Raw genomic sequence first — 49,418 nt, 5'->3', positions numbered from 1 at the left:
AATAGCTCAGTTGGTAGAGCACGACCTTGCCAAGGTCGGGGTCGCGAGTTCGAGTCTCGTTTCCCGCTCCAATTTTCTTCTTCGGTTTACTTTCATTTCTCAGCAGCGTTTTCGTGCATATTTCGTGCGTGATTCAGACGATCATTACACGGTTTGTAGTAATTTTTTAAACAGACTTATCCACAGGTTTAGCTGTTTTTTTACACTGTCCGTTTTTTGTGCTGCCCATATTGCCAATTCATAATCACTTGATTTTATTAAAAATAAATTTATAACAAAACGTTATGACGATCACTTGCTCTTTTTTTTGCAATTGATTGGCAAAGCATTTTTATTTTTATGCACAGAAAATATAGCTTATCTGGTAATGTGATTTGGGATTTGTTATGCATCCCTTGGCAAACCTTTTTCAACAGCACGAATCAGCCGTTTCTGCTGCGAAGTTTGCACTTCAATACGATGTTCATTTCTTCTTTCGGTTTGTTGCCGGATTGCCCATTCAATATGTTCATCCAGCAGCGGATTTTCACCTGCGCGTGAATTCAGCGCGTCCAGCACCTGTTCCGACCAGGGCGCATTGCCCAGCGCCACCGAAATATTCCGCAGCCAGCGCAAATGACCGATACGGCGGATAGGCGAGCCTTCGGTGATGCGCAGAAACTTCTCTTCCGTCCAGCCAAATAATGCGATCAGCTCCGGCGAATGCAACGCCGCACGCGGGCTGAAATCCTCTTCATCCGTCAGTTGTGAATAACGGTTCCACGGACAAATCAGCTGGCAATCGTCACAACCATAGATGCGGTTACCCATCATGGGCCGGAATTCTTCCGGTATCGCGCCTTCCAGTTCAATCGTCAGGTAAGAAATGCAGCGACGCGCATCCACGGTATAAGGCGCGATAATGGCGCCAGTCGGGCAGGTAGTGATGCAGGCCACGCATTTGCCGCACTTTTCTTCCTGTGGCTGATCAACCGGCAACGGCAGATCAATCAGCAGTTCGCCGAGAAAGAACCAGGAGCCGGATTCACGGTTGAGGATAAGTGAGTGTTTACCAACCCAGCCAAGACCGGCTTTGGCCGCCAGCGGGCGCTCCATGACCGGGGCGGAATCGACAAAAGGACGGAAAGTCACGGTCTGGTCAGCATGTTCAGTGCAATACGCCTGAATCATATCGCCGAGCTTTTTCAGCCGCTGGCGCAACACTTTGTGATAATCACGGCCGAGCGCATACCGGCTGACATAGCCGAGCAGCGGATTATTCAGGGTTTTGGCGAAGGCGGCTTTGGCGGGCAGATAGTTCATGCGCACGCTGATCACCCGCAATGTGCCGGGCAAAAGCTCGTGAGGGCGTGCGCGCAACAGGCCATGGCGTGCCATCCATTCCATCTCGCCATGATATTGTTTATCAAGCCAGTCCTGGAGTTTGGGCTCTTCTGCGGATAAGTCTGTATCGCAGATGCCGACCTGCTGGAAGCCTAGCGATTGGCCCCATTGCTTGATATGTTGAGCCAGTTGAACGAGATCGAGAGGGAGTGTCATGACGAACCAACGTGAAAAACGAAACGAGGCGAGTTTACCACATTCCGTGTTTTCTGCTGACTGGCTGCGAAAAGCTGAGCGCCAGGCGGCGCAGGAAACAGGGATTTCTCTGTTTACCCTGATGCAGCGCGCGGCCAAAGCGGCTTTTTTGATGGCTCAGCGCCAATTTCCTGACGCGCGGCACTGGCTGATATTTTGCGGGCATGGCAATAACGGCGGTGATGGATATGAAGTTGCCCGTCTGGCTAAGCAGGCTGGAATTCGGGTGACGCTGCTGGCGGTCGACAGCCACAAGCCGCTGCCTGATGAAGCAGAATCAGCGCGTCTGGGCTGGGAGAAAGCGGGCGGAGAAAGCGGCGCTGCTGATACGCAATGGCCGCAGGATATTGATCTCATAATCGATGGTTTGCTGGGCACCGGCCTGACGTCTGCACCGCGCGCGCCTTACGACGGGCTCATCGAAAACATTAACGCGACGCCGGTTCCGGTTCTTTCTTTAGATATTCCCTCGGGTCTGGATGCCCAAACCGGGCAGGCCGCCGGACAGGCGGTTCACGCCACGCACACGCTCAGCTTTATTGCCCTGAAACCCGGCTTACTGACCGGCCAGGCGCGAGATTACGTCGGGAAATTGCATTGCGATCCGCTCGGGCTGCAAAGCTGGCTGGGCGGACATCTTCCGCACCTGCAACGGCTGGACGCAACGCAGCTGGCGCAATGGTTGCATCCGCGTCGTCCCTGTTCGCACAAAGGCGATCATGGACGTTTGCTGGTGGTTGGTGGCGACACAGGTTTTGCCGGTGCCATCCGCATGGCGTCTGAAGCCGCGCTGCGTAGCGGTGCAGGTCTGGTGCGAGTACTTACTCACATTGAAAACGCCGGGCCCTTGCTGACGGCAAGACCTGAACTGATGGTGCAGGAGCTCACGGCGAAATCACTGGAAGAAGGCCTGAAATGGGCAGACGTTCTGGTCATCGGTCCGGGGCTTGGACAACGCGACTGGGGCCGGCAGGCGGTAGAGCAGGCTGAAAAATCGGATAAACCGGCGTTATGGGACGCCGATGCGCTTAACCTGCTGGCAATCAATCCCGGGAAACGGCAAAATCGCGTACTGACACCGCATCCCGGCGAAGCAGCTCGTTTACTCGGGTGCAGTGTGGAGGAGATTGAGAGTGATCGCTTACTTTCTGCCAGAAAACTTACTGAACGCTACGGCGGCGTGGTCGTCCTGAAAGGCGCAGGCACGCTGATCGCCAGTGAACGCGGCGGGCTCGCCGTTGCCGACGTCGGTAATGCCGGAATGGCATCGGGCGGCATGGGCGACGTACTTTCTGGTATTATCGGCGGATTACTGGCTCAAAAACTCGATGTATATGATGCGGCCTGCGCGGGCACAGTAGTTCATGGCGCAGCTGCGGACGAAATCGCCCACCGGCAGGGAACGCGCGGTATGCTGGCGACTGATCTTTTAGCGGTGATTCCCCCGTTAGTTAATCCAGACCTGAAGAAACAGATATCTGAATGAATCAACTTAATATCTCTTTACCCGACGAAGCAGCGACGCTGCAATTAGGTGCTTCACTGGCGAAAGCCTGCGAAGGCTCTGCGGTTATCCATCTTTATGGTGATCTGGGCGCCGGTAAAACGACCTTTAGCCGGGGTTTTCTTCAGGCATTAGGGCATCAGGGCAACGTGAAAAGCCCGACCTATACGCTGGTTGAGCCTTATCAGCTGAGCAATATCGCTGTTTATCATTTTGATTTATATCGCCTTGCCGATCCGGAGGAACTGGAATTTATGGGGATCCGTGATTATTTCGCGCAGGATTCCATTTGTCTGGTGGAATGGCCGCAGAAAGGCGCAGGTGTTTTACCCGAGCCGGATATTGAACTGACGCTGGACTATTCATCGCAGGAGCAGCCTCTGGCGCGCACGGCGAAACTGGTCGCAGTGTCGCAAGCCGGTGTTACGTTATTGCATCGTGTTCAACAGCAAGGATGACCGCGCGATGAACTTACGCTTCACCTCTCTTTTCCATTCAGCCGCAATACTTTTGTCGACGCTGCTGCTTTTTGTTGTTTTGATTCCGTCCGCCGCACTGGCGGCTGGCATGAAAAACATCAATGTTTCCAATGGCGCAATGCAGTCGACGGTGACGATTACCTTTGACGGCTCGCCGGATTATTCTTTTTTTCCGCTGCATAACCCCGAACGCGTTGTCATGGATATCCGTCAGGATGGCGTGATGAAAGGGTTGCCGCTGACATTTAACGGCCAGAATCTGGTGACCCGCGTGCGCGCGAGTACGCCGCCGAATGCGCAAAGTCAGCGTCTGGTTTTTGAACTGAATCAGAAAGTCAGAACCAACGCGACGAAACAAAAAGACGGCAGCCAGTACACCGTTGTGCTGACCATGAATGCATCGGCCGCACCGCGCCGCAATGCGCCGGTTTCCACGGTCACCAATACGCCGCCGCCGAATGCTACCGTCACGCCAGACGCCTCGCAAAAATCGAATCCGTTTACCAATGATCAGACGAAAGTTATCGCTACCACCGTCGCGCCGGACAACTCACGTTCTTCCACTGTTTCCACCAGCGACAGTAAAATTATTGTCGCGATCGACGCCGGTCACGGCGGGCAGGATCCGGGCGCTATTGGCGGCGGCGGCCTGAAAGAAAAAAATGTCACTATCGCTATTGCCCGCAAGCTTCAGACATTGCTCAGCGCCGACCCGATGTTCAAACCGGTGCTGACCCGCGACGGCGACTATTTCATTTCCGTTATGGGGCGTTCTGACGTGGCGCGTAAGAAAAACGCCAACGTTCTGGTCTCCATTCACGCCGATGCGGCGCCAAGCCGCAGTGCGCGCGGGGCGTCGGTGTGGGTTCTGTCTAACCGTCGCGCGAACAGCGAAATGGGTAACTGGCTGGAACAACACGAGAAACAATCAGAATTACTCGGCGGTGCAGGCGATGTACTGGCGAATACTGCGTCTGACCCTTACCTGAGCCAGGCGGTTCTGGATTTACAGTTCGGCCATTCCCAGCGCGTGGGTTATGACGTGGCGACCCGCGTTTTACGGGAACTTCGCTCGGTCGGCTCGCTACACAAAGCCAAACCGGAACACGCCAGTTTAGGCGTACTCCGTTCTCCGGATATCCCGTCTCTGCTGGTAGAAACCGGCTTTATCAGTAACTCAACCGAGGAGCGGCTGCTGGGCAGCAGCGCGTACCAGGATAAAATTGCACGAGCCATTCACATTGGCCTGCGTAATTATTTCCAGTCGCATCCGATACAAAACGGCCCAAAGGTCGAAAACCGTCCGCTGCTGGCATCAGCATCGGCGGCAAGTGATAGCGCAGCGGGAAGCGATACATCAGCCAGTTCTTCCGTCAGTCAGCCCGGCCCGATTGAAGCCACTGCGGCTTCCGGCGGGGCAACGCAAATCCACAAAGTCACCCGTGGTGAGACGCTGACCGGCATTGCCAGTAGCTACGGAACGACCAACGCGGCGCTGCGTGACCTGAATAAATTGAAAAAAGATGGCGTCTGGGTCGGCCAGAGATTGAAAGTGCCAGCTGGCACCCGCACTTCTACAGCATCGTCATCGCGCGCTTCTGCTACGACGGCCAAAGCAACGAAGAAACCGGCAAAACATACGGTGAAACGCGGCGACACGCTTTCCGCGATAGCGAGCAAATACGGTGTCAGCATGAATGACATCAAAACGGCGAATCACATGAAGTCTGGCGAGGTGCAGCTCGGCCAAACCTTAACGATTCCACAGTCATAACGGCGGTTTATAGCCGCCAGCCACAGGAGCCGATATGCCGATCAAGGTATTGCCGCCGCAGCTTGCTAATCAGATAGCGGCCGGTGAAGTTGTCGAAAGACCGGCTTCCGTGGTGAAAGAACTGGTGGAAAACAGTCTGGATGCTGGTGCGACGCGCATTGATATTGATATCGATCGTGGCGGCGCCAAACTCATCCGTATTCGTGATAACGGCTGCGGGATTGGTAAAGACGATCTGGCTCTTGCGCTGGCGCGTCACGCCACCAGTAAAATCACCTGCCTCGACGATCTGGAGGCCATTCTCAGCCTCGGTTTTCGCGGCGAAGCGCTGGCCAGTATCAGCTCGGTATCACGCCTGATCCTGACTTCACGCACCGCAGAACAACAGGAAGCCTGGCAGGCGTACGCCGAAGGCCGCGACATGGCGGTAACCGTCAAACCGGCCGCGCATCCGCAGGGTTCTACCGTTGAAGTGCTGGATCTGTTTTACAACACGCCAGCCCGGCGCAAATTTATGCGCACCGAAAAGACCGAATTTACCCATATCGATGAAGTCGTCCGTCGCATTGCGCTGGCGCGCTTTGACGTTTCCGTCAATCTCAGCCACAACGGCAAACTGATCCGGCAGTACCGCGCCGTGAAAGATCCGTCGCAGTCTTCCCGCCGCCTGGCCAGTATTTGCAGCCCGACGTTCGTTGAACATGCGCTGGAAGTTGAATGGAGCCACGGCGATCTGGCGATCCGCGGCTGGGTTGCTGACCCCGCGGGTTCGCGCAGCCTGACTGACATGCAATATTGCTACGTGAATAACCGTATGATGAAAGATCGTCTGATTAATCATGCGATCCGCCAGGCGTATCAGGATCAGTTAAAAGACGATCAGCAGCCTGCGTATGTGTTGTACCTGGATGTCGATCCGCATCAGGTGGATGTGAATGTGCATCCGGCCAAGCATGAAGTGCGTTTCCATCAGTCGCGGCTGGTGCATGATTTCATCTATCAGGCTGTCATGTCTGTTTTACAACAGGCAGGCAATCCGGTGCTTGAAGAACCGCAGTTGCAGGCAGAAGCACCGCGCTGGCAGCCGGAAAACCGGCAGGCGGCAGGGGGAAATCATTTCTCACAGCCCGCAGATAAAAAGCCGGCTCAGACCCTACGGGAAAATGTTTTTCCTGAAACTGCCCGAAGCAGCGCGCCGCGCGAACCGACATTCCGGAGTTCTGAACCGGCATACAACCGCAATGAAGCAAAGCCCTATCAGCAGCTTTTGCAGCCTGCCGCCGGGGATTTCTCTTTGCAGGAACCGGTTCCGGTCGTGGCACAACCCGCTAAGCCTGCGCCATCCGCCGCTCGTACACTGGCTGAACCGGCACTTGAAGCGCACAGCCAGAGTTTCGGGCGCGTACTGACGGTCTGTTCGGCGGAATATGCGTTGCTGGAACGCGGAAAGCAGCTGGTGCTTTTATCGTTGCCGGTGGCCGATCGTTGGCTGAAGTGGGCACAACTGACACCGCCGGAAGAAGGGCTTCGCCCGCAGCCTTTGCTGATCCCGCTAAAGCTGACGTTGAGTAAAGAAGAAATCGCCGCGCTGGCGAGATATCAGACGCTATTACAGCATTTTGGTTTAGAAATGCTCAGCGAGTCACAGCGTGTGACGGTTCGCGCGGTACCTTTACCATTACGCCAACAAAATTTACAAAAGTTGATACCTGATCTGTTAGGTTACCTTGCTGTTCAGCAGGAGGTGACTTCTGATGCGGTAGCTATGTGGTTTGCCCGCCACTGTGGCTGCGAACACGAGGTCTGGTCAGTTTCACAAGCCATACAATTACTCACGGATGTTGAGCGGCTTTGCCCACATTTGGTTAAAGCGCCTCCCTCCGGACTTCTGCAACCTCTTGATTTACAGTCCGCGCTGGCGGCTTTTAAGCATGACTGATTCTGAAAAACACACCGCTCCCCCGGCGATCTTTATTATGGGGCCGACCGCATCCGGTAAAACCGCACTGGCGATGTCGCTGATGAAACATCTGCCCGTTGAGTTAATCAGTGTGGATTCCGCACTGATCTACCGTGGCATGGATATCGGCACCGCGAAACCGACGGCGGAAGAACTGGCGCAAGCACCACATCGTCTGATTGATATTCTCGACCCGACCCGCGCATATTCTGCGGCTGACTTTCGTGCGGATGCTTTACGCGAAATGGCAGAAATAACCTCGCGCAATAAGATCCCGTTATTGGTGGGTGGGACTATGCTTTATTTCAAGGCATTGCTCGAAGGACTTTCACCGTTGCCGCCCGCCGATCCGGCTGTGCGCGAACGCATTGAAAAACAGGCCGCAGAGCTGGGTTGGGAAGCACTTCATAGCCAGCTGAGCGAAATTGATTCCGTCGCGGCTATGCGAATTCATCCGAATGATCCGCAGAGACTGTCCAGAGCACTGGAAGTTTTTTATATTTCGGGTAAAACTTTAACGGAACTGACTAAAATTTCGGGTGAAACGTTACCCTATCGCGTTCATCAGTTTGCGATTGCCCCGACCCGCCGTGAAACATTACATGCGCGGATCGAGGAACGTTTTAGTCAGATGTTGTCCAATGGTTTTGAAGACGAAGTCAGAACGCTGATAGCTCGGGGCGATGTGCATACCGATTTGCCTTCTATTCGCTGTGTAGGCTATCGCCAGATGTGGTCATATTTGTCTGGTGAATTCGATTACGATGAAATGGTTTATCGTGGTGTTTGCGCGACACGACAACTGGCCAAACGTCAGATGACCTGGTTGCGGGGTTGGGAGGGTGTCGAATGGCTCGATTCTGAGAAGCCAGAAGAGGCCTTAAACCGTGTAATTCAGGTTGTTAGTGCATAGGTTGGGTGATTGTGTACAATTGATGAGTACTCAGCGCGCAAATTTTTTATGTGATTTATTTTCGAGCCGATAGGCTCAAAGTTACAAACAACAAACTAATAAGGAAAAGATAGAATGGCTAAGGGGCAATCTTTGCAAGATCCGTTCCTGAACGCATTGCGTCGTGAACGTGTTCCGGTTTCTATTTACTTGGTGAATGGTATTAAGCTGCAAGGCCAGATTGAGTCTTTTGACCAGTTTGTCATTCTGTTAAAAAATACGGTAAGCCAGATGGTGTATAAACACGCTATCTCCACCGTAGTGCCTTCCCGCCCGGTGTCACACCATAGCAATAATCCAGGTTCGGGCAGCACCAACAATTATCACCAAGGTAGTACTCCGTCTGCGCAACAGCCGCAGCAGGAAAACGATGACGCTGAATAAAGCGCAACGTTGGTCAACCACGAAGGGGTTCATAAGTATTCCGATTATGCTTATGCACCCCCGGCTGGCGAATTTTTCCCAAATGAGAGGTCGCAAGCTTGTTTGACCGTTATGAAGCCGGTGAGCAGGCCGTACTGGTTCATATCTATTTCTCGCAAGACAAAGACACGGAAGACCTGAGCGAATTTGAATCGCTGGTTTCTTCTGCAGGTGTAGAGGCGTTGCAAGTCGTCACCGGGAGCCGCAAGGCACCGCACCCTAAATACTTTGTCGGTGAAGGAAAGGCCCAAGAAATCGCAGATGCCGTCAAAGCAACGGGCGCTTCTGTCATCCTGTTCGATCACGCTTTGTCCCCCGGCCAGGAACGAAACCTGGAAGCCTTATGCGAATGTCGCGTTGTCGACCGCACCGGTTTGATTTTAGATATTTTTGCCCAGCGGGCACGAACTCACGAAGGTAAGTTACAAGTAGAACTGGCGCAATTACGCCACATTGCTACCCGACTGGTTCGCGGCTGGACACACCTTGAGCGTCAGGGCGGCGGCATTGGTGCACGTGGCCCGGGTGAAACCCAGCTCGAAACGGACCGCCGTTTACTGCGGGACCGGATTACTTTAATTCTCAGCCGTCTTGAAAAAGTGGCTAAGCAGCGTGAACAGGGTCGCCGTTCGCGCGTTCGTGCGGATATTCCGACGGTGTCTTTGGTGGGGTATACCAACGCCGGAAAATCTACACTCTTTAACCGTATCACTCAGGCCGATGTTTACGTGGCCAATCAGTTGTTTGCTACGCTGGATCCTACGCTGCGCCGCATTATGGTGGCAGATGTCGGGGAAACAGTGTTGGCAGACACCGTAGGGTTTATTCGTCACCTGCCCCATGATTTAGTTGCCGCCTTTAAGGCAACGTTGCAGGAAACCCGACAGGCATCTCTGTTATTACATGTGATTGATGCAGCGGACATCCGTGTTCAGGAAAATATTGACGCGGTTAATACGGTGCTGGCAGAGATTGAAGCAGATGAAATTCCTGCGCTGTTAGTGATGAACAAAATAGATATGTTGGATGATTTTGTCCCGCGTATCGACCGCAACGAGGAGAATTTGCCGGTCAGGGTCTGGCTCTCAGCCGTGACAGGTGAAGGTATTCCGTTGCTCTTTCAGGCGTTAACGGAGCGGTTATCTGGCGAAATTGCGCAGCATGAATTGTGCCTGCCGCCGGAAGCTGGCCGCCTTCGTAGCCGTTTTTACCAGCTTCAGGCCATTGAAAAAGAATGGATTGAAGAGGATGGCAGTATCGGTCTGATGGTGCGAATGCCCATTGTTGACTGGCGTCGCCTCTGCAAACAAGAGCAGGAACTGGAAAGCTATGTCCGCAACCAGAGCCTGTCTGATTTAGCCTGAAGAACACCAATCATAGAATAATGGAGCTATAACATGGCGTGGAATCAGCCCGGTAATAACGGACAGGACCGCGACCCCTGGGGCAGCAGCAATAATAGCGGCAACTCTGGTGGAAATTCTGGTGGAAATAATGACAACAAAGGCGGCCGCAATCAGGGGCCTCCTGACCTGGACGATATCTTTCGTAAACTCAGCAAGAAGCTGGGTGGATTCGGTGGAAAAGGTTCAGGCAACAACAATAACAACAATGGCGCGCCAACCGGTTCTGGTCACGGGATGAGTGGTACCCGGATTGCGGGCATCGCGGTTGCCGCGGTGGTTGTGATTTGGGCGGCGACGGGCTTCTATACCATTAAAGAAGCTGAGCGTGGTGTGGTCACCCGTTTTGGTAAGTTCAGCCATCTGGTTGAGCCGGGCCTGAACTGGAAACCGACCTTCATCGATCAGGTTCGCGCAGTGAACGTCGAGTCGGTACGTGAACTGGCCGCGTCTGGTGTGATGCTGACTTCTGACGAGAACGTGGTACGCGTCGAAATGAACGTGCAGTATCGCGTGACAAACCCTGAAGCTTACCTTTTCAGCGTTGCCAACCCTGACGACAGCCTGAGCCAGGCAACGGACAGCGCATTGCGTGGCGTTATCGGCAAATACACGATGGATAAAATCCTGACTGAAGGCCGTACCACGGTGCGTAGCGACACTCAGCGTGTACTGGAAGAAACCATTCGTCCGTACAAAATGGGTATTACTATTCAGGACGTCAACTTCCAGACCGCGCGTCCGCCGGAAGAAGTGAAAGCTTCCTTCGATAACGCGATTGCCGCCCGTGAAAGAGAGCAGCAGTCTATTCGTGAAGCAGAAGCTTACGCGAACCAGATCCAGCCTCTGGCAAACGGTGAAGCACAGCGCTTGCTGGAAGACGCGAAAGCGTATAAAGACCGTACCGTTCTGGAAGCGCAGGGTGAAGTGGCCCGGTTCTCCAAACTGTTACCAGAATATAAAGCCGCACCGGAAATTACCCGCGAGCGTCTTTATATCGAAACCATGGAAAAAGTCCTCAGTCACACCCGTAAAGTTCTGGTGAGTGACAAAGGAAATAACCTGATGGTATTGCCACTGGATCAGATGCTGCGCGGAAATAACGCGGCAGCGAACGACACCAGCAAAAATGATGACGCAGGTTTGTTACCTTCTGTGCCAGGCTTGACCAGCAGTAATGGCAAAAGCAGTGCCGATAACAGCAGTTCCCGTTCGTCTGGCAGTGTCATGGACCAGCGCCGTGCTAATGCACAGCGTGACGATACACTTCGCGTAGGGAGAGAATAACAATGCGTAAGTCATTTTTACTTATCGTCGTTGTGGTGCTGGTGGCGCTTTATGCTTCACTGTTTGTGGTTCAGGAAGGTCAGCGCGGTATCGTGCTGCGTTTCGGCAAAGTCCTGCGCGACAGCGATAACAAGCCTCTGGTGTATGCGCCGGGTCTGCATTTCAAGGTTCCGTTTGTGGAATCTATCAAAATGCTCGACGCGCGTATCCAGACCATGGACAACCAGGCTGACCGTTTCGTGACCAGCGAGAAGAAAGACCTGATCGTCGATTCCTATCTGAAATGGCGTATCAGCGATTTCAGCCGTTACTATCTGGCAACGGGCGGCGGCGACGTCTCTCAGGCCGAAGTTCTGCTGAAACGTAAATTTAGTGACCGTCTGCGCTCTGAAATTGGTCGTCTGGATGTGAAAGACATCGTGACCGATTCCCGCGGTCGTCTGACGCTGGATGTGCGTGACGCGCTGAACACCGGTAGTGCAGGTGATGAGCCGGAAGCGACAACCGAAGCTGATGATGCGATCGCGTCTGCGGCGAAACGTGTTGAGCAGGAAACCAAAGGCAAACAGCCTGCGGTGAACCCGAACAGCATGGCGGCGCTGGGTATTGAAGTGGTTGACGTTCGTCTGAAACAAATCAACTTGCCGGAAGAAGTGTCCAGCGCGATTTTCGACCGTATGCGCGCAGAGCGTAATGCGGTGGCATTGCGCCACATTTCTCAGGGTAAAGAAGAGGCGACTAAGATTCAGGCAGCGGCGGATTACGAAAGAACCCGTACAGTGGCTGAAGCAGAACGTACTGCCCGTATCACCCGCGGTGAAGGCGATGCCGAAGCGGCGAAACTGTTTGCTGATGCATTCAGCCAGGATCCGGACTTCTACGCATTCATCCGTAGCCTGCGTGCTTATGAGGCCAGCTTCAAGAGCGGTAACGATGTCATGGTGTTAAGCCCTGACAGCGACTTCTTCCGCTTCATGAAGTCACCTGACCAGCTAAGAAACAAATAATTGCTGATGCAATTTCCAAAAGGCCCTTCGCGGGCCTTTTGTCATTTCTGAAACTCCTTTTCCTGTTGAAGGGAATCACTGAGACACATTCACCATGAATTCGACAATCTGGCTGGCGCTGGCCTTAGTTTTGGTTCTGGAAGGCCTGGGACCGATGCTTTATCCAAAATCGTGGAGAAAAATGATCCTCACTCTGGCGAATCTTCCGGACTCCGTTTTACGTCGTTTTGGCGGGGGTCTTGTGGTCGCAGGCTTCGTAATTTACTACATGTTGCGTGGTCGTCTGGGTGGTTGAGGTTTTGTTACGTTCAGCGTGTCACGTCATGTTGAGACCGGTAGCACGCAATTAAAATTTTTCCCGCAAACGTGTGCTAAAAGTACTGGAAAGCACAGAATGAGATGTTAGAATCCTTTTTTAAGCAACCTGGTGATTCTTGAGATGGGTAAGAACGTCGTCGTACTCGGCACACAATGGGGTGATGAAGGGAAAGGCAAGGTCGTAGACCTGCTTACTGAACGGGCTAAATATGTTGTGCGCTATCAGGGCGGTCACAACGCCGGTCACACTCTGGTTATCAACGGTGAAAAAACCGTTCTTCATTTAATTCCGTCTGGCATTCTGCGTGAGAACGTGATCAGCATCATCGGCAACGGTGTTGTTCTGGCACCTGACGCTTTAATGAAAGAAATGGGCGAACTTGAAGCTCGTGGCATCCCTGTACGCGAACGTCTGTTACTGTCTGAAGCTTGCCCGCTGATCCTGCCTTACCATGTCGCACTGGACATGGCGCGCGAAAAAGCGCGTGGCGATAAAGCTATCGGCACGACCGGTCGCGGCATCGGCCCGGCTTATGAAGATAAAGTTGCCCGTCGCGGTCTGCGCGTTGGCGATCTCTTCAACAAAGAAACTTTCGCTATCAAGCTGAAAGAAATCATCGATTATCATAACTTCCAGCTGGTTAACTACTACAAAGTAGAAGCCGTTGATTTCCAGAAAACGTTGGATGATGTCATGGCTATCGCCGACATCCTGACGGCTATGGTTGTTGACGTGTCTGAGCTGCTGGATGGCGCGCGTAAGCGTGGCGATCTGATCATGTTCGAAGGCGCACAAGGTACGCTTCTGGACATCGACCACGGGACTTATCCGTACGTAACCTCTTCCAACACCACCGCTGGCGGCGTTGCTACCGGTTCAGGCATTGGTCCGCGTTACGTAGATTACGTTCTGGGTATCGTAAAAGCTTATTCCACCCGCGTGGGGGCAGGTCCGTTCCCGACTGAACTGTTCGACGAAACCGGCGAATTCCTGCGTAAGCAAGGTAACGAATTTGGTGCGACCACCGGTCGTAGCCGTCGTTGCGGCTGGCTGGATATCGTTGCCGTACGTCGTTCTGTGCAGATCAACTCCCTGTCTGGTTTCTGTCTGACCAAACTGGACGTGCTGGATGGACTGAAAGAAGTGAAGCTGTGTGTCGGTTACCGCATGCCTGATGGCCGCGAAATGACCACCACCCCGCTGGCTGCAGAAGGCTGGGAAGGCATCGAGCCAATCTACGAAATCATGCCAGGCTGGACCGAAACCACCTTCGGCGTGAAAGAAGTCGAAAATCTGCCGCAGGCAGCGCTGAACTACATCAAGCGTATCGAAGAGCTGACTGAAGTTCCGGTTGATATCATTTCGACTGGTCCGGATCGTAGCGAAACCATGATCCTGCGCGACCCGTTTGACGCATAACAGCCTGAGCTGATTGTGTAAAAACGTCATAACCGGGCAAATTTGCCCGGTTTATTTTTTTCTGACCTTCCACGCTTGTTTACTTCCCGCGAAGCATCCACTATCTAAATGATTAGCTGCAAAGTTCGCGGCTGGTTTATCATCAAAGTGTCATAATAAACAATCATCTTCACCCTGTTGTCATTGCTGACGTGGAAAGACCGGGTAAACAACTACCCAGAGGTATGTGTGCAGTTAACGAGTTTTACTGATTATGGTCTGAGAGCGTTGATTTATATGGCATCCCTGCCAGGCGATCAGATGACCAACATTTCGCAGGTCACCGAAGTTTATGGTGTATCGCGCAACCACATGGTGAAAATCATTAATCAGTTGAGCCGTGCGGGCCTGGTCACCGCTGTCCGTGGAAAAAACGGGGGCATTAAACTGGGGAAACCCGCGGAAATAATCCGCATTGGCGATGTGGTTCGCGAACTCGAGCCGCTTTCACTGGTTAACTGTGACAGTGATTTTTGCCATATCACGCCCGCTTGCCGGCTAAAACAAGTCCTGCACACTGCTGTAGAACATTTTCTTGATGAGCTGAATCAGTACACTCTGGCCGATATGGTCAAAGATAACTCAACGCTCTACAAATTATTGCTTGTTGAATGAAAGACTTTCAACAAACTGCTGATGACAACGGAGGAACCGCTATGTCACAAGATCCATTCCTGGAACGAGAAGCAGAAAAATACGAATCACCTATTCCCAGCCGTGAATTTATTCTGGAACATCTCGCGAAACGTGAAACCCCGGCCAGCCGGGAAGAAATCGGTAATGAACTGAATCTGTCCGGAGAAGAAGCGCTCGAAGCGCTGCGTCGTCGTCTGCGCGCGATGGAGCGTGACGGACAGCTGGTCTTCACCCGCCGCCAGTGCTATGCGCTACCGGAGCGTCTGGACCTGCTGAAAGGTACGGTTATTGGCCATCGCGATGGTTACGGTTTCCTGCGTCTTGAAGGCGTTAAGAAAGACGACGTATACCTTTCTGCTGAACAAATGAAAATGTGCATCCACGGCGACGTGGTACTGGCACAACCGGTTGGCACCGACCGTAAAGGCCGCCGCGAAGCGCGTATCGTGCGCGTTCTGGTGCCGAAAACCAGCCAGATCGTGGGCCGTTACTTTACTGACGCCGGTGCCGGTTTTGTGGTGCCTGACGACAGTCGTCTGAGTTTTGACATTCTGATCCCGGCCGACGCCATTAACGGTGCGCGCATGGGTTATATGGTGGTGGTCGAGCTGACACAACGTCCGACGCGCCGCACTAAAGCGGTCGGTAAAATCGTTGAAGTCCTCGGCGATAAAATGGGCACCAGCATGGCGGTGGATATCGCGCTGCGTACTCACGAGATCCCGCACGTCTGGCCACCACAAGTTCTGAAACAGGTCGAAGACCTGAGTGAGCAGGTGCCGGAAGAAGCCAAAAAAGGGCGGGTGGATTTACGGAGCCTGCCGCTGGTCACCATTGATGGTGAAGATGCGCGCGACTTCGATGATGCCGTATATTGCGAGAAAAAACGCGGTGGCGGCTGGCGCCTGTGGGTGGCTATCGCTGACGTGAGTTATTACGTCCGTCACGGCACGGCGCTGGACGACGAAGCACGCAGCCGCGCCACTTCAGTCTACTTCCCGTCGCAGGTTGTCCCGATGCTGCCGGAAGTGCTGTCCAACGGCCTGTGTTCCCTGAACCCTCAGGTAGACCGACTGTGTATGGTCTGTGAGATGACGATCTCCGCGCAGGGCAAGCTGACCAGCTCTAAATTCTACGAAGCGGTGATGAGCTCCCATGCACGTCTGACGTACAACAAAGTCTGGCGCATCATTGAAGGCGATCCTGAGCTGCGTGAGCAGTACAGCCCGCTGGTTAAGCATCTGCTTGAACTGCACACCATGTACAAAGTGCTGGATCAGGCACGTGCGGAACGGGGTGGTATCGCATTCGAAACTGAAGAAGCCAAATTCATTTTTAACGCCGAGCGCCGCATCGAACGTGTCGAACCGACCGTGCGTAACGACGCCCACAAGCTGATTGAAGAGTGCATGATCCTGGCGAATATCGCTGCCGCACGTTTTGTTGAAAAACATAACGAACCTGCGCTGTTCCGTGTACATGACCGTCCAAGCGATGATCATATTTCCGCGCTGCGAAGCGTGCTGGGTGAACTGGGTCTGGTCATGGGCGGCGGTCTGAAGCCTGAGCCGAAAGATTATGCGCAGATCATGGATGAACTGGCGGATCGTCCTGACCGCGAAATGCTGCAGACTATGCTGTTGCGTTCGATGAAACAGGCGATTTATGACCCGGAAAACCGTGGTCACTTTGGTCTGGCGTTGCAGTCCTACGGGCACTTCACGTCACCAATCCGTCGTTATCCGGATCTGGCCCTGCACCGTGCGATAAAATACCTGCTGGCGAAAGAGCACGGCACGCTGAAAGAGCGCTGGACGCCAACCGGCGGCTGGCACAGCGATTACGAAGATATGTTGCAGCTCGGTGAGCATTGTTCGATGGCAGAACGTCGTGCGGATGAAGCGACGCGTAACGTGGCTGACTGGCTGAAATGTGACTTCATGCAGGATCATGTCGGCGAAGTCTTCACCGGCATTATCGCCAGCGTGACCGGTTTCGGTTTCTTCGTGCGCCTTAACGATTTGTTCATCGACGGTCTGGTGCATGTGTCCTCGCTCGACAACGATTATTACCGTTACGACAACATCGGTCAGCGTCTGGTCGGCGAATCTTCCGGCGCAGTTTACCGCCTGGGCGATACTGTTGAAATCCGTGTTGAAGCCGTGCATATGGACGAACGTAAAATCGATTTCGCACTGGTTTCCAGCACCCGTAAAGCGCGTGGTGAAGGCAAAACCGCACGTGACCGCGCCAAAAAAGGCGGTGAGCGTTCCATGCGTTCCACTGCACCGGCCAATGCGGGGCGTCGTCGCACCGGTAAGAAAAACGTGAACTTTGAGCCGGACAGCGCCTTCCGTAAAGATGACGCGAAACCTGCCAAACCGAAGAAAGAGAAAGCGGTCGGCGCAGTCGGTAAAGACGGCAAGCCGAAGAAAGCCAAAAAGCCTTCTGATAAAACGGCAAAAATTGCGGCGGCCACCAAAGCCAAGCGCGCGAAGAAAAAGTCGACGGACAGCTAATCCTTTCCGGCGATTCTTCTATGGTAGAATCGCCTGTAACCTTATTAAATTGCGGACAGCTTGCTGTCCGCAAGTCTATTTTAAAGAGCATCATGAGCGAAATTATCTACGGTATCCATTCCGTTAAAGCCTTACTCGACAACGATCCGCAACGCTTTCTGGAAGTTTTTATTCTGAAAGGCCGCGACGATAAACGCCTGAAACCGCTGATCGACGAACTGGAAGCCAGCGGGATCGTGATCCAGGTTGCAAGCCGCCAGTGGCTGGATGAAAAATCCGAAGGCGCAGTGCATCAGGGCATTATCGCGCGCGTGCGCGAAGGCCGTCAGTATCAGGAAAATGACTTGCCGGCATTGCTGGAAAGCCTCGATTGCCCGTTCCTGTTGGTGCTGGACGGCGTCACTGACCCGCATAACCTCGGTGCTTGCCTGCGTACCGCGGATGCGGCCGGTGTTCACGCGGTGATCGTGCCTCGTGACCGTTCTGCCAAACTGAATGCGACCGCCAAAAAAGTTGCCAGCGGCGCGGCTGAAAACGTGCCGCTGATCAACGTGACCAATCTGGCGCGCACGTTGCGTGTATTGCAGGAACACAATGTCTGGATCGTCGGCACTGCCGGTGAAGCCGATCATGACCTGTTCCAGAGTAAAATGACCGGCCCGATGGCGCTGGTGATGGGCGCAGAGGGCGAGGGTATGCGCCGTCTGACCCGCGAACATTGCGACGAACTGATCAGCATCCCGATGGCGGGCAGCGTGTCTTCACTGAACGTTTCAGTTGCAACCGGTGTTTGTCTGTTCGAAGCGGTACGTCAGCGTGGCCTTAAGAAAAGCTGATTACTGCTTTCTTTGTTGCTGATGAAACGGGAGCCTCAGGGCTCCCGTTTGCATTTCTGCCTTTGTGATCTGCCCGCCTGTTAATTCCCCGATTTTTACCATACTTACGCCATGTCCTTTGAACAGGGAGCAGGCGATGAACTGGGAAACACACCGGGTTTTTAATCAGCCCAAACCACTGAGTAACAGCAATTTATTCCTTTCCGACACTCCGCTTCGCGAGGCGGTTTCCCGTCAGCAGGCTGGCTGGGATGCTGATGTACTGGCGTCGCTCGGGCAACAGTTAGGTTCTGCCGAATCGCTGGAGCTCGGAAGGCTGGCGAATACTCATCCGCCAGAACTTTTACGTTATGATCCTTGCGGTGAACGCCTCGACGATGTGCGTTTTCATCCGGCCTGGCACTTGCTGATGCAGGGGCTGATTGCCAACCGCGTGCATAATTTGCCGTGGCAGGAGGATGCACGCATCGGCTCGGCGGTCGCCCGTGCAGCGCGCTTTATTCTTCACGGCCAGGTTGAAGCGGGAACGTTATGCCCGGTGACCATGACCTTTGGGGCGATCCCTTTACTGCAAAAAACGCTGCCAGCGGAATTCAGCGGCTGGCTTAAACCCCTGTTATCCGATCGCTATGATCCGCATTTGCAATCCGGCGACCAGAAGAAAGGCGTGCTGATCGGCATGGGCATGACGGAAAAGCAGGGCGGATCCGATGTGCTCAGTAACACCACACGGGCGACAGCGCTGGAAGGGCGTGGCAGCGGAAAGCCTTATCATCTGGTCGGTCATAAATGGTTTTTCTCCGTACCGCAAAGTGATGCGCATCTGGTACTGGCGCAGACTGACGGCGGGCTGTCCTGCTTCTTCCTGCCCCGAATTCTGCCCGATGGAACCCGCAATGCGGTCCGCATTGAGCGCCTGAAAGACAAACTGGGCAACCGGTCGAACGCCAGCAGCGAAGTGGAGTTTCAGAATGCCACCGGCTGGCTGCTGGGCGAAGAGGGCGAAGGCATCCGACATATCCTGAAAATGGGCGGCCATACGCGCTTTGACTGCGCGCTGGGCAGCCACGCCATGATGCGCCGGGCGTTGTCGGTTGCGCTGTATCACGCCTTCCAGCGGCAGGTTTTTGGAAAGCCCCTCATCGAACAACCGCTGATGCGCCAGACGCTGAGCCGCATGGCGCTGATGCTGGAAGGTCAGACGATGGTGCTGATGCGACTGGCGGCGGCGTCCGGCGCACAGGATACTCCTGCGGAAATCTTACTGTGCCGGTTGCTGACACCCGTCGCTAAGTTTGAAGTATGCCGTCAGGGGATGCCTTTTGTTGCTGAGGCGATGGAAGCGCTGGGCGGTCTGGGTTATTGCGAAGACAGCGAGTTACCGCGTTTGTACCGTGAAATGCCGGTCAACAGCATCTGGGAAGGGTCGGGGAATGTGATGTGTCTGGATGTTCTGCGCACGCTCAAAAAATTACCCGCCAGCGGAGAAATGCTGCAACAGGTCTTGTATCAGGTGCGCGGCCAAAACCGCATATTTGACCGGGCATCCCGCCAGTTTTTACAGCGCCTGCGCTCATCGGAAGAAGCGCATGGCCGCTGGCTGACAAGTCAGTTGTTTAACCTGATGACAGCAACTCAGATGCTGGAATTTGCTTCGCCACCGGTGGCGGACGCCTGGTGCAGAATGGTGCTCGATCCGCGCGGTGAAACGCTGTTGCCGGAACGTTTGTGCCAGCTGTTGCTCAACCGCGCGATCGGCGCTGAATAATCAGCGGTAGAGTGTGGCCTGCGAATACCAGCGGCCGGGAATAATGGTTTCGCTGTTAAACATGATGACGTAATAGTGCGCCCCCGCCGCATCGGCGCGGCGCTGAACTTCTGCTTCTGCATCCATCGGGCTGCCAATCACATCGACGGTGATGCTGCCAATTTTGGTGAGAGTGGAGGTCTGCGCACGGGTAATTTCCTGCGCTTTAGCTGTTATGGCAGGCGGCGCAACCGGCGTGGTTTGCATCAGATTACTGCAACCGCTCAGCGCAACCAGTAACAGCAGCGCAGCGGAGATTCGGAGGGATTTCATTGTGATATCCGGTAAAAGGGCGATGCCTGAAGTGTAGTCCTTTCACCGGTCTGCTGGCGAGTCTGCGCGGCGTTTATTGCCGCGCATTTCACGTCTTACCGTTCGGAAATTTTAAAGACGCTCACCAGTTGTGAGAGATGACGCCCTTGTTCGCTGAGCGCCGCCGCGGTTTGCTGTGAGTTTTCCACCAGCGTGGCATTTTCCTGCGTCGCTTTACCAATCTGCATGATGGCAATGTTCACCTGCGAAATGCCGGAAGACTGCTCGTGCGAAGCCACATCGATATCGCTCATCAGCACTTTCACCTGGCGGATCCCTTGCAAGATATTGCTCATATTCGCCTGTGTTTTTGCCGCGCTCTGATGGCCATCTTCCACTTTACTCAGGGAATCGGCCACCAGCATTTCGATTTCTTTCACCGCATTCGAACTGCGCTGTGCCAGTGCCCGCACTTCCGAGGCGACAACGGCGAAGCCACGACCATGCTCACCCGCTCTGGCGGCTTCTACAGCGGCGTTCAGCGCCAGAATATTGGTCTGGAAGGCGATGCCTTCAATCACCGTGGTGATATCCGCAATGCGCGTTGAGGCATGTCTGATGGCTTCCATGCTTTCGACGGACTGATTCACCGCATCTGCGCCGACCGTGGCGGCTTTATCGGTTTGTTGCACCAGTTGTGTTGCCTGTGAGGCGTTGTCTGCGGTGTTCTGCACGGTGGCGGTAATTTGCTCCATGCTGGCGGACGTTTCTTCCAGACTGCTGGCCTGCGTGCCGATCTGCTGATTAATCTGCTGGCTGTCGTGCGCCAGCCCTTGCGTGTTGAGCATGACTTCGGACGAAACCTGCCGTACCTCACCGACAATCTTCTCCAGACCATGACCGATGCCGTCGATGGCGTGCATCAGCGCGCCGATTTCGTCCACACGCTGCGTTTGTGCCCGGGCGCGCAGATCGCCGCTGGCATATTGCTGGGCGATATGGACCACGTCACTGAGCGGGCGGCTGACCAGTTTGCGCGTCAGCCAGATGAAAAATGCGGCAAAGCACGCCAGCGCCAGCAGGCTTATCAGCAGGAAGTGATTACGGGTGCTGTTGACCTGCTCCATCAGGCTGTCTTTATCCGTGCTGCCCGCCACGACCCAGTGCCATGCCGGAACACTGGCATACACCATGAATTGCTGGTGCTGGCTGGCAGTGTCTGTGTACTCGCGCTGGCCTTTTGGCTGCGCCATCACCTGTTGCAGTTCGCCTTCAGGCCAGGCCGGTGTTTTGCCTTCATCAGTGGAATGCACCAGATATTTACCGAGATCTTTACCGGGCGCGCTATTGAGCACAAAGAAATACCCATGGTCACCAATGCGTTTGGAAAGAATTTTTTCCCGCATGTTTGCATATTCTTTGGTGATATCTACCCCGACAAACAGGATGCCAATCACGCTGCCTTGCGCGTCGCGAACCGGCTGATATTTGGTGATGTATTTTTTGCCGAATAGCGTCGCCAGACCGCTAAAAGGTTGTCCTGCCATAATTTGTGCGTAAGCGGGGCTGGTATTGTCGAGCAAAGTGCCGATGGCGCGGTTGCCGTCCTGCTTTTTCAGCGAAGTGGTCACGCGGATAAAATCATCGCCACGGCGGGCGAAAACCGTAGAGATCGCGCCGGTGCGTGCCAGAAAATCATCGGGGATACGCGTATCAAGATTCAGGGGATTGCCGCCTGCTTTAATGACAGGGGCAGACTCACTGCCGATCATCACCGGGCTGGCGGTATCCAGCTCGAAATTCTCTGGCAGAAAATGGCTGAACAGGCGCGTGTAGCTGTCCACTTCGGCATTCAGGCTGGCGTTATACATGTCAATCATGTCAACGACGCCGGTCACCTGTTCTGAAATGGCGTTAACGGCCAGTGCATTAACCTGTCTGCCCGCAGAGTGTGTCAGTGACAAAGTGAAAATAATAAACAGGGTGCCGACCAGCAGCGAAGCGATACTGGCCAGTTTTGCGCCTATGCTCCAGCGGCGAAATGAGCGTTTTGATGCCGTTTTCATGGTGTTTTTCCGTTTGCTTCTGATAGCGCACTAACGGCGGCAAACGGGAAAGGATTAACGTTCAAATGTAACCGGTTATTTCATAAAAAATTGATCTGAATCAATGAAATCATTCTCGATGTGTGAATTTTCATTTTATGAAAAGAGCTGATTTTACTTTCACTTCAGTAAATGGTTATAAATCATACGAAAAAGGTTGTGGTCGGCTGGCCGCAGGCCGGTAAAATGAAAACCAGACCGAAGCCAAATTCATTTGCCAGAAAGCGTAAAGGGAGTATCCGATGGTTGAGATGTACGAAGAAAATATTGACGGGATCCAGGTTGTTCACGCCGTTCCTGCCGGGCAATATCAGCAGCAGCTCCCGACGATATTTTTCTATCACGGTTTTACCTCTTCGAAAGAAATTTACTCCTATTTTGGTTACACGCTGGCGAAGGCCGGTTTTCGCGTTATTTTACCCGACGCCCGCCTGCATGGCGCACGCGCGGACGGGGATGAAGCCCGGCTGCTGGCGAATTTTTGGGGCATTTTGCAGGGTAACGTCGAAGAGTTACCGGTCCTGAAAGATCACTTCGTCGGCAAAGGTCTGGCTGATTCTGAAAGATTGGGCGTCGGCGGCGTGTCGATGGGCGGAATGACGACGATGGCCGCGCTGGTAAAATTCCCGTGGGTAAAAGTGGCGGCTAATTTGATGGGTTCCGGTTATTTTTCAAAATTATCGCACCATCTTTTTCCGGCTTACGACACGCAAGACACCGCGCAACGCGACGCGTTTGAACGTGAATTTGCACCGTTACTCAGCCTTGATTTCAGCGGGAAAGCGGCTTTAATTGCCGGTAAGCCGTTGTTTGTCTGGCATGGTGAACAGGATGATGTCGTCCCGTTCGGCGAAAGTCAGCGCCTGCGGCAGGAACTCGCCGAGAATAGCGCGGATGCAAACCTGACGTTTATTTCAGAAGCGGATGCGAAGCATAAAGTGTCGGTGAATGCGCTGGCGAAAACTACGGCATTCTTCGCCGCAAAGCTGTAGAGAAATTAATCTGCCTTTCTCCTTGAGTTTCCCACAGGCTGTACATATAATTGCGCGTCATTTTTTCGACCGCACAACAAACACGTTCCTTGCTTCCATGGGCCGCGGTTGACCCTGACAGGAGGCTGAATAATCCGTAAGGAGCAATTCGATGCGTCATTACGAAATCGTTTTTATGGTTCACCCTGACCAAAGCGAACAGGTTCCGGGCATGATCGAGCGTTACAGTGCAGTAATCACTAACGCTGCTGGTCAGATTCACCGTCTGGAAGACTGGGGCCGCCGTCAACTGGCTTACCCGATCAACAAACTGCACAAAGCTCACTACGTTCTGCTGAACGTTGAAGCTCCGCAGGAAGCGATCGATGAGCTGGAAACTAACTTCCGCTTCAACGACGCCGTTATCCGTAGCATGGTTATGCGTACTAAACACGCGGTAACTGAAGCATCTCCAATGGTTAAAGCAAAAGACGAACGTCGTGATCGCCGTGAAGACTTTGCTGAAGCTAACGATGATGCTGAAGCTGGGGATTCTGAAGAGTAATTGCCGTGACGGCGAATCGTCTGGTGTTGTCAGGCACTGTGTGCAAGACCCCCATTCGTAAAGTCAGTCCTTCGGGCATTCCTCACTGCCAGTTTGTGCTTGAGCACCGCTCGCAGCAGCAGGAAGCCGGATTTAGCCGACAAGCATGGTGCAGAATGCCCATCGTTGTCAGCGGACAAGCGTCACAAGCATTAACTCACAGCATAACGGTCGGCACGCAACTCACTGTTTCCGGATTCATTAGTTGCCATCAAGTGCGCAATGGACTGAATAAAGTGGTGTTACATGCCGAGCAGATTGATTTGATAGATTCTGGAGACTAGCCTAATGGCACGTTATTTCCGTCGTCGCAAGTTCTGCCGTTTCACCGCGGAAGGCGTTGTAGAGATTGATTACAAAGACATCGCTACGCTGAAAAACTACATTACCGAAAGCGGTAAAATTGTCCCGAGCCGTATTACCGGTACTCGTGCAAAATACCAGCGTCAGCTCGCTCGTTGCATCAAGCGCGCACGCTACCTTTCTCTGTTGCCATACACTGATCGTCATCAGTAATCGGCAACTGTCAATTAACGACTCTGAGAGGATAAGGTAATGCAAGTTATTCTGCTTGATAAAGTAGCAAACCTGGGCAGCCTGGGTGATCAAGTTAACGTTAAAGCGGGCTACGCTCGTAACTTCCTGGTACCACAGGGCAAAGCTGTTCCTGCTACCAAGAAAAACGTTGAGTTCTTCGAAGCACGTCGTGCAGAACTGGAAGCCAAACTGGCTGACGTTCTGAACGCTGCTGAAGCTCGCGCAACTAAAATCAACGAACTGGGTTCAGTAACCATCGCGTCTAAATCAGGCGACGAAGGCAAACTGTTCGGCTCTATCGGTACTCGCGATATCGCTGATGCAGTAACTGCTGCTGGTGTTGAAGTTGCTAAAAGCGAAGTTCGTTTGCCGAATGGCGTTCTGCGTACCACTGGTGAACACGAAGTTGAGTTCCAGGTACACAGCGACGTATTCGCTAAACTGAACGTAGTTGTGGTTGCTGAAGCGTAATACGCTGCAGTTAACCTGTAAAACGCCGGCCTTGTGCCGGCGTTTTGCTTTTCTGCGTCCGGCAAAATACGCTAGTCTGAAAAGGCATTCATGGAGCGATTCGATGGCAGACATTACTCTTCAGCGCGTTTACGATTTCCACGGTCCGGCACAACAACATTGCTATCTGACGGATCGTTTATGGCCGCGTGGTATCAGCAAAGAAAGATTGCAGGGCGTCGTCTGGCTCAAAGAGGTAGCACCGAAAACTGAGCTACGTCAGTGGTTTCATCATCACACCGATCAGTGGGATGCGTTCACCGCACGTTATCGTCAGCAGCTAGAAGTCAGTGAGCACTGGAAGGGATTACTGGAGATAGTGCAGCAAGGCCATTCGCTGACCCTGCTGTTTGGCAGCAAAGACGTACACCATAATCAGGCCGTCGTGCTGCGCGAGTTTCTACTGGAAAAACTGCATAAAAAGCTCAATTCTTAACCGCCGCGCTGGAAACTGCCGTCCGGCTGGCGCGTAAACGTCACCGTCACATTCTGATCCGTCGTCACCTGTAATGCGGTGACCACGCCCTGCGCATCACGCTGAATCTTCACCTGCTGACCCGTTTTGAGCGTGCTCAGCGGCTTGTCAGCACCTTCAACGCGCGCCATCGCGAACACATCATTCACGGCCATATTATTATCGCGGAACAGCTGAGCCAGCGTTTGCCCTGACTGAACCTGATAATTGCGCCAGGTGCCGGTGCTGTCGTTCACCTGCGGCTGTACCGGGTCCGGTTCAGCCATTTGCGTGGTCCGGCCCTGATCGTTACGCAAATCGGCCTGCATCGGAATGCTGGTCGGCTGCTGCGGTTGTGAAGGCGCGTAGGTATTTTCCGGCGTATAAGGCCAGAGCAGTGCCAGAAGGATCACCAGTACACTGATAATCATGCCACGGCGGTGCGCATAAGGCAGGGGCGACATCCAGTGGAAATCGTCGCTCATATGCCAGATTTTGCTGAGCAGCGTTTTGCTTTTCATCACCGCAGAAGAAGCGCGACCGGTTTGCCCGACGTTTTCTTCCTCTTCGTTTTCAGTTTGCGCTGTCGTGTCTTGCATCGGCCTTTTCATAATGGCAATCCAGGATCTCAACATGGGTTGATAAATACGGACGGCTTTCCTTCTCCTGGGCGGGATTCTGCCCATGACAACCTCTCTTTTTCACTGTCACAATTTCGACTGCCTGTTGCTGCCTAGTATAGCTGTTTAACTGCTTGATGCGGAAAGGGGCAAAGCATAAATATCACTCAAACGATGTGTTAAATAGCGGCAAATACGAAAAATTTATCGAAAAGTGGAAGGAACTGCGTCAGGCGTCAAGTTGCCTCACAGAGAATTTTACCCAAAAGCGTTGCGCTGCTATGCTGCGCGTTCGACATTTTTAAGAGCTAAGGAAAATTCATGACTACCCCTTCATTTGACAGCGTAGAAGCGCAGGCAAGTTACGGCATCGGCCTGCAGGTCGGTCAACAGTTGCAGGAATCAGGTTTGCAAGGCTTAGAGCCTGACGCACTGCTGGCAGGCTTACGTGACGCGCTGGAAGGGAATACGCCAGCCGTTCCTGTTGATGTGGTTCACCGCGCACTGCGTGAAGTCCACGAACGTGCTGATGCTGTTCGTCGTGAACGTCAGGAAGCCCTGGCTGTTCAGGGCCAGGAATTCCTGGCTGCAAATGCACAGCGCGAAGGCGTGAGCAGCACCGAATCTGGTCTGCAATTCTCTGTTATCACTCAGGGTGAAGGCACTATCCCGGGCCGTCAGGACCGCGTACGTGTTCATTACACCGGTAAACTGATCGACGGCACTGTGTTCGACAGCTCCGTACAACGTGGTGAGCCGGCTGAATTCCCGGTTAACGGCGTGATTGCTGGCTGGATTGAGGCACTGACTCTGATGCCAGTGGGTTCTAAATGGGAACTGTACATCCCTCATAACCTGGCTTATGGCGAACGTGGTGCGGGTGCTTCCATCCCTCCATACAGCGCGCTGGTCTTCGAAGTTGAGCTGTTAGAAATTCTGTAATTCCGCGCGGAAACCAGAAACCAAAAGGGCGCATTTGCGCCCTTTTTTCATCTTTGACTTTTAGGGCGTGTCACTTACGGATAGCGAAATTACTCGCCGCGTAATGCCCGCGGGAACAGCAGATTATTTTCCAGATGGATATGTTCCATCAGGTCGGTAATGAACTCATTAATCCCGGCATACAGCGCACGCCAGGTGACACAGGCGCCTTCCGGCGGCGTCACGTTATTGGTCAGTCGTTTGATCTCTTCCAGAATATCGCCCGCATCATCATGTTCACGTTCCATCACTGAAATCGGACCGGCGGCCTGACGTCCCATTCCGCTGCGGATCATCGGGAACAGGATCTGTTCTTCTTTCATCATATGTTGGGTCAGTTCGTCGAGGATTCGTTGCAGCTGGATCGCCAGACCGTGCGGGCAGGGCAGTTTGTCACCGTGAACGCGTTCGACTTTATCCGCCATCAGTACCAGTTCCGGCAACTCCTGACGGTGACGATCGTGATAACGCGGAATAATGAAATCGATGATCTCTGCCAGCGGCGCGGTTTTCCAGTCCGTCGAAGTGTCCGGTTGCTGTGCAATTTCAGCAAGTTGCTGTTCGATCGCATCAATATCCAGCTCTTTTTTGGTTACGGCGCGCAGAAGCGTTTGTTTGCCACCACAGCAGAAATCTAAATCATACTGACGAAAAAGACGGGTTGCGCGCGGAATGGCAACAGCCAGAGCGCCAAGAGGTTGGTCGCGATAGTCCATGATGAAGCCTCGTTAAATGAATTAATTTATAACATGCATTATAAATGCATCTTTAAGGCAAGGCTATAGCTCAAAAGAAGTACAGAAAGAAAAAACGCCCCCGGAGGAGCGTTGAGTGAAGGGCTATTTTTGCAAATCGACCTGATAAACCTCGAAGCCAATATCGTCCGTGCCTTTGGCGGTGACCGGATATTGCGCGTGAGATTTGATGAAGGCTGCGGCTTTGTCGCCCGGCGATGTCTCGAAGCGGATATCCAGCGGCTGCGGCGCTTTAATCGTTGCCAGCTTCCAGTTGTTGTCCGCCGTTGGCGTAACGGCACCGTGCTTTTTGGTTTCTGCGCCGATGTATGCAGCCACTACAGAACGGTTCTCATCCGGCGACGCGAAGGCAATATGTTTATCGCCGGTGCCCGCAAATTTTCCGCCGTAGGCACGGTAGTTGTTTGTAGCAACCAGGAATGTCGCTTTCAGATTGATAGGCTTACCGTTAAACGTCAGGTTTTTAATGCGCTCAGCATCTTTGTTGATGAGCGTACATTCGCCGTCATATTTCGCCGGCTGGCTGACATCAATCTGATAATTCACGCCATCGATCACGTCGAAGTTATAGGTACGGAATCCGTCCCAGTTGATCAGCGACTGCGGTTTAGTGCTGTTCACGTCAATCTGATTAAACTGACCCGCAGAGCATTCCAGCCAGTCTTTCAGTTCCTGACCGGTGACTTTCATCACCACCAGCGTATTCGGATACAGGTATAAATCTGCCGCATTACGGAAGGTCAGCTCACCTTTTTCCACTTCAACATAGCTGGCCGGATCGTTTTTACGCCCGCCCACTTTGAACGGTGCTGCAGCGGATAATACCGGCAGATTCGCTAAATCCGGATCACCCTGAATGAAATGCTCGGTATAGGCCTTCTGCGCATTATTGACGATTTGCACGGTCGGGTCATCCTGAACCAGGGCCAGATAGCTGTACATGTTGTCATTAGATTTGCCGATCGGCTTGCTGACAAATTCGCGTGTGGCATCGTGAGAATGCGCGAGGACTTTCACCAGCTCCTGATCTTCAGCGGCCAGCGATTTCTTCTGCACCTTATCATAAATCGGGCGCGCTTCGGCCTTCGCGGTTTCAACTTTCCAGCCGTTGCCGTCGTTATTTAAAACCATATCCACCACGCCCAGATGGTCGCCCCACATGCCCGGCATCACCGCAGGAATGCCATTCAGCGTCCCCTGTTTGATGTCAGCGCCTTTGATATTGGCAAACTCTTCGCTGGGGAAAACAGCATGCGCGTGACCGAACATAATGGCGTCTATGCCTTTCACCTGGCTCAGGTAATACACCGAGTTCTCGGCCATCGTTTTATACGGATCGCCCGACAGGCCGGAGTGCGGAATGGCGACAATGATGTCGGCGCCCTGTTTACGCATCTCCGGGATCCACTTTTTCGCGGTTTCGGTGATATCGGCGACCGTCACTTTGCCTTGCAAATTAGCCTTGTCCCAGACCATGATTTGCGGAGGTACGAAACCGATATAACCGATGCGCAGATTATGCGTTTTGCCGTCGCGGTCTTTGACTGCGTTATCGGTTATCAGGAAAGGTGTGAACAACGGCTTACCGGTTTTGTCGTCAATGACGTTGGCATTCACGTACGGGAATTTCGCCCCGGCCAGCGCTTTCTTCAGGTAATCCAGACCATAGTTGAACTCGTGATTCCCCAGGTTACCGACCGCGTAATCCAGCGTGTTCATGGCCAGATAAACGGGATGAACATCGCCCTGTTTCAGCCCTTTTGATGCCATGTAGTCGCCCAGCGGGCTGCCCTGAATGATGTCGCCATTATCGACTAACACAGAGTTGGTCACTTCGTTACGCGCCGCGTGGATCAGGCTGGCGGTGCGCACCAGCCCGAATTTGTCCGTCGGTTTATCTTTGTAGTAATCGAAGTCCATCATGTTGCTGTGCAGATCCGTGGTTTCCATGATGCGCAGATCTACCTGTGCCGCGCCCGCAGATGTTGCGACCAGCGTAGCCAACAGGGATAACGTCAGATGACGCTTATTCATTGCCTTGCCTCCAGAGAACGGGCGACGCCCGGAAAAGAAAAACCGGATATGTATCTCAAAATTTGCTGAGACTGTAACCAGTTGCCATAAATAAATGTGAGTTGTAACAACTTTATGACGTCTTTAAACCGTCATTACGCTGGCCCGGTAACATTACGGGATGGCTATTCACGGTAAAAAAAACTAGGCTTGAGAAATGAGAATCAAAGCATTGAGGTAAAAGATGTTAGAACAAATTTGTCAGTTAGCGCGCGAGGCGGGCGACGCCATTATGGCGGTCTATGACGGCGAGCAGCCGCTCGATGCGCGTCATAAAAAAGACGATTCCCCGGTCACGGCTGCCGATATTGCGGCGCATAACGTGATTAAGGCCGGTTTGCAAAAGCTGGATCCGCAAACGCCGATGTTGTCGGAAGAGGATCCGCAAAGCTGGAGCGAGCGTCAGACATGGACACGTTACTGGCTGGTCGATCCGCTGGATGGCACCAAAGAATTTCTGAAGCGTAACGGTGAATTCACTGTAAATATCGCGCTGATCGAAGACGGTGTTCCGGTGCTGGGCGTGGTGTATGTGCCGGTAACCCGAGTGATGTACAGCGCAGCCGAAGGCAAGGCGTGGAAGGAAGACCAGGGCGAGCGCCGGCAGATTCAGGTGCTCGAAGCGCATCCGCCGCTGGTGGTTGTGAGTCGCTCACATTTCAGTAATGACCCGGAATTGCAGGATTATCTGGCGCAGCTGGGCGAACATCAGACCGTGGCTATCGGCTCATCGCTGAAATTCTGTCTGGTGGCCGAAGGTTCTGCGCAGCTTTATCCACGCTTCGGGCCGACCAATATCTGGGATACTGGCGCCGGACACGCCGTGGCGCTGGCCGCCGGTGCGCAGGTGCATGACTGGAAAGGGCAGACGCTGACGTATACGCCGCGTGAGTCTTTCCTGAATCCGGGCTTCCGGGTTTCTCTCTTCTGATACAAAAACCCCGGTTTCACGCCGGGGTTTTCTTCATTACTCTTTCACCAGCTGATCTACCAGCGTAATCACCTGCTGCACTTCCTGCGACGTCAGTTGCCCGTCTTTGGCAAATTTGATCACGCCATTTTTATCCAGCACGACGACCGCCGAACTTTCCGGTTGCAGTTCCCATGCTTTTTTCACTGCTCCGTTGTTGTCGACAATCACCTGTGACCACGGGAATTCACGCTTGCCGCTTTCAATGCTTTTACGCACGAACAGGCCTGTGCCGATGATTGCGTCGTCAGTGTTAACGATAGTGGTGGTCTGGTAACGATCGTGCGGCAAATTTGCGGCGCGGATGGCGGTGATCAGCGGTTCATTGAGCGCTTTGGCGCTGCTTCTGCCCGCCATGTGCTGCACGATGCGGACTTTGCCCGGCAATTTCGCGCTGTTCCATTTGCTGTAGCTGAACTGGTCATTGACGTCACTAAGCTCGCCTTTATCGTCTACGCCGACAGGAGCCACGCGCTGGCCGACGGTAAAATTATGAGCGGAAGCAAAAAGCGAAAATGTCATAAAAGTGATCACAAAAAGACTTCTTAAAAGCATAGATTCTCCGGGGCGCAAATGAACAGTCCACTCCATCATAGGATCGCCCAAGTGGTCTGTCCTGTTGGGTTGTTAAATTTGTGTTGCAGGTTACAAAATTGCCACATAAAGCAGGGTTATACTGCCATTTAGCGTCAAGACTTAGGACAATACTGAAAAGCAATGTAAAAGCAGTTAAATACACTGGCAATACCTGACTGCCCTGCTATGTTATAGGTCTCTTCACTGCAATCGACCTTTTTCTGCCCCAGTATCTGTCGCCTTGCGACGTGGCTGGTGCATGCAGTGATTTAACGGAGAAAAGTAGAAAAATGAGAATCTTCCAGCGTTACAATCCGATGAAAGTCGCAAAGTACGTCAAGACACTGTTTCGTGGGCGTTTGTATATTAAAGACGTCGGCGCGTTCGAGTTTGACCAAGGCAAAATCTTGTTGCCAAAGGTCCGGGATAAGCGCCATTTCAGCGTGATGTCGGAAGTTAACCGCCAGGTGACGCACCTGCAGGCGGAAATGGGCTGACAGCCCTGCGCGTTGTCGCTGCCGCCTTTTGCGAGCAGCTTGCGCAAACAATAACGGCCCCTTTTGGGGCCGTTTGTCTTTCCGGAGAACAAAGAACGGATGACGTTACGCCTGTGCCTTCTTCTCGTCTTTAATTTCCTGCGGTGTTTTTGGCAGCAAAGGAGCAGCAGGCTGATCGATAATCCGGGTCACCAGCAGCTGATCAATTTTGTAGCTGTCGATATCCACGACTTCAAATTTATAACCAGCGAATTTCACGAAATCCGTACGCTTTGGAATTTTACGCAGCATGAACATCATGAAACCGCCAATGGTTTCATAGTTGCCGGACTGCGGGAATTCTTCGATATGCAGCACGCGCATGACATCTTCAATTGGCGTACCGCCTTCAATCAGCCATGAATGCTCGTCACGGGCCACAATCTGCTCTTCCATGCCCTGACCGACAAGGTCGCCCATCAGCGTCGTCATCACGTCATTGAGCGTGATAATACCCACGACCAGCGCGTATTCGTTGAGGATCACCGCGAAATCTTCGCCTGCCGCTTTGAAACTTTCCAGCGCTTCGGAAAGCGTCAGGGTATCCGGCACAATCAGCGCATTACGGATTTGCACGCCGCTGCTCAGCATCAGGCTCTGATTGCCCAGCACGCGGTTCAGTAAATCTTTGGAATCGACATAGCCGACGACCTGATCGATATGACCATCGCAAACCAGGAATTTGGAATGTGGATGCGTGGCGATTTTCTCTTTAATACTTTCTTCGCTTTCGCGAAGGTCAAAATAGATCACGCTTTCACGCGAGGTCATGGACGACGGAACGGTACGCGATTCGAGTTCAAACACGTTTTCAATCAACTCATGTTCCTGTTTACGCAGCACGCCAGCCAGTGCACCGGCTTCAAACACGGCATAAATGTCGTCTGTCGTAATATCGTCATTACGAACCATCGGCAGTTTGAACAAACGGAAAATCATGTTTGCCATGCCGTTAAAGAACCAGACCATCGGGCGGCAAATCATCAGACAGAAACGCATCGGGTTGACTATACGGACGGCAACCGACTCAGGTGAAATCATACCGATGCGCTTCGGCGTAAGGTCAGCAAACAGAATAAACAGGCTGGTGACCAGTGCGAATGAGCAGATGAAACTGATTTGATCCGCCAGTTCAGGCGACATAAAGCGAACAAAGAAAGTCTGGAAAGCGGGGGAGAACGCGGCATCACCGACGATACCACCGAGGATGGCGACGGCATTCAGGCCAATCTGAACCACCGTAAAGAACAGGCCAGGGGTTTCCTGTAATTTCATTACGCGTGCGGCATTGACGTCTCCTTCGTCTGCCAACTGTTTAAGTTTGATTTTGCGGGAAGCTGCCAGCGATATCTCTGACAGCGAGAAAAATGCACTGATCGCGATGAGTAAAAGAATCAGTAAAATACTGTTTAACATAATCTATCCGTTTAACACCGGGGTAAACCGGCAGGGAAAGGCTCTCATTATTTTTGTTGCTTAAAAGAACATCTTTTTAAATGAAGCCGTAAAAAGCAGTTCATAAGAAAAAAGCGTAAGGATGAAAAACAAAGATAATTGCCAGAAATAGTTTTAAAGGGCCACATTTGTGACCCGCATAGTATAGCAGCAGCACTGAGACTGCCGCCAGCGCTTAAAAATCCCGCATTATTGCGGCGGTAAACAGACACCGATGCCGCCTAATCCGCAATAGCCTTCCGGGTTTTTATACAGATATTGCTGATGATCGTCTTCTGCATAATAGAACGGCAGGGCTTCAGCAATTTCTGTGGTGATGGTGCGCTTATCGTTCGCTTCATCCATCGCCTGCTGGAAACTCGCCAGGCTGGCCAGCGCCTGATCCTGCTGGTCTGCGCTCAGAACATACAATGCAGAGCGATATTGTGTCCCGATATCGCCGCCCTGACGCATCCCCTGAGCCGGATCGTGATTCTCCCAGAAGATTTGCAGCAACTTCGCGTAGCTGATAACTGTCGGATCAAACACCACGCGGACGACTTCGGCGTGGCCAGTCTGGCCGGTACATACTTCGCGGTAAGTCGGGTTCCGTGTGAAACCGCCGCTGTAACCGGAGGCTGTACTGTAAACCCCATTCTGCTGCCAGAATAAACGCTCAACGCCCCAGAAGCAGCCCATCGCAAAGATGGCGACTTCCATATTATCAGGCACATGCGTCATTGAATGGCCGTTTACTGCGTGAATCGTTGCAACCGGCATCGGGGTTGTACGGCCAGGTAACGCATCCTCATGACTGACGGGTTGCGCTTTATCGGAAAGTTGCACCACGGAAAACTCCAGTTGTTGCTTTAATGAACAAGGTTTGTAACTAAAGGTCTTAGTGAATATCAGTGACCAACAGGCCACTCTTAGTTGTATCTGATTGCGTCTTTGCACACAATACGGGGAACGTTGCTTCGTCGTTGAACATTTTCAGGGTATTAGCACTAAAATGCTGTCATCTGACTTTGGAAAGATGAATCTGCCAGAAACGAACAGATACGCCCCGGCGGGTAACGAATTTTTTAACAGGACAGCAAAATTAGCAGGAGTGCGTGTGCCACGATATCGTGAACTGGGTTTGTTATGTGTACTGCTGGCCCCCTCACTCTCCATGGCAGCGAAAGTGCGTTTGCAGCTGGAAGGCCTGGATGGCGATTTGGAAAGGAACGTTCGCGTTCGCTTATCTTCAATTCAAAGTGATGAAGTCGGGGCTAACGGGCGGTTTCGCGCGCGTGTCAGCGCCGCCATTGAGCAGGGGTTGCGGCCATTAGGCTATTATTCGCCAACAATCGATTTCGATTACCGCGAAACCCCTCCGCCGGGCCGCCCGGTATTGATTGCCAAAGTGACGCCGGGTACGCCGGTAAAAATCGCTGGCACGAATGTCGTTATTGAAGGTCAGGCGGCCAAAGATGATGAGTTTGAGAAACTGAAGAAAGAGCAGGTTCCTGCGGTAGGCACCATTCTGAACCACGGCACCTACGACAGTTTTAAAAGTTCTCTGACCGGCGAGGCCGTGCGCAAAGGGTACTTCGATGCCAATATGCGCAAAAGCCAGCTGGGCGTGATTGAAGATGAACACAAAGCGTTCTGGGATATCCAGTTCGACAGCGGTGACCGCTATCGCTTTGGCGGCGTTCATTATCAGGGCTCGCAAATCCGCGATGAATATTTGCAAAATCTGGTGCCATTTAAGCCGGGTGATTATTACACGTCTGCGCAACTGGCTGAGCTTAACCGCCGCCTGTCCGCCACGGGATGGTTTAACTCGGTCGTTGTGTCACCAGATTTTACTGATGCCAAAGCCACAAAAACGCTGCCGCTGAATGCGCTGGTGTCACCGCGTACCGAAAATACGATCGAAACCGGTGTCGGTTTTTCCACGGATATCGGTCCGCGTCTGACGGCTAACTGGAAAAAACCGTGGGTTAACGATCGCGGTCAGAGCTTTGAAACTTCCACGACGCTCTCCGGCCCTGAACAATCGCTGGATCTCAGCTATAAAATTCCGCTGCTGAAATCGCCGCTCGAACAGTATTACCTGGTTCAGGGCGGCTTCAAACGTGAAGACCTGAACGACACCAACTCCGATTCCACCACGGTGAATCTGGCCCGTTACTGGGATTTGTCCAGCGGCTGGCAGCACGCTGTTAACCTGCGCTGGAGCCTCGACCACTTTACCCAAGGCAGCGTCACTAACACGACGATGCTGATTTATCCGGGCGTGAGCCTGAACCGTACGCGTCAGCGCGGCGGACTGATGCCGACCTGGGGCGATTCCCAGCGTTATTCTCTGGATGTCTCGGATACGACCTGGGGCTCGGACGTCGATTTCGCCGTGATTCAGGCGCAGAACGTCTGGATCCGCACGCTGGCTGAAAAACATCGTTTCGTATTCCGCGGCAATCTGGGCTGGATTGAAACCAATGACTTCGAGCGCGTGCCGCCGTCCCTGCGATTCTTTGCCGGTGGTGACCGCAGCATTCGTGGTTACAAATACAAATCCATTTCCCCGCGCGATGATGACGGCAAACTGACGGGCGCCTCGTATCTGGGCACCGGTTCGGTGGAATATCAGTACAACGTGACCGGAAAATGGTGGGGTGCGGTGTTTGTAGATTCCGGCGAAGCGGTGAACGACATCACGCAAAATGATTTTAAAACCGGTGCGGGCGTAGGCGTGCGCTGGGCTTCACCGATCGGCCCGGTGAAATTAGACGTTGCCGCCCCCGTTGGCGACAAAGATGAGCATGGATTGCAGTTTTACATCGGTTTAGGTCCGGAATTATGAGTGTATTTAAGAAAATCTGCCTGGGTTTCCTGATCTTCCTGCTGCTGATCATCAGTCTGGTGGCGTTTTTAGTCGGTACGCAAACCGGTCTGCATCTGATGATCAATGGCGCGAACCGCTTCGTGCCGGGGCTGAATATCGCCAGCACCGAAGGCGGATGGCGCGATCTGACCCTTAAAGGTGTGCATTACGAAATGCCGGGCGTTGACGTGAAAGCGGGAGAATTCCATCTTTCGCTCGATTTTTCGTGCCTGAAAAACAGCGCGCTGTGCGTTAACGCGCTCCGCGTGAAGGACGTCAATGTGGTGGTGAACACCAAAGAAATGACGCCGGCGGCGGAGCAACCTCAGCCAGAAAACAGCGAGCCGCTGACCAATCTCAGCACGCCGTATCCGATTACGCTGCGCGTGCTGACGCTGGATAATATCAACGTGACGCTCGATGACCGCGCGATTTCTCTGGCGTCATTCCGCACCGGCGCGCACTGGGAAGGGCGGGCGATTCAGCTGATGCCAACGCATATCGGCGGGTTGCTGATTGCCTTGCCGAAAACGCCGGTCAATCCGTTACCGGAAGTTGTTCAGGCGGCGCAGGACAAAGCGGTCGAAAAGGCTACCGGAAAACCGGCAGAACCGGCCGTTATGGTGCCTGAAAAACCACTGGGTGAGACTTTACAGGAGCTGTTTGCCAAACCGCTGCTGCCTGAATTACCGGAATTCCGTCTGCCGGTCGATCTCGATATTCAGCAAATTCTCGGTGAAAACCTGCGTCTGACCGGTGACACCGATGTGCTCATCACCCGTTTCGAACTGAAAGCCAGTACGCAAAATCAGATCGTTAAGCTCGATAAATTGCAGGTGCGTTCGCCACAGGGTTCGCTGGACGGCATCGGGCAGGCAACGCTGAATCAAAACTGGCCGGTGGATATGACGGTTAATACTGCCGTGAATCTCGATCCGCTCAAAGGTGAGAAGATCAAACTTAAAATTGCCGGGGATCTGCGCGACAAGCTTGATGTGGGGCTGAACCTTTCCGGCCCGGTGCGTGCCCAACTGGCGTTGCAGACTCAGCTGGCGGAAACCGGACTGCCGCTGGATCTGAAACTCAGCAGCGATGCATTGCAGTGGCCGCTGACCGGCACGCCGCAGTATCAGGTGAAAGGCTTCAAACTGAATTTCAGCGGTAAAGCGACGGATTATGCGCTTTCGCTGCGTTCTGATTTCAAAGGCGATCAGATCCCGCCCGCCACGCTGACCGTTGACGGTAAAGGGAACGTGGAGCAATTCAAACTGACGTTGCTGCGCCTGGCGGCGCTGGAAGGCAATACAGACCTGACCGGCGTGGTCGACTGGAGCAAAGCAATAAGCTGGAACAGCGAACTGAAACTGACGGGGATTAACACCGCCAGACAGTGGCCGGACTGGCCTGCGAAGTTGCAGGGTAAAATTACCACGCGCGGCAGCCTGTATGGCGGCACGTGGCAGATGCAGGTTCCGGTGCTGGATGTGACCGGTAACGTCAAACAAAACGCGGTCAAAGCGCAGGGCAACGTACGCGGAAACAGCTACGGGCAGTGGGATATTCCACAGCTGCACCTTGAGCTGGGGCGCAATAATCTGGACGTGAAAGGCAAGCTCAGCGACACCTGGAATCTGGATGCTAAAGTGGATGCGCCGCATCTTGATGGCGCATTGCCGGGGCTGGGCGGCGTGGTGAAAGGGATGCTGCAACTGCGCGGTGATCTGAAAGCGCCGAAGTTGCTGGCCGATCTGACTGCCACCGGCCTGAAATGGCAGGCGCTGACGGTGCGTCGCGTGGCTGTGAAGGGCGACGTCAGTTCCACCGATCAGATTCAGGGCAATCTTGCTGTGCGCGTCCAGCAACTTAAGCAGGATGCGTTGGATATTTCAGATATCAATCTGGAAGCCAAAGGCAATGAAAAGCAGCATCAGCTGACGCTGAAAGTGGAGGGCAAACCGGTCTCGGGGCGCCTGGCGCTGACCGGCAGTTTTGACCGCGCAACCGAAGAATGGAAAGGCACTATCAACAATACGTCGTTTGATACGCCGGTCGGGCAGTGGCGTCTCAACCGTTCTATCGCGCTGGATTATTTCAATAAAGAGCAGCGGATCACCGTCGGGCCACACTGCTGGCAAAATCCGAATGCAGATCTGTGCGTACCGAAAACCATTGATGCCGGTGCCAGCGGGCAGGCCAGCGTGGTGCTGAACCGCTTTGATCTGGCGATGATCAAACCTTTCCTCACTGACGATACGCAGCTGAGCGGGACATTCAGCGGCAAAGCCGACGTGAGCTGGAAAGCCGAAGGCGGTCTGCCGCAGGCCAGCATTTCGCTGGTGGGTAAAGGCGTGAAAGTACAGCAACTGGTGCAGGGGAATCCGCTGCCGGTCGCGTTCGATACGCTGAATCTGAACGCCGGGCTGAACAATGGTCGGGCAAATCTCGACTGGCTGATCAAAATTACCCACAACGGCCAGCTCGACGGCAATATCCAGATCGCCGATCCGCAAGGGAAACGTAATCTCAGCGGGAACGTGAATATCGCCCGTGTTTCTATGGCATTGCTGCAACCCGCACTGATGGATGGTGAGAAAGCCTCCGGCATCCTGAATGCGAATCTGCGGTTGGGCGGTGATGCGCAAAAACCGCAGGTCTTCGGCAAACTGGCGCTGACAGGCGTCGATTTCGACGGGCAATTTATGCCGTTTGATATCACGGATGCCAATATCAACATCAACTTCAACGGCATGTCGTCGATTATGGAAGGCGTCATCAAAACCGCTCAGGGTCAGCTGGAGCTGAACGGTAACGCCGACTGGAGCGAAATCAACGCCTGGCGCGCCCGTATTGCCGCGCGCGGGAATAAAGTCCGCGTTTCGGTGCCGCCGATGGTGCGGCTGGATGTTTCGCCGGACCTGGTGTTTGATGCCACGCCGCAATTGTTCTCCCTCAACGGCACCGTCGATATTCCTTGGGCGCGCATTACCGTGCAGGAACTGCCGGAAAGCGCTGTGGGCATTTCGTCGGATGAAGTGATGCTTAACGATCAGCGTCAGCCGATCGCACCCGTTTCGGCTTCGATTCCGATCAATAGCAACCTGATGGTCAATATCGGCCCGGATGTGCGTCTGGACGCGTTTGGTCTGAAAGCCCGTCTGGAAGGTGCGCTGAAAGTGGCTCAGGACAGCCGCGGGTTGGGTCTGAACGGACAAATTAATATTCCGTCCGGGCGTTTCCATGCGTACGGTCAGGACTTAATTGTGCGCAAAGGTCAGCTGTTATTCTCCGGTCCGGCGGACCAGCCACTGCTGAATCTGGAAGCCATCCGTAACCCTGAAGCGACAGAAAATGACGTTGTAGCCGGTTTACGCGTTACCGGCGAGGCAGATGCACCTAAACTTGAAATATTCTCAGATCCGGCGATGTCGCAGCAGGAAGCCTTGTCCTACCTGCTTCGCGGGCAAGGATTAGACAATTCTGGCGGTGACAGCGGTGCTATGACCTCAGCTCTTATCGGGTTAGGGGTTGCGCAAAGTGGTAAACTTGTGGGTAAAATCGGCGAGGCATTTGGCGTCAGCAATCTGGCGCTGGATACTCAAGGCGTGGGAGACAGTTCTCAGGTCGTGGTCAGTGGCTATGTTTTACCGGGTTTACAGGTGAAATATGGTGTCGGGATATTTGACTCGCTGGCAACCCTGACATTGCGCTATCGGTTGATGCCGAAGCTTTATCTGCAGGCGGTATCGGGCATTGATCAGGCATTGGATTTGCTCTATCAGTTTGAGTTTTAATTCATGTGACTTTTACTATACGAATATAAACATGCGAATAATTGTTTACGGTAGTCTGCGACGCAAGCAAGGCAACAGTCATTGGATGACGAATGCTCAATGGTTGGGTGACCATGAGCTGGAAGGGTATGCGCTTTATAATCTGGGGCACTATCCGGCAGTCATTCCAGGGGACGGGAAGGTCTATTGCGAAGTTTACCGCATTAACTCGTCAATCATGGCTGAGTTGGATGAGCTGAAAAGCAATACGAAAGATTACCGTCGCGAGCTGATCTCGACGCCTTACGGCAGTGCCTGGATTTACCTCTACATTCGCTCACTGGATGGTGTGCCGAGAATTGAGGGTGGCGACTGGGTGAAGCGTAACGAACCGGTCAGCGAGTAATCTGAGCAAGGTCGTCAGAAATAGTCGTTGCTAGCCAACGCGTTATACATAAAAAAACACCGCCCAGTGGACGGTGTTTTTTTTCGTGTCGCAGAAAACAATTACTTGTTTTTAGCGCGCTCGAAGGAGCTCACGATTTCAGCTTTTGCAGCAGCGGCATCAGCCCAACCTTCAACTTTCACCCATTTGCCTTTTTCCAGCGCTTTGTATTGCTCGAAGAAGTGAGTGATCTGGCCGCGCAGCAGCTCTGGCAGGTCGTTTACATCTTCGATGTGATCGTATTCTTTGCTCAGTTTGGTGTGCGGAACCGCAACAACTTTCGCATCTTCACCAGATTCGTCAGTCATTTTCAGAACGCCAACAGGACGGCAGCGGATCACAGAACCTGGTTGCAGCGGGTATGGCGTTGGAACCAGTACGTCAACCGGGTCGCCGTCCAGAGACAGGGTATGGTTGATGTAACCGTAGTTCGCTGGGTAGAACATTGCGGTAGACATGAAACGGTCTACGAACAGTGCACCCGTGTCTTTATCAACTTCGTATTTGATAGGATCCGCGTTTGCCGGGATTTCGATAACAACGTAGATATCTTCTGGCAGTTCTTTGCCTGCCGGCACGTTCAGTAAGCTCATTGTTGGTTTCCTTCATTGAACCAGGAATAGAGTGCCGCACATTATAGCCAACTCTCCCGTGATTTCCCGCCCTTTTCGTCGTATCGCCTTTGCCAATTTTCCGGCATGACCTGCTGCTGAGGATTGGCAAAATCTTCAGAATCGGCAGTAAACATTACGCATGTACCTCTTTACCGTGTAACTGGCTGTTTTTGCTTTTCTTATCAAGAGATTCAGTGGATTGCCGATAACAATATTCATACAAAAAATCAGGCAAACCTGATCCCTACCTCATTCGCAGTTTCTCCTTTTCACCTGAATAGCTGGATAACACCGTATGTTGAATAAGTTGAGCGTAAAAGCCGGTCTGATTGGCTTACTGGTCGTGATGACGTTGATTTTGTTGCTGGTTAGTGTCCTTGGCGCCAATGCCATCCGGCAAAGTGCCACTTCACTACAGAAAATTAACCAGCTTCAGGGAGATGAACTGGGATCGCTGGCAGACAGCTACAGTTTCTCGCTGCGCACGCGTGTTGCCAGTGGTGTTGCGGTGCGTCAGCTTGAAATTGGCATGATGGACGACGCCAAATCCACCACCGACCGGATTGCCGGTTACATCAAACAGGCTGATGCAGATCTGGCGAAATTCAACAGCATTCAGGATGACACCGAGCGGGGCCGTGAATTATCGGCGGCGGTCAGTAAAAGCTACGAAGCTTATAAGGCTAACGGCCTGGTGCCACTTCTGGCCGCACTTCAGGCGCAAAGCGCCGACGGTTATTACGACGTACTGGAAAATAAAATCACGCCGTACAGCAATGCTTACGACAAAGCGCTGGCAGATTTCCGGGCGTACGCCACCGATAATACGGCCCGGAGAATCGAACAGGCACGTACTAATGCCCGCATTCAGGTGACCGTGATTGTGATCGGTTTTCTTATCGCACTGGCGATTGCGCTGATCGCCTGGTTTGCTCTGCAAAAAATTATTATGCATCCGCTGAATTTCTCTATAGCGCAGCTCGAATTCATTGCCAAAGGCGATCTGACGCATGAAATCGATGATTCACGTAATAATGAAATGGGACGCCTGCTCAAGGCCATGAAACAAATGCAGGATTCGCTGGTGCTCTCAGTCGGGCGCGTCCGCGATGCCGGGAATCAGATTGATGTAGGCTCCCGCGAACTGGCCGCCGGTAACGTTCATCTGGCGCAACGTACATCTGGCGCAACGTACGGAAGAATCCGCCGCTTCTCTGGAAGAAACCGCCGCCAGTATGGAACAGCTGACATCAACGGTGCGCATGAACGCGGCGAATTCCGAGCAGGCTAATCAGCTGGCGCAAAGCGTCTCCGTCATTGCCGATAAGGGCAGCGAAGTTGTCCATCAGGTGATGGATAAAATGCAGGGGATTACCGACAGTTCGAAACGTATCGGTGACATTATCAGCGTGATTGACGGCATTGCATTCCAGACCAACATCCTGGCGCTGAACGCCGCAGTGGAAGCCGCCCGCGCCGGTGAGCAGGGGCGCGGTTTCGCGGTGGTGGCCGGTGAAGTTCGCAGTCTGGCGCAGCGCAGTGCGCAATCCGCCCGTGAAATCAAAGAGCTGATCGGAGATTCAGAAAGCCGCGTGTCCGAAGGTTCGGCGATGGTGAAATCTGCGGCGGATACGATGGTTGAGATTTCCAGTGAAGTAACGCGGGTGACCAGCCTGATGCGCGAAATTTCCATCGCAACTACTGAACAGACGCACGGCATCGAACAGGTGAATGTGGCGATTACGCAGATGGATCAGGTTGCGCAGCAGAACGCGGCATTGGTCGAGCAGGCCACGGCGGCCACGCGTTCTCTGGAAGAGCAGGCGCAACTGCTGGCGGAAAGCATGGCGGTGTTTAAGCTAAACCGCGCTGAGCATTACTAATACGTTGAATGTGACGGTGAAGACAATAAAAAGGTGGCTTTAAAAGCCACCTTTTTTGCGTTTGAGAAACGCTAAGTTACAGAGGTATCACGTTCATTCTTAGATGATTTTTGAGTCGGGTACTGGTTTATTCATCGGGGAATTCAGCGATAAAGCGTTCTGCATCTTCAACCATTGAGCTGTTACCGACGAAGAACGGTGCGCGTTCGTGCAGTTTTTGCGGAATGATATCCAGAATGCGGTTTTTACCGTCACTGGCTTTACCACCAGCTTGTTCGGCCAGGAATGCCATCGGGTTGCATTCATACAACAAACGCAATTTTCCGTTCGGATGGCTGGCTGTGCTCGGATAAATATAGATGCCACCTTTCAGCAAGTTGCGGTGGAAATCTGCAACCAGTGAACCGATATAACGTGAGGTGTAAGGGCGTTGCGTCGCTTCATCCTGCTCCTGGCAATACTTGATGTATTTTTTAACGCCGAGAGGGAATTTGATGTAGTTGCCTTCATTAATGGAGTACATGTTGCCCTTTGCAGGGAAACGGACTTTTTCGTGAGAGAGGCAGAATACACCGAGTGAAGGATCATAAGTAAAGGCATGAACGCCTGCGCCGGTGGTGTAAACCAGCATGGTGGAAGAGCCGTAAACCACGTAACCTGCGGCAACCTGACGGTTCCCCGGTTGCAGGAAGTCTGCTTCCGTTACGGGCTGGCCAAGCGGAGAAGTCCGGCGGTAGATCGAGAAGATGGTTCCGACTGAAACGTTCACGTCGATGTTTGAAGAGCCGTCTAACGGATCCATCAAAATAACGTATTTCGCATTTTCAGCACGTTCGCCATCGAAAATGACAATTTCATCTTCTTCTTCAGACGCGATACCGGCAATTTCTCCACGTGCTTTCATCGCCGCTTTCAATTTTTCATTTGCGTACAGATCGAGTTTCATCTGTACTTCACCCTGCACATTTTCTGCACCGCTGGTGCCGAGAATGTCAACCAGACCCGCTTTGTTGATATCGCGGTGAATGATTTTAGCGCCGAGTTTTATTGCTGACAGCAAGGCGGTGAGCTCACCGGTTGCATGAGGAAAGTCTTGCTGTTTTTCAACAATAAATTCGCCTAACGTTTTCATAACACGTTCCCTGAATCTAGGATGGATAACGGTTCGTTAATAAAACCTTCACAAGAGCATGGGCAGTTTAGCCCAAATATATGGACGAATCATAGGCAAATCCATTTCTTCTGGGCGATTCTGAGCGGTAGAATAGCAGCTGACTTAAAGGCATTAATGGAAAATATATGCGCATTCATATTCTTGGGATTTGCGGCACGTTTATGGGCGGGCTGGCGATGCTGGCACGTGCACAAGGGCATCAGGTAACCGGTTCGGACGACAACGTTTATCCACCGATGAGTACGCTGTTGGAAAAACAAGGGATCGCGCTGATCCAGGGTTACGATCCGGCTCAGTTAGATCCTCAACCGGATCTGGTAATTATCGGCAACGCGATGACGCGCGGAAACCCGTGTGTCGAAGCCGTGCTCGAACTGGGGATCCCGTATGTCTCCGGCCCGCAGTGGCTGCACGATCATGTTCTGCCGGAGCGCTGGGTTATTGCTGTCGCGGGTACGCACGGCAAAACCACAACGGCGGGAATGGTTACGTGGATCCTTGAAGCCTGCGGCTACGAGCCGGGTTACGTCATTGGCGGCGTGCCGGGCAACTTCGAGGTTTCTGCTCGTCTTGGAAACAGCCCGTTTATGGTTCTGGAAGCGGACGAATATGACTGCGCGTTCTTTGATAAGCGCTCCAAATTCGTTCACTACAGCCCGCGGACGTTGATCCTGAACAATCTCGAATTCGATCACGCGGATATTTTCGATGATCTGAAAGCGATCCAGAAACAGTTCCACCACCTTGTTCGTCTGGTGCCGGGTAAAGGTAAAATTATCCTTCCTGAGCATGACACGCCGCTGAAACAAGTGATGGCGATGGGCTGCTGGAGCGAACAGGAATTTGCCGGTGAAGCAGAAAATTGCGCCTGGGATGCAAAAAAACGGACACCAGATGCCAGCGCTTTCGAGGTTTATCTTCATGGCGAAGTGGTCGGTCAGGTGAACTGGAATCTGGTGGGCGAACACAATATGCATAATGCGCTGATGGCGATTGCGGCTGCGCGTCATGTTGGTGTGAAACCTGAAGATGCCTGCAAGGCGCTGGGTGATTTTATCAATGCCCGTCGCCGTCTTGAACTGCGTGGCGTTGAAAATGGCGTGAGCGTGTATGACGATTTTGCGCATCACCCGACGGCCATTCTGGCAACGCTTTCTGCATTGCGCAGCAAAGTGGGCGGGACGGCACGTATTCTGGCTGTTCTCGAACCGCGTTCAAATACCATGAAAATGGGCATGAGCAAAAATGAGCTGGCGCCTTCTCTCGGTCGCGCCGATGAAGTGTTCCTGCTTCAGCCGCAGCATATTCCATGGCAGGTTGCTGAAGTGGCAGAGCGCTGCATCCAGCCTGCGCACTGGAGTGCGGACGTCGATTCACTGGTCGATATGGTGATCAAGGCTTCACAGCCGGGCGATCATATTCTGGTGATGAGTAATGGCGGTTTTGGTGGCATTCACGGGAAGTTATTGACAGCGCTGGCTGCCAAAGCGGAAGCCGCTCAGTAACAGTTAGTTATACCCGCAGCGTATAAACTGAAAGCACAGCGATGGCTGTGCTTTTTTTTGCCTGGGATTTGGCTATGCGGCGATTTGCAGACAAAAAAAGGCCCTCAAAAAGTTTGAGGGCCAAAGGGTGTCGTCGGACAGGACGACGAGGGTTACGTTAGCAAGAGAGCGGCAGTGGCAGTGTCTTCTCTCTTCACAGCCTCAACAGCGCATTAATTTTCGCTGGTATGTGGCTGTTGAAACCCGGTAACGCTAATTCAAATACTCAGGCAGTGGTTTTGTATCAGGGACTGACTCAGAAATCTTATTGATAGATTTCTGCGGTTGCGTGATAAGCACCGTCGTTATGTGCTTCGATCACACGATAAGATTTTGCGCCCTTGCTGTCGGCTTTATCGGACAGCTCCTGGCGAATGTCTGTCGGGACGCCATTGACGCCGCTGACGCTGATAGTGCCCATAGGCTGAAGATTCTCTGCCTGCTGATTAGAAACCAGTTGTGCGGCAGACGCGCCGAAAGAAACAGTAGACAGCAGGCTAAGAGCGGCAATAGTGGTCATGATTTTCATGATAATTTCCTAATTTCATAGACGTTGATGTTAAAAAATGAGAGAGCAACGCCGGTTGAGATTTGGATTCATCAGTTCTGGAATATCGGAGTCCGGCAACGCGAAAAGCGTGGAGGAACATTGATGATGGCAGAGACAAATCCGTCTTGATGCGCTTTGCGCGGGCCTGAATCATTCAGGCCCCTTCGCTTCATTTACCCAGGTTTATTGGTAAATTTCTGCGGTAGCGTGGTAGTTACCTTCTTCACGCACTTCGATAACACGAAATGCTTTAGCCCCTTTGGCATCCGCTTTATCAGACAATGCCTGACGGATATCAGAAGGTGCACCGGCAACGCCGCTTACGCTGATCATCCCGTGTGACTGAAGATGAGCGGCCTGATCCTGAGAAACAGGTTGTGCTGCAAAAGCACCGAATGACAGAGCAGATAGAATGCTTAATGTTGCAATTTTAGTTTTAACGTTCATGATTTTGACCTCGTCGATTTTATTATGTTTTCAACAACTGGTGTTTCACACCACGGAAATGAGTATACATCTAGTCACTCGGAATATTAATAGTTTGCTAATAGTTATTTTGGTGGTTATGTGTGGGCTATTTGAATTTTTAATAACAAAAAGGAATAAAAATTGCTTGAAAATCGATCTTTTGGTGTTAATTTTTCGTAAAATCAACGGATTGAGTGAATTTGACTATTTGTGCTTAATTTTGCAGTCAATCACACCATGGAAATGTTTATGTGACGGGAAAGTGCTTCGTGTGAACAGAATTAACAGGGATAACGACGTGAGGCGTGTATTTTAAAACGACGATATAACGTTAGAGAAGGGTAACTGATAGTTGGATAAGGCAAGGAAGGCCGAGGCCAGAAATTATTTTCTTCTGACCTCAGGCACAGAACTGAAGCAGGAAACAGCGCAATATATCGCCGTATCAGAGTTCCTGTTCAAACAAACTGAGGATTGCGTCGTGAAGTTGTCTGACGCTGAAACCCCGTGCGGGCGTGGTAAAAATTGTGTCATCGCCGGCAATGGTGCCCAGTATCCCTTCGGATTTGCCCAGAGAATCAAGCAGGCGCGCGATCAGCTGTGCCGCGCCCGGACTGGTGCGGATAACGACGACGGCGTCGTTATGGTCAATATCTAAGACCAAATTCTTCAGTGGGCTGGTCGTTGTCGGCACGCCGATTTCGGCAGGCAGGCAATAAACCATCTCCATTTTTGCGTTGCGGGTCCGCACCGCGCCGAATTTTGTCAGCATCCGTGAGACTTTTGACTGATTGATATTATCGAAACCGTCTTCCTGAAGTGCGACGACAATTTCGCCCTGAGAGCTGAATTTCTCTTCCTTCAACAGTGCTTTGAAGGCTTTGATCAAATCTTCCTGTTTAGCAGGATTACGCATTTTGCACCCTGGTCTCTGTATCATCGTTTTGTTGATTATGCAGATATTTGAATTTTTATGCAACACGCGGTCGGCACGTAACATCAGAATTGTGCACTCAGACGGGTATGACAGCGGCGAAGTATACATCTGGACGTCATGAATATGCCGAAATAGTGCATCGCGGGGAATGATTCGCCGGATTGCTGTTAATCAGATGATCTCGATTCAGCTCTCACATTGAATTGAATTTAACCATTTTTTAACCTGGCGGGTTTTGTGGTGCTACTTTTAAGGTGTAGCTTTCCGATAAAAAGTCATAAAAGACCGGAAAAATGGCGCTAAGCGGTGTTTTTTTACTTTCTTAACGACCAAGCTCAGTTTCCCAGCAGTTGAGCGATTGTTTTTAGCTGTATAAGTGATTAAGGTCACACCCAAAATAATTCCACGACACTTATAAGTTAGTGATAAAAAAGGAGTATAGGATGAAAGTTGCAGTTCTAGGTGCTGCGGGCGGTATCGGTCAGGCCCTCGCGCTTCTGCTCAAGACCCAGCTACCTTCCGGTTCCGAACTGTCATTATACGATATCGCACCTGTTACTCCGGGTGTCGCCGTCGATCTGAGCCATATCCCTACTGCAGTAAAAATTAAAGGCTTCTGTGGCGAAGACGCAACGCCAGCGCTTGAAGGCGCGGATATCGTTTTGATCTCTGCCGGTGTGGCGCGCAAACCGGGTATGGATCGTTCCGACCTCTTTAATGTTAACGCCGGTATTGTGCGTAATCTGATTCAGCAGGTTGCGAAAACCTGTCCGCACGCATTAATCGGTATTATCACCAACCCGGTCAATACCACGGTTGCTATTGCTGCCGAAGTTTTGAAAAATGCAGGTGTGTACGACAAAAACAAACTGTTCGGCGTCACCACGCTCGATGCAATCCGCTCGAACACATTCGTGGCTGAACTTAAAGGTAAGCAGCCTGAGGAAATTGACGTGCCCGTGATTGGCGGACACTCTGGGGTGACAATTCTTCCTTTATTGTCTCAGGTGCCCGGTGTGGCATTTAGCGATAGTGAAATCGCTGCGCTGACCAAGCGTATTCAGAATGCAGGAACCGAAGTGGTCGAAGCTAAAGCGGGTGGCGGTTCTGCTACTTTGTCTATGGGGCAGGCGGCAGCACGCTTCGGGCTTTCACTGGTTCGTGCCCTGCAAGGTGAAAGTAACGTTGTTGAATGCGCCTATGTAGAAGGAAAGGGCGATTATGCCCGTTTCTTCGCACAGCCTGTTCTGTTGGGTAAAAAGGGCATCACTGAGCTCATTGATATTGGCAAGCTCAGCGCTTTCGAACAGCAATCACTGGATTCGATGCTGGATATCCTGCGTAAAGATATCGAATTGGGAGAACAGTTTATCAATCACTGATAAGCCTCAAGTGAAGCCGCCGGTATCTCCGGCGGCATTCTCTATTGGCATCATTTATGCTCATTGGGAATGCGGCACCGGCGTTCGATGATCTGAAACGTGGTGGCATCAAAGTAACGGCTTGGCCAGATAATTGACGGGTGAACGCCCAGCGCCCCGGCGATGAGCAATTCTCCTTTTGGCCAGGGCCGGGAGAGTGCATTAGAAAGGGTTGAAGAGCTCAATCCGGCGGATCGTGACACCGCTGCGAGTGTCGTCCCTTTCTTTCTCAGGGCTGCGATAATATCAGCCTGATGCCAGTCATCATTCCTTGTCATCATGGTATTTTCCTTATTTTTAAATCGCTTTTATAAGACTTTCTTTGAAAACATATATTCAATGATTGCTTAGAACCTATCCCAAAAGGAATTGTCAGTTAATAAGTAATGGCAATTTTTGAGGGAAGTATGGCAGGCA

The 49,418-nt window shown here is 52.6% G+C and carries 44 protein-coding genes and 1 pseudogene; 30 read left to right on the top strand and 15 right to left on the bottom strand.

Annotated elements, in window-relative coordinates:
• Nucleotides 1-384: 384 nt before the first annotated feature.
• Nucleotides 385-1,539, bottom strand: a complete 1,155-nt coding sequence (gene queG / locus J8X26_RS11530; RefSeq protein ID WP_208950949.1) for a tRNA epoxyqueuosine(34) reductase QueG — start codon at nucleotides 1,537-1,539, stop codon at nucleotides 385-387.
• On the opposite strand from queG, the gene nnr reads away from it, so the two are divergent.
• The 15 genes from nnr to J8X26_RS11455 all read left to right on the top strand — a co-directional run bounded on the left by nnr (nucleotide 1,538) and on the right by J8X26_RS11455 (nucleotide 19,903).
• A complete protein-coding gene (gene nnr, locus J8X26_RS11525) occupies nucleotides 1,538-3,064 on the top strand; it encodes a bifunctional ADP-dependent NAD(P)H-hydrate dehydratase/NAD(P)H-hydrate epimerase (RefSeq protein WP_208950948.1) in 1,527 nt (508 codons plus the stop codon). The two genes, queG and nnr, sit on opposite strands and share 2 nt — an antisense overlap.
• Nucleotides 3,061-3,540: a tRNA (adenosine(37)-N6)-threonylcarbamoyltransferase complex ATPase subunit type 1 TsaE gene (gene tsaE / locus J8X26_RS11520; protein WP_152325331.1), complete on the top strand. Its 480-nt coding sequence runs from the start codon at nucleotides 3,061-3,063 to the stop codon at nucleotides 3,538-3,540. The genes nnr and tsaE overlap by 4 nt, the downstream gene beginning before the upstream one ends.
• A gap of 7 nt (nucleotides 3,541-3,547) precedes the next feature.
• The gene (gene amiB / locus J8X26_RS11515) at nucleotides 3,548-5,335 is read left to right on the top strand and encodes an N-acetylmuramoyl-L-alanine amidase AmiB (protein ID WP_208950947.1); all 1,788 of its coding nucleotides are present in this window, start codon (nucleotides 3,548-3,550) and stop codon (nucleotides 5,333-5,335) included.
• 34 nt (nucleotides 5,336-5,369) lie between these two features.
• A complete protein-coding gene (mutL, locus tag J8X26_RS11510; protein ID WP_165058825.1) occupies nucleotides 5,370-7,274 on the top strand; it encodes a DNA mismatch repair endonuclease MutL in 1,905 nt (634 codons plus the stop codon).
• Nucleotides 7,267-8,208: a tRNA (adenosine(37)-N6)-dimethylallyltransferase MiaA gene (gene miaA / locus J8X26_RS11505; RefSeq protein ID WP_208950946.1), complete on the top strand. Its 942-nt coding sequence runs from the start codon at nucleotides 7,267-7,269 to the stop codon at nucleotides 8,206-8,208. Before mutL ends, miaA begins: the two co-directional genes overlap by 8 nt.
• Nucleotides 8,209-8,322: 114 nt before the next feature.
• Nucleotides 8,323-8,631, top strand: a complete 309-nt coding sequence (gene hfq, locus J8X26_RS11500; protein WP_013573763.1) for an RNA chaperone Hfq — start codon at nucleotides 8,323-8,325, stop codon at nucleotides 8,629-8,631.
• Nucleotides 8,632-8,729: 98 nt separating this feature from the next.
• A complete protein-coding gene (hflX, locus tag J8X26_RS11495; RefSeq protein WP_014333660.1) occupies nucleotides 8,730-10,034 on the top strand; it encodes a ribosome rescue GTPase HflX in 1,305 nt (434 codons plus the stop codon).
• Nucleotides 10,035-10,067: 33 nt separating this feature from the next.
• A complete protein-coding gene (gene hflK, locus J8X26_RS11490; protein WP_152325327.1) occupies nucleotides 10,068-11,360 on the top strand; it encodes an FtsH protease activity modulator HflK in 1,293 nt (430 codons plus the stop codon).
• 2 nt (nucleotides 11,361-11,362) lie between these two features.
• On the top strand, nucleotides 11,363-12,367 hold the full coding sequence (hflC, locus tag J8X26_RS11485) for a protease modulator HflC (protein ID WP_152325326.1): 1,005 nt from the start codon (nucleotides 11,363-11,365) through the stop codon (nucleotides 12,365-12,367).
• A 94-nt stretch (nucleotides 12,368-12,461) separates the two neighbouring features.
• A complete protein-coding gene (locus J8X26_RS11480; protein WP_101078281.1) occupies nucleotides 12,462-12,662 on the top strand; it encodes a DUF2065 domain-containing protein in 201 nt (66 codons plus the stop codon).
• 144 nt (nucleotides 12,663-12,806) lie between these two features.
• Nucleotides 12,807-14,105: an adenylosuccinate synthase gene (locus J8X26_RS11475; RefSeq protein WP_152325325.1), complete on the top strand. Its 1,299-nt coding sequence runs from the start codon at nucleotides 12,807-12,809 to the stop codon at nucleotides 14,103-14,105.
• A 228-nt stretch (nucleotides 14,106-14,333) separates the two neighbouring features.
• Nucleotides 14,334-14,759: a nitric oxide-sensing transcriptional repressor NsrR gene (gene nsrR, locus J8X26_RS11470; RefSeq protein ID WP_152325324.1), complete on the top strand. Its 426-nt coding sequence runs from the start codon at nucleotides 14,334-14,336 to the stop codon at nucleotides 14,757-14,759.
• A gap of 41 nt (nucleotides 14,760-14,800) precedes the next feature.
• Nucleotides 14,801-17,299, top strand: coding sequence for a ribonuclease R (gene rnr / locus J8X26_RS11465; RefSeq protein WP_165058833.1), 2,499 nt, complete (start codon nucleotides 14,801-14,803; stop codon nucleotides 17,297-17,299).
• Between the two features lie 92 nt (nucleotides 17,300-17,391).
• Nucleotides 17,392-18,135, top strand: a complete 744-nt coding sequence (gene rlmB / locus J8X26_RS11460; protein WP_014411562.1) for a 23S rRNA (guanosine(2251)-2'-O)-methyltransferase RlmB — start codon at nucleotides 17,392-17,394, stop codon at nucleotides 18,133-18,135.
• Between the two features lie 136 nt (nucleotides 18,136-18,271).
• On the top strand, nucleotides 18,272-19,903 hold the full coding sequence (locus tag J8X26_RS11455; RefSeq protein ID WP_208950945.1) for an isovaleryl-CoA dehydrogenase: 1,632 nt from the start codon (nucleotides 18,272-18,274) through the stop codon (nucleotides 19,901-19,903).
• Here J8X26_RS11455 and bsmA read toward each other — a convergent pair whose 3' ends face one another.
• Nucleotides 19,904-20,215 carry a biofilm peroxide resistance protein BsmA gene (gene bsmA, locus J8X26_RS11450; RefSeq protein WP_152325321.1) on the bottom strand — a complete coding sequence of 104 codons (312 nt, stop codon included), beginning with the start codon at nucleotides 20,213-20,215 and terminating at the stop codon, nucleotides 19,904-19,906.
• A 95-nt stretch (nucleotides 20,216-20,310) separates the two neighbouring features.
• Nucleotides 20,311-22,260 (bottom strand): methyl-accepting chemotaxis protein, encoded by a 1,950-nt coding sequence (locus J8X26_RS11445; protein WP_208950944.1) that lies wholly within the window; start codon nucleotides 22,258-22,260, stop codon nucleotides 20,311-20,313.
• 281 nt (nucleotides 22,261-22,541) lie between these two features.
• Here J8X26_RS11445 and yjfP point away from each other — a divergent pair, with 281 nt between their 5' ends.
• The 6 genes from yjfP to J8X26_RS11415 all read left to right on the top strand — a co-directional run bounded on the left by yjfP (nucleotide 22,542) and on the right by J8X26_RS11415 (nucleotide 25,357).
• Entirely contained in the window at nucleotides 22,542-23,291 is a 750-nt protein-coding gene (gene yjfP / locus J8X26_RS11440; RefSeq protein WP_208950943.1) for an esterase, read from the top strand.
• Nucleotides 23,292-23,442: 151 nt separating this feature from the next.
• Nucleotides 23,443-23,835: a 30S ribosomal protein S6 gene (gene rpsF, locus J8X26_RS11435; protein WP_013573776.1), complete on the top strand. Its 393-nt coding sequence runs from the start codon at nucleotides 23,443-23,445 to the stop codon at nucleotides 23,833-23,835.
• Nucleotides 23,836-23,840: 5 nt separating this feature from the next.
• A complete protein-coding gene (priB, locus tag J8X26_RS11430; RefSeq protein ID WP_208950942.1) occupies nucleotides 23,841-24,158 on the top strand; it encodes a primosomal replication protein N in 318 nt (105 codons plus the stop codon).
• A gap of 4 nt (nucleotides 24,159-24,162) precedes the next feature.
• Nucleotides 24,163-24,390, top strand: a complete 228-nt coding sequence (gene rpsR, locus J8X26_RS11425; protein WP_002210155.1) for a 30S ribosomal protein S18 — start codon at nucleotides 24,163-24,165, stop codon at nucleotides 24,388-24,390.
• A 39-nt stretch (nucleotides 24,391-24,429) separates the two neighbouring features.
• Nucleotides 24,430-24,882, top strand: coding sequence for a 50S ribosomal protein L9 (rplI, locus tag J8X26_RS11420; RefSeq protein WP_013573778.1), 453 nt, complete (start codon nucleotides 24,430-24,432; stop codon nucleotides 24,880-24,882).
• Nucleotides 24,883-24,985: 103 nt separating this feature from the next.
• Nucleotides 24,986-25,357 (top strand): DUF488 domain-containing protein, encoded by a 372-nt coding sequence (locus tag J8X26_RS11415; protein ID WP_208950941.1) that lies wholly within the window; start codon nucleotides 24,986-24,988, stop codon nucleotides 25,355-25,357.
• On the opposite strand, the gene J8X26_RS11410 is transcribed toward J8X26_RS11415, so the two are convergent.
• Nucleotides 25,354-26,061, bottom strand: a complete 708-nt coding sequence (locus J8X26_RS11410; RefSeq protein WP_208950940.1) for an OapA family protein — start codon at nucleotides 26,059-26,061, stop codon at nucleotides 25,354-25,356. The two genes, J8X26_RS11415 and J8X26_RS11410, sit on opposite strands and share 4 nt — an antisense overlap.
• Before the next feature lie 255 nt (nucleotides 26,062-26,316).
• Between J8X26_RS11410 and fklB the strand changes: the two genes are divergently transcribed.
• A complete protein-coding gene (fklB, locus tag J8X26_RS11405; protein WP_095923686.1) occupies nucleotides 26,317-26,937 on the top strand; it encodes an FKBP-type peptidyl-prolyl cis-trans isomerase in 621 nt (206 codons plus the stop codon).
• Nucleotides 26,938-27,026: 89 nt separating this feature from the next.
• Here the strand turns inward: fklB and ytfE are convergent, their stop codons facing one another.
• Together ytfE and J8X26_RS11395 are read right to left on the bottom strand one after the other, a co-directional pair.
• Nucleotides 27,027-27,692 (bottom strand): iron-sulfur cluster repair protein YtfE, encoded by a 666-nt coding sequence (gene ytfE, locus J8X26_RS11400; RefSeq protein WP_208950939.1) that lies wholly within the window; start codon nucleotides 27,690-27,692, stop codon nucleotides 27,027-27,029.
• Nucleotides 27,693-27,815: 123 nt separating this feature from the next.
• Entirely contained in the window at nucleotides 27,816-29,765 is a 1,950-nt protein-coding gene (locus J8X26_RS11395; protein ID WP_208950938.1) for a bifunctional 2',3'-cyclic-nucleotide 2'-phosphodiesterase/3'-nucleotidase, read from the bottom strand.
• A gap of 223 nt (nucleotides 29,766-29,988) precedes the next feature.
• Here J8X26_RS11395 and cysQ point away from each other — a divergent pair, with 223 nt between their 5' ends.
• A complete protein-coding gene (gene cysQ, locus J8X26_RS11390) occupies nucleotides 29,989-30,735 on the top strand; it encodes a 3'(2'),5'-bisphosphate nucleotidase CysQ (RefSeq protein ID WP_152325312.1) in 747 nt (248 codons plus the stop codon).
• Nucleotides 30,736-30,771: 36 nt separating this feature from the next.
• On the opposite strand, the gene J8X26_RS11385 is transcribed toward cysQ, so the two are convergent.
• Complete coding sequence (locus J8X26_RS11385) at nucleotides 30,772-31,329, bottom strand: YtfJ family protein (protein ID WP_208950937.1); 558 nt, start codon at nucleotides 31,327-31,329, stop codon at nucleotides 30,772-30,774.
• Between the two features lie 311 nt (nucleotides 31,330-31,640).
• On the opposite strand from J8X26_RS11385, the gene J8X26_RS11380 reads away from it, so the two are divergent.
• Nucleotides 31,641-31,847: a DUF1107 domain-containing protein gene (locus tag J8X26_RS11380; RefSeq protein WP_013573785.1), complete on the top strand. Its 207-nt coding sequence runs from the start codon at nucleotides 31,641-31,643 to the stop codon at nucleotides 31,845-31,847.
• 105 nt (nucleotides 31,848-31,952) lie between these two features.
• On the opposite strand, the gene J8X26_RS11375 is transcribed toward J8X26_RS11380, so the two are convergent.
• Nucleotides 31,953-33,302, bottom strand: a complete 1,350-nt coding sequence (locus J8X26_RS11375; RefSeq protein WP_152325310.1) for a hemolysin family protein — start codon at nucleotides 33,300-33,302, stop codon at nucleotides 31,953-31,955.
• A gap of 228 nt (nucleotides 33,303-33,530) precedes the next feature.
• The gene (msrA, locus tag J8X26_RS11370) at nucleotides 33,531-34,169 is read right to left on the bottom strand and encodes a peptide-methionine (S)-S-oxide reductase MsrA (RefSeq protein WP_208950936.1); all 639 of its coding nucleotides are present in this window, start codon (nucleotides 34,167-34,169) and stop codon (nucleotides 33,531-33,533) included.
• A 325-nt stretch (nucleotides 34,170-34,494) separates the two neighbouring features.
• On the opposite strand from msrA, the gene J8X26_RS11365 reads away from it, so the two are divergent.
• Genes J8X26_RS11365 through J8X26_RS11355 form a run of 3 tightly spaced genes read left to right on the top strand, consistent with a single transcriptional unit; the run spans nucleotide 34,495 to nucleotide 40,371 of the window.
• On the top strand, nucleotides 34,495-36,174 hold the full coding sequence (locus tag J8X26_RS11365) for an autotransporter assembly complex family protein (protein WP_229893307.1): 1,680 nt from the start codon (nucleotides 34,495-34,497) through the stop codon (nucleotides 36,172-36,174).
• Nucleotides 36,171-39,986, top strand: coding sequence for a translocation/assembly module TamB domain-containing protein (locus tag J8X26_RS11360; protein ID WP_208950935.1), 3,816 nt, complete (start codon nucleotides 36,171-36,173; stop codon nucleotides 39,984-39,986). Before J8X26_RS11365 ends, J8X26_RS11360 begins: the two co-directional genes overlap by 4 nt.
• 31 nt (nucleotides 39,987-40,017) lie before the next feature.
• Entirely contained in the window at nucleotides 40,018-40,371 is a 354-nt protein-coding gene (locus tag J8X26_RS11355; RefSeq protein ID WP_104923512.1) for a gamma-glutamylcyclotransferase, read from the top strand.
• Nucleotides 40,372-40,472: 101 nt separating this feature from the next.
• Here the strand turns inward: J8X26_RS11355 and ppa are convergent, their stop codons facing one another.
• Nucleotides 40,473-41,003 (bottom strand): inorganic diphosphatase, encoded by a 531-nt coding sequence (gene ppa / locus J8X26_RS11350; RefSeq protein ID WP_208950934.1) that lies wholly within the window; start codon nucleotides 41,001-41,003, stop codon nucleotides 40,473-40,475.
• Between the two features lie 316 nt (nucleotides 41,004-41,319).
• Here ppa and J8X26_RS11345 point away from each other — a divergent pair.
• Nucleotides 41,320-42,907: pseudogene (locus J8X26_RS11345) on the top strand (methyl-accepting chemotaxis protein).
• A gap of 127 nt (nucleotides 42,908-43,034) precedes the next feature.
• Here J8X26_RS11345 and fbp read toward each other — a convergent pair.
• Nucleotides 43,035-44,039 carry a class 1 fructose-bisphosphatase gene (gene fbp / locus J8X26_RS11340; RefSeq protein WP_152325305.1) on the bottom strand — a complete coding sequence of 335 codons (1,005 nt, stop codon included), beginning with the start codon at nucleotides 44,037-44,039 and terminating at the stop codon, nucleotides 43,035-43,037.
• 167 nt (nucleotides 44,040-44,206) lie between these two features.
• Here fbp and mpl point away from each other — a divergent pair, with 167 nt between their 5' ends.
• Nucleotides 44,207-45,586 carry a UDP-N-acetylmuramate:L-alanyl-gamma-D-glutamyl-meso-diaminopimelate ligase gene (mpl, locus tag J8X26_RS11335; protein WP_208950933.1) on the top strand — a complete coding sequence of 460 codons (1,380 nt, stop codon included), beginning with the start codon at nucleotides 44,207-44,209 and terminating at the stop codon, nucleotides 45,584-45,586.
• A 304-nt stretch (nucleotides 45,587-45,890) separates the two neighbouring features.
• Here mpl and yhcN (J8X26_RS11330) read toward each other — a convergent pair whose 3' ends face one another.
• The 3 genes from yhcN (J8X26_RS11330) to argR form a co-directional block, all read right to left on the bottom strand.
• A complete protein-coding gene (yhcN, locus tag J8X26_RS11330) occupies nucleotides 45,891-46,154 on the bottom strand; it encodes a peroxide/acid stress response protein YhcN (protein WP_208950932.1) in 264 nt (87 codons plus the stop codon).
• A gap of 204 nt (nucleotides 46,155-46,358) precedes the next feature.
• Complete coding sequence (yhcN, locus tag J8X26_RS11325; RefSeq protein WP_152325302.1) at nucleotides 46,359-46,622, bottom strand: peroxide/acid stress response protein YhcN; 264 nt, start codon at nucleotides 46,620-46,622, stop codon at nucleotides 46,359-46,361.
• A gap of 466 nt (nucleotides 46,623-47,088) precedes the next feature.
• Entirely contained in the window at nucleotides 47,089-47,559 is a 471-nt protein-coding gene (gene argR, locus J8X26_RS11320) for a transcriptional regulator ArgR (RefSeq protein WP_152325301.1), read from the bottom strand.
• A gap of 464 nt (nucleotides 47,560-48,023) precedes the next feature.
• Here argR and mdh point away from each other — a divergent pair, with 464 nt between their 5' ends.
• Complete coding sequence (mdh, locus tag J8X26_RS11315) at nucleotides 48,024-48,962, top strand: malate dehydrogenase (RefSeq protein WP_208950931.1); 939 nt, start codon at nucleotides 48,024-48,026, stop codon at nucleotides 48,960-48,962.
• Between the two features lie 50 nt (nucleotides 48,963-49,012).
• Here mdh and J8X26_RS11310 read toward each other — a convergent pair whose 3' ends face one another.
• A complete protein-coding gene (locus tag J8X26_RS11310) occupies nucleotides 49,013-49,282 on the bottom strand; it encodes a helix-turn-helix transcriptional regulator (RefSeq protein ID WP_152325299.1) in 270 nt (89 codons plus the stop codon).
• Nucleotides 49,283-49,418: the final 136 nt, after the last annotated feature.

Source organism: Rahnella sp. ChDrAdgB13 (assembly GCF_017655185.1).
GTDB lineage: Bacteria > Pseudomonadota > Gammaproteobacteria > Enterobacterales > Enterobacteriaceae > Rahnella > Rahnella contaminans.
This window is presented reverse-complemented; position numbering and strand designations above follow the sequence as displayed.

What these genes read in the sequence shown, in the direction of transcription:
- amiB (WP_208950947.1), top strand. Translation starts at nt 3,548, where the DNA reads ATGAACTTACGCTTCACCTCTCTTTTCCATTCAGCCGCAATACTTTTG.
- J8X26_RS11480 (WP_101078281.1), top strand. Translation starts at nt 12,462, where the DNA reads ATGAATTCGACAATCTGGCTGGCGCTGGCCTTAGTTTTGGTTCTGGAA.
- J8X26_RS11385 (WP_208950937.1), bottom strand. Translation starts at nt 31,329, where the DNA reads ATGCTTTTAAGAAGTCTTTTTGTGATCACTTTTATGACATTTTCGCTT.
- miaA (WP_208950946.1), top strand. Translation starts at nt 7,267, where the DNA reads ATGACTGATTCTGAAAAACACACCGCTCCCCCGGCGATCTTTATTATG.
- J8X26_RS11380 (WP_013573785.1), top strand. Translation starts at nt 31,641, where the DNA reads ATGAGAATCTTCCAGCGTTACAATCCGATGAAAGTCGCAAAGTACGTC.
- argR (WP_152325301.1), bottom strand. Translation starts at nt 47,559, where the DNA reads ATGCGTAATCCTGCTAAACAGGAAGATTTGATCAAAGCCTTCAAAGCA.
- hflK (WP_152325327.1), top strand. Translation starts at nt 10,068, where the DNA reads ATGGCGTGGAATCAGCCCGGTAATAACGGACAGGACCGCGACCCCTGG.
- yhcN (WP_208950932.1), bottom strand. Translation starts at nt 46,154, where the DNA reads ATGAAAATCATGACCACTATTGCCGCTCTTAGCCTGCTGTCTACTGTT.
- mpl (WP_208950933.1), top strand. Translation starts at nt 44,207, where the DNA reads ATGCGCATTCATATTCTTGGGATTTGCGGCACGTTTATGGGCGGGCTG.
- J8X26_RS11410 (WP_208950940.1), bottom strand. Translation starts at nt 26,061, where the DNA reads ATGGGCAGAATCCCGCCCAGGAGAAGGAAAGCCGTCCGTATTTATCAA.
- mdh (WP_208950931.1), top strand. Translation starts at nt 48,024, where the DNA reads ATGAAAGTTGCAGTTCTAGGTGCTGCGGGCGGTATCGGTCAGGCCCTC.
- J8X26_RS11365 (WP_229893307.1), top strand. Translation starts at nt 34,495, where the DNA reads ATGGCAGCGAAAGTGCGTTTGCAGCTGGAAGGCCTGGATGGCGATTTG.
- queG (WP_208950949.1), bottom strand. Translation starts at nt 1,539, where the DNA reads ATGACACTCCCTCTCGATCTCGTTCAACTGGCTCAACATATCAAGCAA.
- rpsR (WP_002210155.1), top strand. Translation starts at nt 24,163, where the DNA reads ATGGCACGTTATTTCCGTCGTCGCAAGTTCTGCCGTTTCACCGCGGAA.
- J8X26_RS11360 (WP_208950935.1), top strand. Translation starts at nt 36,171, where the DNA reads ATGAGTGTATTTAAGAAAATCTGCCTGGGTTTCCTGATCTTCCTGCTG.
- rlmB (WP_014411562.1), top strand. Translation starts at nt 17,392, where the DNA reads ATGAGCGAAATTATCTACGGTATCCATTCCGTTAAAGCCTTACTCGAC.
- hflC (WP_152325326.1), top strand. Translation starts at nt 11,363, where the DNA reads ATGCGTAAGTCATTTTTACTTATCGTCGTTGTGGTGCTGGTGGCGCTT.
- J8X26_RS11310 (WP_152325299.1), bottom strand. Translation starts at nt 49,282, where the DNA reads ATGATGACAAGGAATGATGACTGGCATCAGGCTGATATTATCGCAGCC.
- bsmA (WP_152325321.1), bottom strand. Translation starts at nt 20,215, where the DNA reads ATGAAATCCCTCCGAATCTCCGCTGCGCTGCTGTTACTGGTTGCGCTG.
- rplI (WP_013573778.1), top strand. Translation starts at nt 24,430, where the DNA reads ATGCAAGTTATTCTGCTTGATAAAGTAGCAAACCTGGGCAGCCTGGGT.
- J8X26_RS11355 (WP_104923512.1), top strand. Translation starts at nt 40,018, where the DNA reads ATGCGAATAATTGTTTACGGTAGTCTGCGACGCAAGCAAGGCAACAGT.
- fbp (WP_152325305.1), bottom strand. Translation starts at nt 44,039, where the DNA reads ATGAAAACGTTAGGCGAATTTATTGTTGAAAAACAGCAAGACTTTCCT.
- cysQ (WP_152325312.1), top strand. Translation starts at nt 29,989, where the DNA reads ATGTTAGAACAAATTTGTCAGTTAGCGCGCGAGGCGGGCGACGCCATT.
- J8X26_RS11415 (WP_208950941.1), top strand. Translation starts at nt 24,986, where the DNA reads ATGGCAGACATTACTCTTCAGCGCGTTTACGATTTCCACGGTCCGGCA.
- tsaE (WP_152325331.1), top strand. Translation starts at nt 3,061, where the DNA reads ATGAATCAACTTAATATCTCTTTACCCGACGAAGCAGCGACGCTGCAA.
- ppa (WP_208950934.1), bottom strand. Translation starts at nt 41,003, where the DNA reads ATGAGCTTACTGAACGTGCCGGCAGGCAAAGAACTGCCAGAAGATATC.
- nnr (WP_208950948.1), top strand. Translation starts at nt 1,538, where the DNA reads ATGACGAACCAACGTGAAAAACGAAACGAGGCGAGTTTACCACATTCC.
- yhcN (WP_152325302.1), bottom strand. Translation starts at nt 46,622, where the DNA reads ATGAACGTTAAAACTAAAATTGCAACATTAAGCATTCTATCTGCTCTG.
- J8X26_RS11375 (WP_152325310.1), bottom strand. Translation starts at nt 33,302, where the DNA reads ATGTTAAACAGTATTTTACTGATTCTTTTACTCATCGCGATCAGTGCA.
- J8X26_RS11475 (WP_152325325.1), top strand. Translation starts at nt 12,807, where the DNA reads ATGGGTAAGAACGTCGTCGTACTCGGCACACAATGGGGTGATGAAGGG.
- rnr (WP_165058833.1), top strand. Translation starts at nt 14,801, where the DNA reads ATGTCACAAGATCCATTCCTGGAACGAGAAGCAGAAAAATACGAATCA.
- mutL (WP_165058825.1), top strand. Translation starts at nt 5,370, where the DNA reads ATGCCGATCAAGGTATTGCCGCCGCAGCTTGCTAATCAGATAGCGGCC.
- hfq (WP_013573763.1), top strand. Translation starts at nt 8,323, where the DNA reads ATGGCTAAGGGGCAATCTTTGCAAGATCCGTTCCTGAACGCATTGCGT.
- yjfP (WP_208950943.1), top strand. Translation starts at nt 22,542, where the DNA reads ATGGTTGAGATGTACGAAGAAAATATTGACGGGATCCAGGTTGTTCAC.
- rpsF (WP_013573776.1), top strand. Translation starts at nt 23,443, where the DNA reads ATGCGTCATTACGAAATCGTTTTTATGGTTCACCCTGACCAAAGCGAA.
- fklB (WP_095923686.1), top strand. Translation starts at nt 26,317, where the DNA reads ATGACTACCCCTTCATTTGACAGCGTAGAAGCGCAGGCAAGTTACGGC.
- ytfE (WP_208950939.1), bottom strand. Translation starts at nt 27,692, where the DNA reads ATGGACTATCGCGACCAACCTCTTGGCGCTCTGGCTGTTGCCATTCCG.
- J8X26_RS11445 (WP_208950944.1), bottom strand. Translation starts at nt 22,260, where the DNA reads ATGAAAACGGCATCAAAACGCTCATTTCGCCGCTGGAGCATAGGCGCA.
- J8X26_RS11455 (WP_208950945.1), top strand. Translation starts at nt 18,272, where the DNA reads ATGAACTGGGAAACACACCGGGTTTTTAATCAGCCCAAACCACTGAGT.
- J8X26_RS11395 (WP_208950938.1), bottom strand. Translation starts at nt 29,765, where the DNA reads ATGAATAAGCGTCATCTGACGTTATCCCTGTTGGCTACGCTGGTCGCA.